Annotated in this window: 46 protein-coding genes and 1 pseudogene (1 of these 47 running past the window's edge); 27 read left to right on the top strand and 20 right to left on the bottom strand. The window is 72.2% G+C overall.

The features are described 5' to 3' along the window. From ABZ490_RS30690 to ABZ490_RS30675, 4 genes are all read left to right on the top strand, one after another. On the top strand, nt 1-1524 hold the 3' portion of the coding sequence (locus ABZ490_RS30690) for an ABC transporter ATP-binding protein (RefSeq protein WP_358997019.1). Its footprint begins 327 nt before the window's first position; the window shows 1524 of its 1851 coding nt (coding positions 328-1851); the start codon falls outside the window, past its left edge; it ends in the stop codon at nt 1522-1524. Beyond that, a complete protein-coding gene (locus ABZ490_RS30685; RefSeq protein ID WP_358997017.1) occupies nt 1521-3302 on the top strand; it encodes an ABC transporter ATP-binding protein in 1782 nt (593 codons plus the stop codon). The genes ABZ490_RS30690 and ABZ490_RS30685 overlap by 4 nt, the downstream gene beginning before the upstream one ends. Nucleotides 3303-3639: 337 nt before the next feature. Next, nucleotides 3640-4110 (top strand): DUF5709 domain-containing protein, encoded by a 471-nt coding sequence (locus ABZ490_RS30680; protein ID WP_358997014.1) that lies wholly within the window; start codon nt 3640-3642, stop codon nt 4108-4110. Between the two features lie 45 nt (nt 4111-4155). Continuing rightward, entirely contained in the window at nt 4156-4410 is a 255-nt protein-coding gene (locus tag ABZ490_RS30675; RefSeq protein WP_358997011.1) for a type B 50S ribosomal protein L31, read from the top strand. Between the two features lie 26 nt (nt 4411-4436). Here the strand turns inward: ABZ490_RS30675 and ABZ490_RS30670 are convergent, their stop codons facing one another. Further along, nucleotides 4437-5231: a metal-dependent hydrolase gene (locus ABZ490_RS30670; protein ID WP_358997008.1), complete on the bottom strand. Its 795-nt coding sequence runs from the start codon at nt 5229-5231 to the stop codon at nt 4437-4439. A 145-nt stretch (nt 5232-5376) separates the two neighbouring features. Here ABZ490_RS30670 and ABZ490_RS30665 point away from each other — a divergent pair, with 145 nt between their 5' ends. Together ABZ490_RS30665 and ABZ490_RS30660 are read left to right on the top strand one after the other, a co-directional pair. Beyond that, on the top strand, nt 5377-7890 hold the full coding sequence (locus tag ABZ490_RS30665) for a DUF3516 domain-containing protein (RefSeq protein ID WP_358997005.1): 2514 nt from the start codon (nt 5377-5379) through the stop codon (nt 7888-7890). A gap of 31 nt (nt 7891-7921) precedes the next feature. Beyond that, nucleotides 7922-8788: an acyl-CoA thioesterase II gene (locus ABZ490_RS30660; protein ID WP_358997001.1), complete on the top strand. Its 867-nt coding sequence runs from the start codon at nt 7922-7924 to the stop codon at nt 8786-8788. 82 nt (nt 8789-8870) lie between these two features. Here ABZ490_RS30660 and ABZ490_RS30655 read toward each other — a convergent pair whose 3' ends face one another. Beyond that, complete coding sequence (locus tag ABZ490_RS30655; RefSeq protein ID WP_358996998.1) at nt 8871-9794, bottom strand: DUF6397 family protein; 924 nt, start codon at nt 9792-9794, stop codon at nt 8871-8873. A gap of 126 nt (nt 9795-9920) precedes the next feature. Further along, nucleotides 9921-10334, bottom strand: coding sequence for a roadblock/LC7 domain-containing protein (locus ABZ490_RS30650; RefSeq protein WP_358996995.1), 414 nt, complete (start codon nt 10332-10334; stop codon nt 9921-9923). A 118-nt stretch (nt 10335-10452) separates the two neighbouring features. On the opposite strand from ABZ490_RS30650, the gene ABZ490_RS30645 reads away from it, so the two are divergent. Next, on the top strand, nt 10453-10881 hold the full coding sequence (locus ABZ490_RS30645; protein ID WP_358996992.1) for a PPOX class F420-dependent oxidoreductase: 429 nt from the start codon (nt 10453-10455) through the stop codon (nt 10879-10881). Nucleotides 10882-10891: 10 nt separating this feature from the next. Here the strand turns inward: ABZ490_RS30645 and ABZ490_RS30640 are convergent, their stop codons facing one another. The 5 genes from ABZ490_RS30640 to ABZ490_RS30620 all read right to left on the bottom strand — a co-directional run bounded on the left by ABZ490_RS30640 (nt 10892) and on the right by ABZ490_RS30620 (nt 16085). Continuing rightward, nucleotides 10892-11497, bottom strand: a complete 606-nt coding sequence (locus ABZ490_RS30640) for an ATP/GTP-binding protein (RefSeq protein ID WP_055635067.1) — start codon at nt 11495-11497, stop codon at nt 10892-10894. Between the two features lie 254 nt (nt 11498-11751). Beyond that, entirely contained in the window at nt 11752-12162 is a 411-nt protein-coding gene (locus tag ABZ490_RS30635; protein WP_358996988.1) for a DUF742 domain-containing protein, read from the bottom strand. Between the two features lie 22 nt (nt 12163-12184). Beyond that, on the bottom strand, nt 12185-12622 hold the full coding sequence (locus ABZ490_RS30630) for a roadblock/LC7 domain-containing protein (RefSeq protein ID WP_358996985.1): 438 nt from the start codon (nt 12620-12622) through the stop codon (nt 12185-12187). Next, a complete protein-coding gene (locus ABZ490_RS30625; protein WP_358996982.1) occupies nt 12619-15171 on the bottom strand; it encodes a nitrate- and nitrite sensing domain-containing protein in 2553 nt (850 codons plus the stop codon). Before ABZ490_RS30625 ends, ABZ490_RS30630 begins: the two co-directional genes overlap by 4 nt. Nucleotides 15172-15290: 119 nt before the next feature. After that, nucleotides 15291-16085, bottom strand: coding sequence for an MHYT domain-containing protein (locus ABZ490_RS30620; protein WP_358996979.1), 795 nt, complete (start codon nt 16083-16085; stop codon nt 15291-15293). A 152-nt stretch (nt 16086-16237) separates the two neighbouring features. On the opposite strand from ABZ490_RS30620, the gene ABZ490_RS30615 reads away from it, so the two are divergent. Beyond that, entirely contained in the window at nt 16238-16837 is a 600-nt protein-coding gene (locus ABZ490_RS30615; protein ID WP_358996976.1) for a class I SAM-dependent methyltransferase, read from the top strand. A gap of 156 nt (nt 16838-16993) precedes the next feature. Here the strand turns inward: ABZ490_RS30615 and ABZ490_RS30610 are convergent, their stop codons facing one another. Continuing rightward, nucleotides 16994-17551, bottom strand: coding sequence for a hypothetical protein (locus ABZ490_RS30610; RefSeq protein ID WP_358996973.1), 558 nt, complete (start codon nt 17549-17551; stop codon nt 16994-16996). A 12-nt stretch (nt 17552-17563) separates the two neighbouring features. Continuing rightward, nucleotides 17564-18127, bottom strand: a complete 564-nt coding sequence (locus ABZ490_RS30605; RefSeq protein ID WP_358996970.1) for a cupin domain-containing protein — start codon at nt 18125-18127, stop codon at nt 17564-17566. Between the two features lie 349 nt (nt 18128-18476). Between ABZ490_RS30605 and ABZ490_RS30600 the strand changes: the two genes are divergently transcribed. The 6 genes and pseudogenes from ABZ490_RS30600 (at nt 18477) to ABZ490_RS30575 (ending at nt 27360) form a co-directional block, all read left to right on the top strand. Then, nucleotides 18477-21587, top strand: coding sequence for a BTAD domain-containing putative transcriptional regulator (locus ABZ490_RS30600; protein WP_358996967.1), 3111 nt, complete (start codon nt 18477-18479; stop codon nt 21585-21587). Then, entirely contained in the window at nt 21584-22780 is a 1197-nt protein-coding gene (locus ABZ490_RS30595) for a PLP-dependent aminotransferase family protein (protein ID WP_358996964.1), read from the top strand. The genes ABZ490_RS30600 and ABZ490_RS30595 overlap by 4 nt, the downstream gene beginning before the upstream one ends. A gap of 53 nt (nt 22781-22833) precedes the next feature. Then, entirely contained in the window at nt 22834-24207 is a 1374-nt protein-coding gene (locus ABZ490_RS30590; RefSeq protein WP_358996960.1) for an MFS transporter, read from the top strand. Between the two features lie 108 nt (nt 24208-24315). After that, entirely contained in the window at nt 24316-25119 is an 804-nt protein-coding gene (locus ABZ490_RS30585; protein ID WP_358996957.1) for an alpha/beta hydrolase, read from the top strand. A 35-nt stretch (nt 25120-25154) separates the two neighbouring features. Beyond that, nucleotides 25155-25841: pseudogene (locus ABZ490_RS30580) on the top strand (MMPL family transporter); the annotation flags it as partial. A 124-nt stretch (nt 25842-25965) separates the two neighbouring features. Further along, the gene (locus ABZ490_RS30575; protein WP_358996954.1) at nt 25966-27360 is read left to right on the top strand and encodes an MMPL family transporter; all 1395 of its coding nucleotides are present in this window, start codon (nt 25966-25968) and stop codon (nt 27358-27360) included. Between the two features lie 42 nt (nt 27361-27402). On the opposite strand, the gene ABZ490_RS30570 is transcribed toward ABZ490_RS30575, so the two are convergent. After that, nucleotides 27403-28041 carry a class I SAM-dependent methyltransferase gene (locus ABZ490_RS30570; RefSeq protein ID WP_358996951.1) on the bottom strand — a complete coding sequence of 213 codons (639 nt, stop codon included), beginning with the start codon at nt 28039-28041 and terminating at the stop codon, nt 27403-27405. Between the two features lie 292 nt (nt 28042-28333). On the opposite strand from ABZ490_RS30570, the gene ABZ490_RS30565 reads away from it, so the two are divergent. Further along, the gene (locus tag ABZ490_RS30565) at nt 28334-29092 is read left to right on the top strand and encodes a glycosyltransferase (protein ID WP_358996948.1); all 759 of its coding nucleotides are present in this window, start codon (nt 28334-28336) and stop codon (nt 29090-29092) included. Nucleotides 29093-29100: 8 nt separating this feature from the next. On the opposite strand, the gene ABZ490_RS30560 is transcribed toward ABZ490_RS30565, so the two are convergent. Beyond that, nucleotides 29101-29859, bottom strand: a complete 759-nt coding sequence (locus ABZ490_RS30560; RefSeq protein WP_358996945.1) for an alpha/beta hydrolase — start codon at nt 29857-29859, stop codon at nt 29101-29103. A gap of 89 nt (nt 29860-29948) precedes the next feature. On the opposite strand from ABZ490_RS30560, the gene ABZ490_RS30555 reads away from it, so the two are divergent. After that, nucleotides 29949-30473 (top strand): PadR family transcriptional regulator, encoded by a 525-nt coding sequence (locus tag ABZ490_RS30555; RefSeq protein ID WP_358996942.1) that lies wholly within the window; start codon nt 29949-29951, stop codon nt 30471-30473. On the opposite strand, the gene ABZ490_RS30550 is transcribed toward ABZ490_RS30555, so the two are convergent. Next, the gene (locus ABZ490_RS30550) at nt 30459-31358 is read right to left on the bottom strand and encodes an oxygenase MpaB family protein (RefSeq protein ID WP_358996939.1); all 900 of its coding nucleotides are present in this window, start codon (nt 31356-31358) and stop codon (nt 30459-30461) included. The genes ABZ490_RS30555 and ABZ490_RS30550 overlap by 15 nt on opposite strands. A gap of 104 nt (nt 31359-31462) precedes the next feature. Between ABZ490_RS30550 and ABZ490_RS30545 the strand changes: the two genes are divergently transcribed. Together ABZ490_RS30545 and ABZ490_RS30540 are read left to right on the top strand one after the other, a co-directional pair. Continuing rightward, nucleotides 31463-31798, top strand: coding sequence for a hypothetical protein (locus ABZ490_RS30545; protein ID WP_358996936.1), 336 nt, complete (start codon nt 31463-31465; stop codon nt 31796-31798). Between the two features lie 135 nt (nt 31799-31933). Beyond that, nucleotides 31934-32854 carry a hypothetical protein gene (locus tag ABZ490_RS30540; RefSeq protein WP_358996933.1) on the top strand — a complete coding sequence of 307 codons (921 nt, stop codon included), beginning with the start codon at nt 31934-31936 and terminating at the stop codon, nt 32852-32854. Between the two features lie 123 nt (nt 32855-32977). On the opposite strand, the gene ABZ490_RS30535 is transcribed toward ABZ490_RS30540, so the two are convergent. Further along, nucleotides 32978-33160, bottom strand: a complete 183-nt coding sequence (locus ABZ490_RS30535) for a hypothetical protein (protein WP_358996930.1) — start codon at nt 33158-33160, stop codon at nt 32978-32980. Between the two features lie 224 nt (nt 33161-33384). Between ABZ490_RS30535 and ABZ490_RS30530 the strand changes: the two genes are divergently transcribed. The 3 genes from ABZ490_RS30530 to ABZ490_RS30520 all read left to right on the top strand — a co-directional run bounded on the left by ABZ490_RS30530 (nt 33385) and on the right by ABZ490_RS30520 (nt 39225). After that, a complete protein-coding gene (locus ABZ490_RS30530) occupies nt 33385-36387 on the top strand; it encodes a DEAD/DEAH box helicase (RefSeq protein WP_358996926.1) in 3003 nt (1000 codons plus the stop codon). After that, nucleotides 36384-37769: an SWF or SNF family helicase gene (locus ABZ490_RS30525; RefSeq protein ID WP_358996923.1), complete on the top strand. Its 1386-nt coding sequence runs from the start codon at nt 36384-36386 to the stop codon at nt 37767-37769. Before ABZ490_RS30530 ends, ABZ490_RS30525 begins: the two co-directional genes overlap by 4 nt. Nucleotides 37770-37881: 112 nt before the next feature. Continuing rightward, nucleotides 37882-39225, top strand: a complete 1344-nt coding sequence (locus tag ABZ490_RS30520) for an esterase-like activity of phytase family protein (RefSeq protein WP_358996920.1) — start codon at nt 37882-37884, stop codon at nt 39223-39225. Nucleotides 39226-39274: 49 nt separating this feature from the next. Here ABZ490_RS30520 and ABZ490_RS30515 read toward each other — a convergent pair whose 3' ends face one another. Together ABZ490_RS30515 and xylA are read right to left on the bottom strand one after the other, a co-directional pair. After that, entirely contained in the window at nt 39275-39658 is a 384-nt protein-coding gene (locus tag ABZ490_RS30515) for a hypothetical protein (protein WP_358996917.1), read from the bottom strand. 119 nt (nt 39659-39777) lie between these two features. Beyond that, complete coding sequence (xylA, locus tag ABZ490_RS30510; RefSeq protein ID WP_358996914.1) at nt 39778-40944, bottom strand: xylose isomerase; 1167 nt, start codon at nt 40942-40944, stop codon at nt 39778-39780. A 151-nt stretch (nt 40945-41095) separates the two neighbouring features. Here xylA and xylB point away from each other — a divergent pair, with 151 nt between their 5' ends. The 5 genes from xylB to ABZ490_RS30485 all read left to right on the top strand — a co-directional run bounded on the left by xylB (nt 41096) and on the right by ABZ490_RS30485 (nt 47701). Continuing rightward, nucleotides 41096-42541 carry a xylulokinase gene (gene xylB, locus ABZ490_RS30505; RefSeq protein ID WP_358996911.1) on the top strand — a complete coding sequence of 482 codons (1446 nt, stop codon included), beginning with the start codon at nt 41096-41098 and terminating at the stop codon, nt 42539-42541. Between the two features lie 100 nt (nt 42542-42641). Continuing rightward, nucleotides 42642-43853, top strand: coding sequence for an ROK family transcriptional regulator (locus tag ABZ490_RS30500; RefSeq protein WP_358996908.1), 1212 nt, complete (start codon nt 42642-42644; stop codon nt 43851-43853). Between the two features lie 161 nt (nt 43854-44014). After that, nucleotides 44015-44614: an N-acetylmuramoyl-L-alanine amidase gene (locus ABZ490_RS30495; RefSeq protein ID WP_358996905.1), complete on the top strand. Its 600-nt coding sequence runs from the start codon at nt 44015-44017 to the stop codon at nt 44612-44614. Between the two features lie 184 nt (nt 44615-44798). After that, complete coding sequence (locus ABZ490_RS30490) at nt 44799-46121, top strand: GAF domain-containing protein (protein WP_358996902.1); 1323 nt, start codon at nt 44799-44801, stop codon at nt 46119-46121. 56 nt (nt 46122-46177) lie between these two features. Further along, on the top strand, nt 46178-47701 hold the full coding sequence (locus ABZ490_RS30485) for an aldehyde dehydrogenase family protein (RefSeq protein ID WP_358996899.1): 1524 nt from the start codon (nt 46178-46180) through the stop codon (nt 47699-47701). Nucleotides 47702-47793: 92 nt separating this feature from the next. Here the strand turns inward: ABZ490_RS30485 and ABZ490_RS30480 are convergent, their stop codons facing one another. From ABZ490_RS30480 to ABZ490_RS30470, 3 genes are all read right to left on the bottom strand, one after another. Further along, nucleotides 47794-48573 (bottom strand): hypothetical protein, encoded by a 780-nt coding sequence (locus tag ABZ490_RS30480; protein ID WP_358996897.1) that lies wholly within the window; start codon nt 48571-48573, stop codon nt 47794-47796. Nucleotides 48574-48735: 162 nt separating this feature from the next. After that, on the bottom strand, nt 48736-49896 hold the full coding sequence (locus tag ABZ490_RS30475) for an MBL fold metallo-hydrolase (RefSeq protein WP_358996894.1): 1161 nt from the start codon (nt 49894-49896) through the stop codon (nt 48736-48738). Then, nucleotides 49893-52700, bottom strand: a complete 2808-nt coding sequence (locus tag ABZ490_RS30470; RefSeq protein ID WP_358996891.1) for a hypothetical protein — start codon at nt 52698-52700, stop codon at nt 49893-49895. Before ABZ490_RS30470 ends, ABZ490_RS30475 begins: the two co-directional genes overlap by 4 nt. 96 nt (nt 52701-52796) lie before the next feature. On the opposite strand from ABZ490_RS30470, the gene ABZ490_RS30465 reads away from it, so the two are divergent. Then, nucleotides 52797-56567, top strand: a complete 3771-nt coding sequence (locus tag ABZ490_RS30465; protein WP_358996889.1) for a CHAT domain-containing protein — start codon at nt 52797-52799, stop codon at nt 56565-56567. Nucleotides 56568-56623: 56 nt separating this feature from the next. Here the strand turns inward: ABZ490_RS30465 and ABZ490_RS30460 are convergent, their stop codons facing one another. Next, the gene (locus ABZ490_RS30460; protein WP_358996885.1) at nt 56624-57415 is read right to left on the bottom strand and encodes a tetratricopeptide repeat protein; all 792 of its coding nucleotides are present in this window, start codon (nt 57413-57415) and stop codon (nt 56624-56626) included. Nucleotides 57416-57671 lie beyond the last annotated feature (256 nt).

Genomic DNA, 57671 nt, shown 5'->3' with positions numbered 1-57671 from the left:
CTCGCCCGCCAGGCCGCCCAGCTGGGATCGGCCCTGACCCGGCGGGTCGCGGCGGGCGAGGTCGTGGCCGTGTCCACCGGTGACGTCGAGAAGATCGGCTGGTTCGTCGAGGCCGTCTCCCGCTTCACCGCCGCGGCCCTGACCGTCGTGCTGGTCTGTGTCGGCCTGGTCGTCTACCAGCCGGCCCTCGGCCTCGTGGTCGCCGTCGGCCTGCCCGTCCTCGCGATCGCGGTGCTGCCGCTGCTGCCCCGCGCGACGCGCCGGGCCGACGACCAGCGCGAGAAGGCGGGACGCGCCACCGAACTGGCCTCGGACACCGTGGCCGGTCTGCGGGTGCTGCGCGGCATCGGCGGCGAGGAGCTCTTCCTCGACCGCTACCGTCGCGCCTCCCAGGAGGTCCGGCACGCGGCCGTGCGCAGCGCCCGTATGTGGGCCCTGATCACCGCCATCCAGGTGCTGCTGCCCGGCCTGCTGATGATCGCGGTCGTCTGCTACGGCGTCCGTCTCGTCCACGAGGGCCGTATCTCCGTCGGTGAACTGGTCGCGGTCTACAGCTCCGTCATGGTCCTGGCGTATCCCCTCCGTCACTTCGAGGAGATCGCCATGGCCTACTCCTTCTCGCGCCCCTCCGCCAAGCGCGCCGCCCGTGTGCTGTCGCTGGAGCGGGTCACGGACATCGGCGGATCGCGCGCGGGGGACGTGCCCACGGGCGACCTGTACGACCCCGCGACCGGGCTGCTGGCCCCGGCCGGACGGCTCACCGCGGTGGTGTGCGGCGACCCGGACGCGGCCGGACGGCTCGCGGAACGGCTGGGCGGCCACCCTCCGGAGGACGGTCCGTCGGTCCTGCTCGGCGGTGTCCCGCTGGACGAACTCCCGCTGGAGGCCGCGCGCACGGCCGTCCTCGTCCAGGACAAGGACCCGGTCCTGCTGTCCGGCTCACTGCGCAAGCTGCTCGACGTGCCCGCCTCCGGCGATGTGGAGGCGCCTGCCGCGCTGGCCGCCGCCCAGTGCGGGGACGTCCTGGAGGCCCTGGTGCAGGGCTCCCTGGACGCCGACGACCCGATGGACGCCCGGATCACCGAACGCGGCCGTTCCCTGTCCGGCGGCCAGCGGCAGCGGCTCGCCCTGGCCCGGTCGCTGCTCACCGACCCGGAGGTGCTCGTCCTCGACGAGCCCACCTCGGCCGTCGACTCGCACACCGAGGCCCGGATCGCCGAAGGGGTGCGTGACCTGCGGACCGGTCGCACGACCGTGGTGTTCACCTCCTCCCCGCTGCTGCTCGACCGGGCCGACCGGGTCGCCCTGGTGCACGAGGGCGAGGTCGTCGCCGTCGGTGAGCACCGCGCGCTGCTGCACACCGAACCCCGGTACCGGGCCGTGGTCACCCGCGAGACCGACGAGGAGACGGCCGTCGGCGACGCGCTGACCCGGCTGGACGGCATCGAGCCGGCCAAGACCGAGCCGGCGAAGACCGAGCTGGACGAACTGGACGAACTGAAAGAGATCGAGGAGACCGCATGATCGGCGTGCCGCCACCCGCGTTCGACCCGGCGGCACCGACGACGGCGAACACGCTGCCCGTCGGCGCCCCGGCGACCGTCCGCGCCTACGTGGCCGAACTCCTGCGCCGGCACCGCCGCGCCTTCCTGCTCCTGCTGCTGGTCAACACCGTCGCCACCGTCGCCTCGATGGTGGGCCCCTGGCTCCTCGGCGATGTCGTGCAACGGCTCTCCGCCGGGGACGAGGAACTCCATCTGGGGCTCGTCGCCACGCTGTTCGTGTCCGCCCTGGTCGTCCAGGCCGCGTTCGTCCGCCAGGTGCGGCTGCGCGGCGCCATGCTCGGCGAGCGGATGCTGGCCGATCTGCGCGAGGACTTCCTCGTCCGCTCGGTCCGGCTGCCGCCGGGCGTCCTGGAGCGGGCCGGTACCGGCGATCTGCTGTCCCGCATCACCACGGACATCGACCGGCTCGGCAACGCCATGCGCGAGGCCGTGCCCCAGCTGACCATCGGCGTGCTGTGGGCCGCCCTGCTGCTCGGCGGACTCGTCGTCATGGCCCCGCCCCTCGCGCCGGCCGTACTGATCGCGGTGCCGCTGCTGGTGGTGGGCTGCCGCTGGTACTTCAAGCGGGCGCCGTCCGGCTACCGCTCGGAGGCCGCCGGGTACGCCGCCGTGGCCGCCGCGCTCGCCGAGACCGTGGACGCCGGCCGCACCGTCGAGGCCCACCGCCTCGGCGACCGCCGGATCGAGCTGTCGAAGCTGCGGATCCGGCAGTGGACCGCCTGGGAGCGCTACACCATGTGGCTGCGCTCGGTGCTGTTCCCGGTCATCAACCTGGTGCACGTCACCGTGCTGGGCTCGGTCCTCATGCTCGGCGGGGTGTTCGTCCTGCACGGCTGGATCGGCGTGGGCCAGCTGACCACCGGCGCGCTGCTGGCGCAGATGCTCGTCGACCCGGTCAACCTCATCCTCCGCTGGTACGACGAGCTGCAGGTCGCGCAGGTGTCGCTGGCCCGTCTCGTCGGGGTGCGGGACATCGAGCCGGACGCCGGCGAGAGCGGGCTGGCGCCGGACGGGCGGGACGTGCTCGCCGACCGGGTCCACTTCGGCTACCGCGAGGGCGTCGACGTGCTGCGCAAGGTCTCCCTGGAGGTCGCCCCCGGCACCCGGCTGGCCCTCGTCGGCCCGTCGGGCGCGGGCAAGTCCACGCTGGGCCGGCTCCTCGCCGGCATCTACGCCCCCCGCGACGGCCGGATCACCCTCGGCGGCGCCGAGCTGTCCCGGATGACCGCCGAACGTGTCCGCTCCCACGTGGCACTCGTCAACCAGGAGCACCACGTCTTCGTCGGCTCCCTGCGCGACAACCTGCGGCTGGCCCGGACCGGTGCGGAGGACGACGAACTGTGGGCGGCGCTCGGCTCGGTCGACGCGGAGGGCTGGGCGCGGGCCCTGGACCAGGGGCTGGACACCGAGGTCGGCTCGGGCGGCGTCGCGCTCACCCCGGCCCAGGCCCAGCAGATCGCGCTGGCCCGGCTGGTGCTGGCCGATCCCCACACCCTGGTCCTGGACGAGGCGACCTCGCTGCTGGACCCCCGTGCCGCCCGTCACCTGGAGCGGTCCCTCGCCCGTGTCCTGGACGGCCGGACCGTCGTCGCCATCGCCCACCGCCTCCACACCGCCCATGACGCCGACCTGATCGCCGTCGTCGAGAACGGCCGCATCAGCGAGCTGGGCAGCCACGACGACCTCGTCACCACGGGCGGGGCCTACGCGGCGCTGTGGCGCTCCTGGCACGGCTGAGACGGGCCCCGCGGGGGCGACGGGCCCCGGGAGGCCGGTGCACCCGTCGGCCGCGTCGTGGCCCGGGGCCCCTCGCCCTGTGCGGGCCGGGGGCCGGGGGTGCGGCGATCGTCGCAGGTGCGGCGCCCGGGGTTCCGGACCCGGCGGCCCCTTCTCCGTTTCGACCCCGCTCTGGCGTTGCGCGGTGCCGAAGCGGGATGGAACGCTGGATAGCGGCACCCGCGTGGTCATCGGCCCGGATCCCTCCGGTGCACCCCGGGCCAGGCCGGTGCCCCGTGCGGCGGTGTCCCACCGCCGACCGCGGTGAGAGCGGGCCGGTCACCCCCTGGAGGTACCCGTGAACAGCGTCGACGGATGGGGGGACGACGTCTACCAGCCCGACGCCTCCGACATCCAGGAGGACTCGGGACTGCTCGACGCGGAGGACACACTCGTGGACGACGGTGTCTCGGACCCCCTCGACCGCGGCTGGTCCCCGCCCGAGCGGCCCTGGGCGGTGGAGCACAAAGGGGTGACGGCCGCGGAGCGCCGACAGGGCGAGACCCTGGACGAGCGGCTCGCCGAGGAGCTGCCCGACCTCCCCGTGCCCGACGGGGACGGCCTCGGCGACTGCGACGGCACCGACGGCGAGCTCCTCGACAACGAGGTCGGCGCGGACCGCTCGGGCCGGCTCGTCGCACCGGACGAAGGCGCCCACGAGGACGAGGAGAGCGCCATGGTCGCCAGCGACGTCGGCATCGACGGCGCGGCCGCGTCCGCGGAGGAGGCGGCCATGCACATCGTCGACGAGGACAGCCTCTCCGGCTGACCCGGCCCCCGCAGCGGACGAGGACGAAGAGGACGAGGAGCACCCATGCAGCAGGACAAGCAGCCCGACTACCACGAGGTCGTCTTCCGTGACCGCGCCGCCGGCTACGCCTTCCTCACCCGGTCCACCGCCTCCAGCGACCAGACCATCGAGTGGGACGACGGCGAGACGTACCCCGTGGTGGACGTGGAGATCTCCTCGGAGAGCCACCCCTTCTACACGGGCAAGGCCCGCACGGTGGACACGGAGGGCCGCGTCGCCCGCTTCGAGCGCCGCTACGGCGAGGGCGGCACCGGCTGAACCGTCGCCCCCGCCCGCGGCACGCCTCAGAAGACGTTGAGCGCGGCCGCGGCGCCGACTCCCCCGAGCAGCATGAACACCGGCATCAGCACCTTCAGCTCGACCCAGCTGCCCGCGCGGAACCGCATCGCCTTCGGCGGACCCAGCGGGTACCAGCGCTTGCGCCCGATCGGGATGGGCCACAGGACCGGGCAGCCGGAGACGGTCAGCGCGTCGCCGAGGTCGTGCACCAGGGCGCCCAGCAGGATCGGCAGTCCCAGCCACAGGTACTCCTGGCCGGGGTCCGTGAACAGCCAGTCCGCTCCGTTGCCCGGCTTGTCCAGGACGCCGGCGAGGATCCACGCGCTGGTCGCGGCCAGCAGCCACACCAGCACATCGCTGCTGGAGCCCCGGGCCGCCCGCCACAGCAGGCCCTCGATCGCCAGCACCATGTGCACGAAGAGGATCGCCAGCACCGCCCAGCGGCCACCGGCGATCGCCAGCGCCGAGGCGCCCGCGCCGATCATGACGGCCCACAGCCAGGTGTGGGTGAGGGTGCGGTGGCCGCCGGAGCGGCGCGGGTCGCCCTGCATCCTCGTGGCCTTGTAGACGGCGTACGAGAGCTTGTCGACGATCTCGCACAGCCACCGGGAGACCGGGCCGAAGGAGCGGGAGATGGTGGCGGCCTTGTGGTCGAGGTCCGGTGCGAGCGCCGCACCGGCGCAGATCAGCGCACCGGAGAGGAGCACAGGCCAGGGCATGGTGTGCCCCGCCGCGGCGGCGGCCGCGCCGACGCCGAGCCAGGCGGCGGCGCCCGACAGTGAGTGTGCTGGTCCCATCATGGCCGTTGCCCGCCCTATTCCTCGTGTGCCGCTGTCCAGTTGACCGGGTGCGATGACGCTCCGTCGGCGACACAGCGTAGCTGCCGTGATCTTCGGACCGGCAGCCGATTCCCCCATCGGGCTCGCGGGCAGGCAAGATGGGGTCGTGACCCTCATCGATCAGTTGCCGCCGACCGCAGATCCCGATGCCCTGTACGAAGCCTTCGAGTCCTGGGCCCAGGAGCGCGGTCTGACGCTCTACCCCCACCAGGAGGAGGCGCTGATCGAGGTGGTCTCCGGGGCGAACGTGATCGTGTCGACGCCGACCGGCTCCGGCAAGAGCATGATCGCCGCGGCCGCGCACTTCGCGGCGCTGGCCCGGGACGAGGTCACCTTCTACACCGCGCCGATCAAGGCGCTGGTGTCGGAGAAGTTCTTCGAGCTGTGCAAGATCTTCGGCACGGAGAACGTGGGCATGCTCACGGGTGACGCGTCCGTCAACTCCGACGCCCCGGTCATCTGCTGCACCGCCGAGGTGCTCGCCTCGATCGCCCTGCGCGACGGCAGGCACGCGGACGTGGGACAGGTCGTCATGGACGAGTTCCACTTCTACGCCGAGGGCGACCGCGGCTGGGCCTGGCAGATCCCCATCCTGGAGCTGCCGCAGGCGCAGTTCGTCCTCATGTCGGCGACCCTCGGTGACGTGTCCTTCTTCGAGAAGGACCTCACCCGCCGCACCGGCCGCCCCACCGCGGTGGTCCGCTCGGCGACCCGGCCCGTACCGCTGTCGTACGAGTACCGCTACACCCCGCTGACGGAGACGCTCACCGATCTGCTGGACACGCGGCAGGCCCCCGTCTACATCGTGCACTTCACCCAGGCGCAGGCGGTGGAGCGGGCGCAGGCGCTGATGAGCATCAACATGTGCTCGAAGGAGGAGAAGGAGCAGATCGCCGATCTGATCGGCCACTTCCGCTTCACCACCAAGTTCGGCCAGAACCTCTCCCGTTACGTACGGCACGGCATCGGCGTGCACCACGCCGGCATGCTGCCCAAGTACCGGCGGCTGGTGGAGAAGCTCGCCCAGGCCGGTCTGCTGAAGGTCATCTGCGGTACGGACACGCTGGGCGTCGGGGTCAACGTGCCGATCCGTACCGTGCTGTTCACGGCGCTCACGAAGTACGACGGCAACCGGGTGCGGACCCTGCGGGCGCGTGAGTTCCACCAGATCGCCGGGCGGGCCGGGCGGGCCGGCTTCGACACGGCGGGCTTCGTGGTGGCGCAGGCCCCCGAGCACGTCATCGAGAACGAGAAGGCGCTCGCCAAGGCGGGCGACGACCCGAAGAAGCGCCGCAAGGTGGTCCGCAAGAAGGCGCCGGAGGGCTTCGTCGGCTGGACGGAGAACACGTTCGACAAGCTGATCGACTCGGAGCCGGAGCCGCTGACCTCCCGTTTCCGGGTGACGCACACGATGCTGCTGTCGGTGATCGCCCGACCGGGCAACGCGTTCGAGGCGATGCGCCATCTGCTGGAGGACAACCACGAGCCGCGGCGCCAGCAGCTGCGGCACATCCGGCGCGCGATCGCGATCTACCGTTCGCTGCTGGACGGCGGGATCGTCGAGAAGCTCGACGAGCCGGACGCCACCGGCCGGATCGTCCGCCTCACCGTGGACCTCCAGCAGGACTTCGCGCTGAACCAGCCACTGTCCACGTTCGCGCTGGCCGCGTTCGAACTGCTCGACCCCGAGTCGCCGTCGTACGCCCTGGACATGGTCTCCGTCGTCGAGTCCACCCTGGACGACCCCCGGCAGATCCTGGCCGCCCAGCAGAACAAGGCGCGCGGCGAGGCCGTGGCCCTGATGAAGGCGGACGGCATCGAGTACGAGGAGCGCATGGAGCGGCTCCAGGACATCACGTACCCGAAGCCCCTCGAGGAACTGCTGTTCCACGCCTACAACACGTACCGCAAGAGCCACCCGTGGGTCGGCGACCACCCGCTGTCGCCGAAGTCCGTCATCCGTGACATGTACGAGCGGGCCCAGTCCTTCACGGAGCTGGTGTCCCACTACGAGCTGGCCCGCACCGAGGGCATCGTCCTGCGCTACCTGGCGAGCGCCTTCAAGGCCCTCGACCACACCGTCCCCGACGATCTCAAGTCGGAGGACCTCCAGGATCTGATCGCGTGGCTGGGCGAGATGGTGCGCCAGGTCGACTCCAGCCTGCTGGACGAGTGGGAGCAGCTCGCCAACCCGGAGGAGATGACCGCGGAGGAGGCCCAGGAGAAGGCCGACGAGGTCAAGCCGGTCACCGCCAACGCGCGGGCCTTCCGGGTCCTCGTGCGCAACGCCCTGTTCCGGCGGGTCGAGCTGGCGGCCCTCGACCACGTCGAACAGCTGGGCGAGATGGACGCCGAGGCCGGCTGGGACGCCGACGCGTGGGGCGAGGCGATGGACAAGTACTGGGACGAGTACGACGACCTGGGCACCGGTCCGGACGCGCGCGGCCCCAAGCTGCTGGTGATCCAGGAGGAGCCGCAGAACGCTCTGTGGCGGGTCCGCCAGATCTTCGACGACCCGAACGACGACCACGACTGGGGCATCAGCGCGGAGATCGACCTCACGGCCTCCGACGCGGAGGGCCGGGCGGTCGTCCGGGTCACGGCCGTGGGCCAACTGTGAGATCAGCGCGAGGCACAGGAGAAGCGCACCGATGACGAACCCTGCCGAGAGACTCGTCGACCTGCTCGACCTGGAGCAGATCGAGGTCAACATCTTCCGCGGCCGCAGTCCGCAGGAGTCCCTGCAGCGGGTCTTCGGCGGGCAGGTGGCCGGCCAGGCACTGGTCGCGGCCGGTCGGACCACCGACGGCGACCGGCCCGTGCACTCGCTGCACGCGTACTTCCTGCGCCCGGGACGGCCGGGCGTGCCGATCGTGTACCAGGTCGAGCGGGTGCGGGACGGGCGGTCTTTCACCACGCGCCGGGTCACCGCCGTGCAGCAGGGCCGCACGATCTTCAATCTCACCGCCTCCTTTCATCAACCTGAGGAAGGTCCCTTCGAGCACCAGCTGCCGCCGGCCCGTGAGGTCCCGGACCCGGAGTCGCTGCCGACGGTCACGGAGGAGATCCGGCAGCATCTGGGCGCGCTGCCCGAGCAGTTGGAGCGGATGGCGCGCCGTCAGCCCTTCGACATCCGGTACGCGGACCGGCTGCGCTGGAGCGCGGAGGACGTCAAGGACGCCGAGCCGCGCAGCGCGGTGTGGATGCGCGCGGTCGGGCCGCTGGGCGACGATCCGCTGGTGCACACCTGCGCGCTGACCTACGCCAGCGACATGACGCTCCTGGACGCCGTCCGGCTGCCGGTGGAACCCCTGTGGGGGCAGCGGAACTTCGACATGGCGTCGCTGGATCACGCGATGTGGTTCCACCGGCCGTTCCGCGCGGACGAGTGGTTCCTGTACGACCAGGAGTCACCGATCGCGACCGGCGGGCGCGGTCTGGCCCGCGGGCGGATCTACGACCTCCAGGGGCGCCTGCTGGTGTCGGTCGTCCAGGAAGGACTGTTCCGGAAGCTGTAGCGCGAGCGCTTCTCAAGAGCTTCGTGCCAAGAGCTTCGTGTCAGGCGCTTCGTCTCATGCGCTTCGTCTCATGCGCTTCGTGTCAGGCACTTCTGCGGCGCAGGAGGCCCAGCAGGCCGCGCGGCGCGCGCCGGGGGCGCTGTGGCGCCCTTGGGTGCTCCGCGGGGTCTGCGGGGTCTGCGGGGTCTGCGGGGTCTGCGGGCCGAGGTTCCGCAGGAGGGCTCGAGGGTTCCGGATGCGGCGCGGGCCGGTGGGTGCGGGCTTCTTCCAGGGTGCGGTCCAGGTCGGCCCTGAGCCACGCGATCTCATCCGGGTCGTCGGCCGTGACGATCTTCTCGACGAGGTGTGCGGCCGGGCTGCCCGGGGCGCCGTGGGCGGGTGGTCCGGGCCGGAACCGGTTCAGGTGGGTGCGCTCGTAGGGGTCCTCCACGATCTCCGCGATCTGGTGCGGGTCGAGGAACGCGGCCAGGGCTCCGGCCCGCTGCCAGGGGTCCTCGCACTCCCGCAGCAGGAAGCCCAGGTGTCGCCCTCGCCAGTTCCGCGCCCTGAGATCGCGGCCGGCCGCGAGGTGGGCCCGGAACGACTCGGGGGTGCGGCCCTTGAGCAGGAAGGCGTTGTGCTCGTCGGCGGTGAACTGCTGCAGTTCTTCGGCCAGGTACTGCCAGACGACGGCCCGATAGCGGTTCAAATAAAACTTCACCGGCACGACGAGTCCGAGCCGGGCGAGGCGGGTGAACCGGGAGGCCGGTACCTGCATGAGGGCGGCTGCCTCGCCCGTGCCGACGACCCGCACATGCTCGCGCAGGTGGTCCGTGGCTCCGAGCAGCCGGTCGAGTTCGGTGCGGGGCACCACACGGCGGCCTCCCCCGCCTTCGTCCGGGACGGTCCTGATCCGCCCCAGGTGCACGGCGAGGTCGAACTCGCTCCGCTTCAGGCCGAGTTCCCGAGCGGCACGGCTCGCGGAGCACGACGGGGCCTGCTGTGGAGCGACGGTGTTTCCGGACATGGTGGTCTCCCCCGTGGAGTACGACGGCCCCGCACGGTCCGCGGTGGCCTCGGAAAAACCGTAGCCGGAATCACGGATCGCGTGGCGGGCCTGTGGATAACTCCACGGGGGTCGAGAAAGTGCAGGTCAGAGGTCTTCCAGCGGGGCCCGGTCGGGCTGCCGGGCGTCCACGGTGAGGTGCTCGCCGACCCGGCTGACGAGGAGGGTCATCTCGTAGGCGATCTGGCCCATGTCGGCCTGCGCGCCGCTCAGCACGCACAGACAGCTGCCGGAGCCGGCCGCGGTGACGAAGAGCAGCGCCTCATCGAACTCGATCATTGTCTGGCGTACCTGGCCCGCGCCGAAGTGGCGTCCGGATCCCTTGGCCAGGCTGTGCAGTCCCGACGAGACCGCGGCGAGGTGCTCCGCGTCCTCGCGGCGCAGTCCGGTGCTCGCGCCCGCCACCAGTCCGTCGGTGGACAGGACCAGTGCATGGCGGACGTGGTCGACGCGCTCGGTCAGGTCGTCCAGCAGCCAGCCCAGCCCCTGATTCTGCGCCATGTCTCCGTCTCCCCGCGTGTCATTCCCCGTGAGATCCCCCGTGTCCCCTCCGCCTCGCCGGAGGAAACGCCCGCCAGCCTTCCCCAGGAACGGGCGCCGGAGCAAGGAGGATTGCGGCATGGCGCAGAAGATGACCGACGACGAATGGCGGGCGTTCGTCTCGAACGGCACCCGCACCGGAAAACTGTCCACGGTCCGGGCCGACGGCAGTCCGCACGTGGCACCCGTGTGGTTCCTGCTCGACGGGGACGAGGTGGTGTTCAACACCGGCAAGGAGACGGTGAAGGGGCGGAATCTGGCGCGGGACGGCCGGATCGCCCTGTGCGTGGACGACGACCGGCCGCCGTTCGACTTCGTGGTGATCCAGGGCCGGGCCCGGATCTCGGAGGACCTTGACGAGGTCCGGTACTGGGCGGCCCGCATCGGGGCCCGGTACATGGGCGAGGAGCGCGCGGAGGAGTTCGGCGCCCGCAACGGCGTACCGGGCGAACTGCTGGTGCGGGTCGCCATCGACAAGGTGCTGGCGCGGAAGTCGATCTCCGGCTGACGGGTGTCCCTCAGCTCACCGAGTCGAGCAGCCGGGCGGTGTGCATCCGTCCGGCGTACTCGACGAGCCGGATCAGCACCTCCTTCCCCGAGGCCCGGTCCCGTGCGTCGCACAGCACGACGGGGGTTCCGCCGTCGAGGTCGAGGGCGCGCGAGACGTCCTGGGCGCCGTACGTCCGGGCGCCGGTGAAGCAGTTGACGGCGACGACGAAGGGGATGTGCCGGTGCTCGAAGTAGTCGACGGCGGGGAAGCAGTCCTCGAGGCGCCGGGTATCGGCCAGGACGACCGCGCCCAGCGCCCCTTGTGACAACTCGTCCCACAGGAACCAGAAGCGGTCCTGGCCGGGGGTGCCGAAGAGGTAGAGGGAGAGGCCGGAGCGGATGGTGATCCGGCCGAAGTCCATGGCGACGGTCGTGGTGACCTTCTGGTCCACTCCGTCGGTGTCGTCCACCCACTGGCCGGCTTCGCTCAGCAGTTCCTCGGTGCGCAGCGGTTTGATCTCGCTGACCGCGCCCACCAAGGTGGTCTTGCCGACGCCGAACCCGCCGGCGACCAGAATCTTCAATGCCAGGGGGGCCGTCTCGCCACCTGTGGCATCGGAGTGCTCGGAGACCATGGATCACTTCTCTCGGGAGAGGACGGCTGCGGTGCAGGTGTGCGAAGTCAGCATCATGACAACTGGGGCCCCTTTGCGAGGGGTTCGACCGTAATCTGCCCGATCTGACCGCCCCCTGCGCGTTCGCGGTCCGAAGGTGTGCGTGAGCCTGTGCCAGGCGGGTCCGTTCCGCGTCCGGGTCGGCTCGGGTGGGCGTCCGCAGGGGCCGCGGCGCCTCGGTCTACAGGGCCCCTCGGTCTACAGGGCCCGTCGGTCTACAGGGCCCGCAGCCCCTCGATCACCTCGCGGAGGATGCGTTCGTCGGGCAGATGCGCGGGCGGGACGGGCCGGCTGACGGTGACGAGGCCGAGCTCCAGGAGGTCGCCGAGGAGGACCCGGACCACCCCCACGGGCAGGTCAGCACCCGCCCCGAGTTCGGCGACCGACTGCGTCTCCGTACGGCACAGGTCGACGAGTGCCCGGTGCTCGGGCCCGAGTGCCGTGCCGTCCGCGTCGGTCGCCCCCGGGGCCAGGGTGACCAGGGCGATCAGATCGAAGGGCACTCCGGTGGGGCCCGGTTTGGTGCGGCCGCCCGTCATGGCGTACGGGCGCACCAGGGGTCCGGCCTCGTTGTCGTACCACTGGCTGCCCGGCTCGTGCGGGACGCCGGTCCTGTCCTCGGTCATGTCGGCCGGTCGCTCTCTCGTCTCATCCGGCGGCGGGCGGCCGCGCGCCCGTGCGCGGGCCGGTGAAGAGGTGCTCGCCGACCCGTTTGACCAGCCGTGCCATCTCGTAGCCGACCAGGCCGATGTCGGCGGTGACGGCGGTGAGGAGGGCGAGGCAGGAGCCGTCTCCGGCGGCGGCCACGAACAGGAAGCCGTCGTCCATCTCCACCATGGTCTGCCGGACGCCGCCGGCGCCGAAGTGACGGCCGGCGCCCTTGGCGAGACTGTGGAAGCCGGAGGCGACGGCCGCGAGATGTTCGGCGTCCTCGCGGCTGAGGCCGGTGGAGGCGCCGACGGCGAGGCCGTCGTTGGACAGCACCACGGCGTGCCGTACCTCGCTGACGCGCGTCACCAAGTCGTCCAGCAGCCAGTCGAGTTCGCCGGACCGCTGGGCCGGCCTCGTGCTCGGGTCCTGGATCATGCGGGGTCTCCTTCGCTGCTGTCGCTGCCCGGTGCGGGATGCGGGGCTCCGCCCCGGCCGGGTTGCCTGCCGCCGCCGCGTGCCCAGCCGGCCCGGTAGGCGGCCATCCGGTCCCGTACGAGTTCGGGGGTACGCCCGTCGTCGCGCGGGCGGGTCTCCCGGTGCGGTTCCTCGGGGGGCGACCTGCGCAGCTGGGGGGCGAGGTGCGCCTGCCGTACCCGGCGCGGGAGGTCGTCCGATCCCTCGGAGTCGTCCGGGGGGCGATGCAGACGCAAGGCGGTGACTCCTGGGGGCGGCGGGTCGGCGGGGGCCGGGTCTGCGGCGGCGCGGACGGGGGCGACCAGGGCGGGCCGCTCGGCGGGCGCGGGGACGGCCTCCGGTTCGGGCGCCGACCGGTCGGGGGCGGGTACGCGTGCGTACGCGCGTGCCGTGGGCCGCTCGGCCTCCACCGCTTCTGCCGCTCCTGCCTCTTCCACCGCTTCGAGGGCGGATCGTTCCGGCTTCCCGCCGTGCAGCAGGGCCGTCGGCAGGAGGACGACCGCGGTGGTGCCGCCGTAGGGCGAGGTCCGCAGATGCACCTTGACGCCGTGGCGCGCGGAGAGCCTGCTGACGACGAACAGGCCGAGCCGGTCGCTGTCGAACAGGTCGAGTGCCTCGGACTGCGCGATGCGCCGGTTGGCATCCGCGAGGGTCTCCTTGCCCATGCCGAGCCCGCGGTCCTCCACCTCGACGGCGTAGCCGTTGCCGACGGGCTCGCCCGTGACGCGCACGCGCGTGTGCGGCGGTGAGAACTGGGCGGCGTTCTCCACGAGTTCGGCGAGGAGGTGGGTGAGGTCCGCGACGGCGGTGCCGACGACGGAGGTCTCGGGAAGCTGCCGCACCTCCACGCGTGCGTAGTCCTCGACCTCGGAGACCGCGGCGCGGACCACGTTGGTCAGGGAGACCGGCATGCGCCAGGCCCGGCCGGGGGCCGCTCCGGAGAGGATGATCAGGCTCTCCGCGTGGCGCCGCATACGGGTGGTGAGGTGGTCGAGCCGGAAGAGGTCGCTCAGCTCGTCGGGGTCGTCGGAGCGGCGCTCCATGCTGTCCAGGAGGCTCAGCTGGCGGTGGACGAGGACCTGGCTGCGGCGGGCGAGGTTGACGAACACCCCGGAGATGCCGCTGGCGAGTTCGGCGCGCTCCACCGCCGCCCGCAGCGCGGCCCGGTGCACGGTGGTCAGGGCCTCGGCGACCTGGCCGGTCTCGTCCTCGGCGGCCGGTCCGGGCGGCGCCTCCGCGCGGATGTCGATCTCGTCCCCGGCGCGGAGGCGGCGCATGGCCTCGGGGAGCTTGCGCCGGGCGATGTCCAGGGCGCTGTTGCGCAGGCTGACGAGTTCCACGACGAGGCCGCGTCCGATGCGTACGGAGATCACGAGCGTCGCGATGACGGCGGCGAGGCCGAAGAGGACCGCGGCACCGGCGGGGGTGAGGGCTCCCCTGGTGAACGGGTCGGCGCGGTCCGCGACGTCACGGGCGGCGGCCGACTCGATTCCGCGCAGGTCGTCCCGCACGCGCGCGTGGGCCGTGTTCCAGGTGACCTCCGAGGCGGCCGAAAGCGCTTTCGCGCCCGATCCGCCCGCGAGCACATGGTCCTCGGTGGCGGCCAGGGCGGCGTAGGAGCTGCCCTCGGCGAGGCGCTGCCAGGCGGTGCGTTCGGGTCCGCGCAGGTCGGCGGTGGCCGACTCGGCCAGGGTGCGGCGAGTGGCGACGGCGCCGGTGAACAGCCGCAGTCGCTCGCCGTCCAGGCGTCCGGTCAGGCGGGCGCTCGCGAGGACGGCGTCCTCCTGGGCCAGCGCCTCTCCCGCGCGGGAGAATTCGAGCAGCACACGCGCGTCGGATCCCAGTTCGGCGTCCTGGATTCCGGAGAGCGCGCCGTCCACCTGGAAGGCCGCCGAGAGAGTGGCGGTGTACCGGTCGTAGGCCTCCCGCCAGTCGGCGCCGCCGTCGAGCACGGCGGTCCGCAGCGGACTCAGGGCCTCGGCTCCGGAGACGAAGGTCTCCAGACGCCGGGCGACTCCGGCGGGCAGGTCCTGGCCGTCGGCGACGGTGCTGTGGTCGCCCAGGCGGAGCCGGGCCACGGCCGCGTCCGTGCGCTCCGCGAGTTGCCTGAGGTCGTCGTCCTGCCCGGCGGCGGGTTCGGTGGCGTACCGTACGGCGGCCGCCCGTTCGTTCTGCAGGGCGGCCACCGCCGCCGCGACGGGCGTACGGACCTGGGAGTCCACCCGTTGCAACTGGCGGAGCCGGGAGATGTCCTGGGCGGTGCTGACGGTGGCGTACGCCCACAGGGCCAGCAGGGAGACGACCGGCACCATCAGCAGGCAGATGATCTTGGCCCGTACGGTGCGCGGCCGCAGGTGCCGACGTCCCGCGCGCGCGGGTGCCACGTCGGCCGACGCGCCCGTCCGCTCGTCCGGGCCCTCGTCGGCGGGCGGCCCGGCGTGGGCGCGCCGCCCGCGCACCAGGGGCGGCGCCTCGGCGCCGTCGGTGGGGGTCCTACGGGGTGTACGCATGGCCTCCTCGCTCGGAAGAATGTCGGGGGACGCGCCGTCCGCAACGGCTCGGGGCGGGCGGAACGACTCGGAGCAGGCGGAACGGCTCGAGGCGTGCGGTCCGGTCCGGGCCGGCCCGGTCACACGGTCCGGGCCGGCCCGTGGACGGCACCGCTCTCCAGCGGCTGCTGGGCGGAGGCGGATGCCTCGCGCTCCCCCGTGGTGGGTGACAGCGCGACGAAGGCCGAGGTCAGGAAGAGATAGGACCCGAGGCCGACGGCGAGGGGGAAGATGAACTGCATCGCCGTGGCCCCGGGCAGCACTGCTCCGGAGGGGGTGACGTGCACGCGTACCGCGAACATGCCGGTGTAGTGCATGCTGCTGACCGCCGCGCCCATGACCAGCGAGGCGACGGTGACCGCGATCGGTGACTTGATGTTGAGCGCCGCCCACAGGGCCGCGGTCGCGGCGACGACCGCGATCAGGACGGAGAGGGCGACGCGCGTCGGATCGTAGGAGACGTCGCCGTGCAGGCGGACCGCGGCCATGCCCAGGTAGTGCATGCTCGCCACGCCGACGCCGGTGGTGAGTCCGCCGAGCAGCAACGCGCGCGTGCGGTCACGGCCGTAGCCGACGACGAAGACACCGGCGCAGACGACGACCATGGCGACGAGGAGGCTGAGCACGGTCAGCGGAACGTCGTAGCGGATGTCGGTGCCGCCGACGGCGAAGCCGAGCATGGCCACGAAGTGCATGGTCCAGATGCCGGTGCCGAGCGCGGAGGCGGCGGTGATCAGCCAGTTGCGCCGTGCGCGCCCGGTGGCGCCGAGAGCGCGCACGGTGCAGCGCAGCCCGAGGGCGGCGCCTATGCACGCCATCACGTACGACAGTACGGGGGTCAGCCAGCCGAAGGCGGCGTGGTCCAGGTGTCCCATGGCCAGGGGACGCTAGTGGGGGCACGGGTGCACAAAGGGGGCGCATTTCGAAAGGTGATGGAATGTGACGCATAAGTACGCTGGAGCGATCGCCACGCGCTCGAACATGCGCACAGCGATGCCCTCCCTGGCGGTGAGGGATCATGCGGACCATGAGCGACGACCACACACATGTCCAGGAGTTCTTCGGCGCGCGGGCGGCGGACTGGGACACCCGCTTCCCCGACGACGGCCCCGTCTACGCTGCGGCCGTCGCCGAGCTCGGACTGCGGGAGGGCAGCCGCGTACTGGACGCGGGCTGCGGCACCGGCCGGGCCCTGACCCCGTTGCGCGCGGCTGTGGGGCCCTCGGGAGTGGTCGTCGGGGTCGATCTGACCGCGGCCATGCTCCAGGCCGCCGTACGGGCCGCACGCGACCGCGCGGGGCGGCTGCTGCTCGCCGACGTCGCCGCGCTCCCGCTGCGGGACGAGGCGCTCGACGCGGTGTTCGCGGCGGGGCTCGTCGCCCATCTCCCGCACCCGGCGGAGAACCTGCGGGAGCTGGCCCGGGTGGTGCGCCCCGGCGGCGTCCTGGCGCTGTTCCATCCGATCGGACGGGCCGCCCTCGCCGCCCGCCAGGGGCGGCAGATCACTCCGGAGGACCTGCGCGCGGAGCCGAACCTGCGCCCCCTGCTGGCCGGTTCCGGCTGGCGCATGACCTCGTACGTCGACGAGGACGCCCGCTTCCTGGCCCTGGCCGTCCGGGAGGGCTGACGGCTCGGGCGGCCGCGTCGAACATGACGGTGTGCCTGGCGCCCGGCACCGTCACGACGCGGACGCCCGCCTCCTCCATGTTGTCCTCCCTGCGCGGTCACGTCGGCCGACGCCGTCGTGGAAACCACACACGAGGGGCGGGGAGGCGCCCCCTCATCACGGGACCGGCACGTCGAAGCAGTTCAGCACCATCGCGATGAGGCAGTAGCTGCCGATGAGGAACACGAGCTCGCCGACCCCTTCGTGGCCCAGCAACTGCGTGGCCCGGTCGTATGTGGAGTCCGGCAGCACGCGCCCGGCGGTCAACGCCTTCGCGACGTCGTGCGCGACGGCCTGTTCGTCGGTCAGCCCGGAGGGTCGTCCGCCCGCCGCCAGGGTCGCGATCTGTGCCGCCGGAAGGCCGACCTCGTCCGCCGTCTGCTCGTGGGCGTACAGCAGGTAGCGGGCGCCGTAGGCGCCGCCGACGGTGAGGATCGCCACCTCGCGAACGACGGGATCGAGGTGGGCCTCGGCCGCGACCGCCCGCTGCAGGAACAGCGCCGGAACCCCGAACGTGGGGAAGTGCAGCATGGCCGCGAACGGCCCGACGAGCGCGCCGTCGTCGTCGAGGATGACCACGCGGCCCTGCTCCTCGGTGACGAGGCCGGCGATACCGTCATGCACCTCGCGGAGTTGAGGGCTGAGCTCTCCGGGTGGGATGGGTCGGATACGCATACGAGCTCCTCCTCAGAGTCCGTCGGTGTACTGGCCGTCGATGAGCACGAAGGCGACCCGGCAGTTCGCGGCCGACCGGTTCGCCCACGCGTGGTTGGTACCGCGCTGGATCACGATGTCTCCGGTGCGGACGACGGTCTCGTCCTCGTCGAGAACAAGCGTGAGCTCGCCCTCGATGACGATCCCGTAGTCGATCGTCTGGGTGCGGTGCATCAGCGGATGCGGAGCGTCGGCGGCGGACCGCGCGGCGTCGGCCCCGCCCATCTCCCCGAACTTCTCGGCCGCTTCGGCCCCCGTCAGGTTCCGGATCCGGTCGTCCTCCGGAGGGAAGTCGATCACCCGGATGCGCGTGCCACGCTCGGGAGGGCCGAGCACCAGACCGTTCTCCGCCGGCTCGTCCGACTGCCGGTCGATGACGGCCGGCGTCTGGCGCGTGTTCCACACCTCATGGAAGACCGGGCCGCCAGGCCCGCCGATCTCCACCACGCGCGGCGGTGGTGCGTCCTGCGTGATCACCGCACGGTCGGAGGCGTCATGGCCGGTCACGATTCTTCGGAACGGTCGTACTGGGCTCATACGGCGAGTCCTTCCCCTTGTCGGCAGCCCGGCGGGCATGGACGCCGCCGCACACCGAAAGGCTGGCGCCCGCCACTTGACGCGGAGTGAACCGTCTGCGGACCGTGCTCCACTGTCCGTCAAGTCCGCCGACATGACCGGGCCTTGCCGCACCCGGCAGTGGAATTGCGCTGGTCCCCGTACACTCGTTCGGAGTCGGCGCCGGCGGGGATCGCGTCGTGCCTGTCCTGGTTGGAGGAGTGTCACGGTGCCCGTCCTTGCAGCCCGGTCGGGTGGTGATGATCGGCCGGCCGGCAGAGGTGCGCCGTATCTGCAGATCCTGGGTCCGTTACGGGTCTGGCGTGACGGTGTGGAGCTGGATGCGGGGCCGCGGCAGCAGGTGTATCTGCTGGCGTTGTTGCTGGCGCGTGCGGGCAGGCCGACCAGCACGAGCGAGCTGATCGACCTGGTCTGGGGTGAGGGTGTCCCGTCCAGTGCGTTGAACGTGCTGCAGAAGTACGTGGGTGCGTTGCGGCGGCTGCTGGAGCCTGCGCTGCCTGTGCGTGAGGCCGGTTCGTTCCTGCACCGGCGCGGCGGCTCCTATCTGTTCACTGCCGGTCCTGCGACGCTGGACCTGGTCGCGTTCCGGGAACGGGTCGGTGCCGCCAGGGCTGCGGTGGCTGGGCAGGATCTCGAGGTGGCGCTGGATCACTATGGTGTGGCGCTAGGGCTGTGGCACGGTCCGGCGGGTGACGGTATCGGTGAGGGGACGGTTGCCGCGCCGGTCTTCGACGCGCTGAACAACGAGTTCTACGGGGCGTGCACGGCGGCGGCGGAGCTGGCGGTGTCGCTGGGGCGGCCGGAGCGGGTGCTGGGGGCGGTGCAGCTGGCCGCGTCGATGGCGCCGTTGAACGAGCCGGTGCTGGCTTCTCTGGTCGGTGTTCTGGGTGCGGCGGGGCGTCAGGCGGAGGCGCTGTCGGTGTTCGGTCAGGTCCGTGACCGGCTCGCCGACGAGCTCGGCATCGACCCGGGGCCGGCATTGGAGGAGGCGCGGCGGCGGATTCTCGCCCAGCCCCCGGCGTTGCCGCGTGTGGGGGCGGCGGCGGGCGGGGAGGCCGGGTGGAGCTCGGGGGCGGCCGTCCTGGTCGGCCGGAGCGGGGAACTGGCCACGTTGCGGGGGGTGGTGGAGCGTGCGGTGGCGGGTGAGGCGGCGATCGGTGTCGTCGAGGGTGAGCCGGGGGCGGGCAAGACCCGGTTGCTGGAGGAAGCGGCCGCGGTGGCGGGCCGGCTGGGTGCGCTCACCGTCTGGGGTTCGTGTCTGGAGGGTGAGGGGACTCCGGCGATGTGGCCGTGGGAGCAGGCGCTGGGCCAGATCGTGCGGAGTCTGCCCGCTGCGGCGGGCGAACGGTGGCTCACCGGCGGGCTGGGCAGCCTCCTCGTGCCGGGGGACGAAACGGCCCGGGAATTACCGGACGGCAATGCCCAGTTCCGGCTGTTCGAGCAGGTCGTCGCCCTGATCGGACAGGCCTCGGCGCGACGGCCGACACTCCTGATACTCGACGATCTGCAGTGGGCCGATGCTACCTCGCTGCAGTTGCTGCAGCACCTGGCGGGGCGGCTGCCCGGGGGCACCGCGGTCATCGGCGCGCTGCGCGACCGCGCTCCCGTGCCTGGGGCGGATCTTTCCCGGGTACTGGCCGCTGCCAGCCGGCGGCCCGGCCACCGCAGGTTCCGGCTCGGCCCGCTCGGCCCGGACGACGTGGCCGAACTCATCCGCCACGAGGTCGGCCAGGATCCCGGCGACGCCGTCACCCGGGCCATCCACGCCCGTACCTCCGGCAACCCCTTCTTCGTCCGCGAACTCTCCCGCCTCCTCAGCGGCACCGGCACGATCAGCGACGGCGACACGTCCGTGCCGCCGACCGGGGTCCCCCCCACCGTCCACGACGTCGTCCGCGACCGGATGGCCGGCCTCGACGACCACGCCCGCGACCTGCTCCAGGTCGCCGCGCTCATCGGCCGCGACGTCGACCTCAGACTCCTCTCCCGCGCCACCGGTGTCACTGCCGCGGACTGCCTGCACCGCCTGGAACCCCTGCACACCCTCGGGCTCCTCGAACCCGGCCCGCACGACCCGTCCTCGCTCCGCTTCGCACACGACCTGGTCCGCGAATCGGTCTCCGGGACCGCCACGCAACAGCAGGTCACCCGGTTGCATCTGCGCGTCGCGGACGCGCTCGAACAGATCCATGCCGACGACGAGGACGTCGCCGAACGCCTCGCCTACCACCTGTGGGCCGCCGGCCTCCTCGCCGAACCCGGCCGCACCGCCGAGGCGCTGATCCGCGCCGGGCGCCGCGCGGCAGCCAAACTCGCCTTCGCATCCGCCGGCCGGCAGCTGCGCTCCGCGATACAGGTCAGCCGGGCCTCCGGACTCATGGAGCTGGAGTTCTCCGCCCTCACCCTGCTCGCCATCGTCGTCAGACGACAGTCGGGGTACGACGCCTCGACGTTCGATCTGCTGGGACGGGGGGAATACCTGGCCCGCACCCTCGGCCGGGAAGCGGAAGCCGCCGACTTCCTCTTCATCCGTCTGATGGGCGCCTACACCTCCATCGAGCAGGACCGTGGGCAGTTGGCCCGCCGCATGCACGAGCTCGGTCAGGCGTCCTCCGCTCCCACAGTCCGGCGCTACGGCCGGCTGGCCTGGGGCCTGCACCAGTGGGACATCGGCAACATAGGCGAGGCCTACCGGACCTTCACCGAGGAGGACGTTGCTGCTGTCGCCGGCACTGGCGCCCCGGACGAAGAGACACCCCTCCGACGGGACGGCAGCATTCCCGGCGAAGGGCCCGGCTGGCGGGCCGTCATGACCGCACTGCACGGTGACGTCGACAAGGCGCTGGCTTTCGTCGACACCTGGGACACCCCAGGGGACGCGTACGCGGCCGCGGTCTGGGTCTACTACACGACCATGATCGCTTCCATGGCCGGGGACGCCGAAACGGCACGGCGCGCCGGCGACCGGTGGGCCACCGCCGGCCTCGCCCGCCTCAGCGCCCACATCGACCACTACATCCGGCAGTGCTGGTGCTGGGCACGTGCCCTCACCGGCGAGGATCCGGCGGCCGCCGCGGCCGAAGCCGAGGCACTCCTGGCCTCCCACCTGCTCGATCCTCCGCAATGGGGCATCGCCTACCACTACGCGCTGATCGCCGAGATGTGGCTGGCAGCCGGATCGCCCGATCGGGCCGACGCCGCTCTCGACCGAGCCGATCAGGCGATGTGGGACTACGGCCAGCGTTACGCCGAAGGGCTGCTCCTGCTGCTGAAGGCGCGCCTGCTCCAGGCTCGCGGTGCACCCCTCACCGCTGTCCGGGCCGCCGCCCAGCGGGCCTACGCGCACTCCACCGCACGCGGAGCGCACCTGTTCGCGCGACGCGCCGAACAACTCCTCTCGCGACCTGGAGGCGATGCATGACCGCGGGCCCCGAGGAACAGAGCGGGCTGACGGCCCTGGCCCGTGGGCTCTCGGCGCCGAAGGGCTTCGTCGACGCCAGCCTGGCCGCCCCCGCCCCGGGAGCGATCAGCCTCCTGGGTGGCATCCCCGCGCCCGTGGCTCTGCCGGTCGAGGCGATCGGCCGGGCGTCGGAGCAGCTGTGGCAGGATCCTGACGCCGCGGTCGCGGGCCTGCAGTACGCGCCGGCGCGCGGATCCGCCGCGCTGTGCGACTGGATCGCGCGGTGGGAGGGCGTCGACCCGAGCCGGATCGTGGTAACGAACGGCGGCATGCACGGCCTCTCGCTGGCGGTGCTGACCGTTGTCGAGCGCGGTGCCACCGTCGCGGTGGACGATCCGGTGTTCCCGGGTTTCCTGTGGGCTCTGGAGATGTCGACGACGCGGACCCTGCCGGTACCGGTCCTGGCCGACGGCTTCGATGTCGAACACCTCGCCCGGCGGCTCGCCGGCGGCACCCGGATCGCCGCAGCCTACACCGTGCCCGACTTCCACAACCCCGCCCAGGTCAGTCTCTCGGCGTCGAAGCGGCAGGCGCTGATCGAGCTGGCCGAGCGGTACGGCTTCTACGTGATCGTCGACAATCCGTACCGCGAACTACGCTTCGGTGGCCAGGACCAGGGGGTCGCGGCCTTCCACGGGTCGGATCGGGCGATCCACGTCAACACTTTCACCAAGACCCTCGGCCCCGGCTGGCGCGTGGGCTGGCTGGTGCTGCCGGAGCACCTCGTGGCCCCGGTGATCCGGCTGCGCAACCGCCTCGACGTCCACACCTCCTCGGTGACCCAGGCGGTGATCGAACGACTGCTCACTGACGACGTCCTGTGGTTTGATCAGGTCGTGCGCAACGCCACCGCGCTGTACCGGGAACGCGCCGGCGCGCTGATCGACGCCCTGCACGAACAGCTCCCGGGCGCCTTCGACATCGTGGCCCCCGAAGGCGGGCTGTTCCTCTGGCCGCGGCTCACCGACGACGCCGTGGACCCCGCGGCACTGTTCCGGCGGGCGGCCGCCCACGGCGTCCTCTACCAGCCGGGCGAGTTCTTCGCGGCGGACCCCCGGCAGCGGTCCTCGGCCCGGCACCTGCGGTTCTCCTACAGCGACCGCACTCCGGACGAACTGCGGGAGGCCGTACGCCGACTGGCCCTGGCCTTCTGACGACGCAAGCGAGCAACGACAGTCCCCTGTGGCGGATTCCCGGAAGGCTGCTCATGACCAACGTTCGGCTCCCCCTGCGCGCACTCGTCCCGTTCGCCGCCGGTTCGGTCGGCATGGGCATCTGGGTCAGCGTGCCCGGCATCTTCCTGCTGTACTTCCTGACCGACGTCCTGGGCGTGCCGCCGTACGCGGCCGGGATCGCGCTGCTGCTGCCGAACGTCGCCGACATCGTGGTGCACCCGTGGGTGGGCCGGGTCTCCGATGCCGGCCTGGCCGGCATCGGACACCGCAGGCGACTGATGCTGGCCGGCTGCGTCGTGGTGCTCGCCTTCGTGGCCCTGTTCGCCGTGCCGTCGGACCTGCACGGGACGACCGCCGCAATATGGGTCTCGTCGGCGCTGGTCGCCGGCAACCTGCTCTACTCCTGCTACCAGGTCTCCTACCTCGCCACACCGGCCGACCTGGGCATCGGCTACCACGAGCGGACCCGCCTCATGGGCTACCGCAATGTCGTGATCACCGTGAGCGTCCTGCTCGCCGGTGTGGCCGCGCCGCTGGTCGCCGGGGACGATCCGGGCGTCGGCGACTACACGAGAATGGCCGTGCTGCTCGGCGCGGTCATGCTCGCGGCGATGCTCGTCGGCATCACCGGCGTCGCCCGCCTCAACCACGCCGCGCCGGGCACCCCGGCCGAGCCGGGGCACCGGGGCGGCCTGCTGGTGGCGCTGCGCGACCGCCACTTCCGTGCGCTGACCGCGTCCTATCTGACCGTCGCGATCACGATGAACCTGGTCCTGGCCGCCATGCCGTACTTCGCCGAGTACGAGCTGGGCCGCTCCTCACTCACGACCGTGCTCATCGCGGCGTTCATGGCGCCGGCGGTCCTGACCACGCCCCTGTGGGTACTGGTGGCCCGGCGTCTCGGCAAGCAGCGCAGCCTGCTCGCCGCCCAGGCCGCGTTCGTGGCCGGCTCGCTGGTGCTGGCCCTGGGCGCTTCGGCCGGCCTGCCCCTGCTGATCGCAACCGTGGCGGTGCTGGGCGTCGCGTTCGCCGCGATGCAACTGCTGCCCCTGTCGATGATGCCCGACGTCGTCGCCGCCGCCGGGCCGGCCGGTACCGCCAGTGCGGGCAGTTACACCGGCTTGTGGACCGCAGCCGAGGCCACCGGCGGGGCGTTGGGGCCGTACGCGTACTCGGCCTGTCTGGCTGTCGGCGGGTTCGTGGCCAGTACCGCCGGCGAGCACACCACGCAGTCCTCCGGCGCGCTGGCGGCCGTTCGCTACGGCTTCACCTTGGTGCCGGCCGTCCTCATGACGATCGCCATCGTGCTGCAACGCCGGTACACCTTGGACAAGCACGCCCACACTGCGACGCCGCGTGCCGTCGCCCGGGAAGAGGCGGTGGGGTGGCGCTCTCGGCGTGCTTGACGACAACGGAATTGGTGCCCTGATTCCGTTCAGTGCCCGTCAAGTGACCGGTTCTACGCTGACCCGCGATCACCACCGAGAGCACCGGACACCGAAGGGCATACATCAATGACGACAACTCGCCGTGGGCTGTTGGCCGGATCCGCCGCGGTCGTGGTGGGCGCCGCACTCGACGCGCCCGCCGCTCAGGCACACCCCGGAAGCGGAAGCGGAAGCAGCAAGAAGCCCACCGTGGTGCTCGTGCACGGCGCGTTCGCCGACGCCTCCGGCTGGAACGGGGTCGCCGCCCGGCTCATCCGCGACGGCTACCCGGTCATCGCACCGCCCAACCCCCTGCGCGGCGTGGCCTCCGACTCCGCCTACCTGGCCGGCATCCTCGCGACCCTCAGCGGTCCTCTCGTCCTCGTCGCGCACTCCTACGGCGGGATCGTCGTCACGAACGCCGCGACCGGCAACCCGAACGTGAAGGCGCTGGTCTACGTGGCCGCGTTCGTACCCGATCAGGGCGAGACGCTGCTGGGTCTGCAGACGAAGTACCCGGGAAGCAGACTCAGCGAGGAGGCGCTGGACTTCCGTCCCTACGGGGAGGGCCTCGTCGACGGCTACATCAAGAAGGACCGCTTCCACGACGTGTTCGCCGGGGACCTGCCGAAGACGACCGCCGAGCTGATGTGGGCGGGCCAGCGGCCGGCGGACGTACGCACCCTCGGGGAGCCGTCCGGCGCCCCGGCCTGGAAGACCATTCCGTCCTGGTACCTCGTGGGCCGCGACGACCAGGTGCTGCCCCCGGCGGCACAGCGGTTCATGGCGCGCCGCGCCGGCGCGCACACCGTCGAGGCCGACACCTCGCACGTCGCGATGATCGCGCGGCCCGCGGCGACGGCCGCCCTCGTCAGGCGCGCCGCGCGCTGACACCACCGAGCCGACGGAGCCAGGAGGGGACGGCGATGTTCGAGAGGTGGGGGCGGACGATGGTCGGCCGACGGTGGTGGGTGATCGGCCTGGCCGCGGCCTTCCTGGTGTTCGGCGGCATCTGGGGCACACGGGTCTTCGGCTCGCTGACCACCGGAGGGTTCGACGACCCGGCCGGCCAGAGCTCGCGCGCGGCCGCCCGTGCCGAAGCGACACTGGGCCGGACCGGCAACGACGCGGTGGTCCTGTACACCAGCACCGGTGCGACCGTCGACGACCCGGTGTTCCGGCGAGCCGTGACGGAGACGCTGCAAGCGCTTCCCCGCGACGTGGTGACCCGGACCTTCACCTACTGGAGCACCGGCAGCCCGGCCCTGGTCAGCCACGACCGGCACGCCACCTACGCGGTGCTGACCCTGGCCGGTGACGACGAGGCGCAGCGCGGCGAAGCGCTGGACGGGATCGAGGACAGGCTGGACGCGCCCGGCCTGCGGACCCAGGTCGGCGGCCCCACCACGGTCGACCGCGACATCCGCGAGCGGGTCGCGGCGGACATCGCCTTCGCCGAGACGGTCTCCATACCGGTGCTGCTCGTGCTCCTGGTCGTCGTCTTCGGCAGTGCGGCCGCGGCAGGCCTGCCGCTCGCGATCGGCGCTCTGGCCATCCTCGGAGCGTTCACGGCGCTGCGCGCGATGACCTACCTGACCGACGTCTCGGTCTTCTCGGTCAACGTGGTGACGATCCTCGGGCTGGGCCTGGCGATCGACTACGGCCTGTTCATGGGCGGGGCGGTTCCGGGAGGAGATCGCCCGCGGGCTCGGGGTCGAGGACGCCGTCGCCCGCACGATGGCCACGGCCGGTCGTACGGTCGCGGTCTCCGGCGTCACCGTCGCCGTCTCATTGGCCGGACTGCTGATCTTCCCGATGACCTTCCTCCGCTCGATGGGGCTCGGCGGTCTGTCCGCGGTCGTGGTGGCGATGGTGGCGGCACTGACCGTGCTGCCTGCCCTGCTCGCCGTGCTCGGCCCCCGGGTCGAGGCCCTTTCGGTACGACGGCTGCTCAGGCGCCCGCCACCGGCTCTCCCGCGGGACGAGGACATGGTCGCGCACGGGTTCTGGTACCGCCTCGCGCACAGCATCATGCGCCGCCCTGTCCTCTATGCGACCGGGGTGCTCGCGGTCCTGTTGCTGGCCGCCGCGCCTTTCCTGCGCGTCGAGTTCGGCGGTATCGACCCGAGGGTGCTGCCGACGGGTACCGAGAGCCGTGTGGTCTCGGAAACCGTCGACCGGGACTTCGTACGGAACGGTCAGGTGCCGGTCGAGGCGATCGTGACCTCGTCGGACCGGGCCGGTCTGGAGCGCTACGTCGACGCCGTCCGGACGGTCGACGGGGTGTCCGGGGCCGAGGTCACGGGGCGGTCCGGCGATGTCGCCCGGGTCACGATCAGGTACGAGGGCGACCCGATATCGCCCCGGTCGCGGGATCTCGTGAGCCGGATCCGGGCCGTACCGGCACCGCCGGGTGGTGAGGCGCTGGTGGGTGGCCAGACCGCGCAGCTGGCCGACCAACTCGACGCCGTGGGCGATCTGTTGCCCTGGATGGCGCTGATCATCGGTGGCGCCGGCTTCGTCCTGCTGTTCCTCGCCTTCGGCTCGGTCGTGCTGCCGATCAAGGCGATCGTGATGAACATCCTGTCGCTCGGCGCCTCGTTCGGCGCGCTGGTCCTGATCTTCCAGGACGGCCATCTGTCGGGCCTGCTGCACTTCACCTCCACCGGGACGCTGGAGGCGACCCAGCCGATTCTGGTCCTCGCGGTCGTGTTCGGGCTGTCGATGGACTACGAGGTCTTCCTGATGTCCCGGATCCGCGAGGAGTACGACCGGACCGGCGACAACACCGCGGCGGTCGCGGTCGGGCTGCAGCGCAGCGGCCGGATCATCACCAGCGCCGCGCTGCTCATCCTGGTCGTGATCGGGCTGTTCTCCGTCTCCGGAATCACGTTCATCAAGCTGATCGGGGTGGCGATGCTCATCGCCGTCCTGCTGGACGCGACGATCGTCCGGGCGCTGCTGGTACCGGCCACGATGCGCCTCCTCGGAAACGCGAACTGGTGGGCGCCGGCACCCCTGCGACGCTTCTACGCCCGCCACGGCCTCCGGGAGGGTGTGGACGATCCGGCTGTAGTTGTTCCAGAAGCCGCTGAGCTGCAGTTGCCCCCTGCCCTGGGAGACGGCTCTTGAAGCCGACGTTGTCGGACACCGCGTGGTTCTCGAGGAGGTGTGTCAGCTCGGCGTCGTGTCCGGGAGATGCAGCACCGCCGTCCCCTTCCGGTGCGCGACGCGTTCGAGGGACCAGGTGGGGTGCTGCTCTGTCCAGCGGGCGACAATGGCCTGCTCATCAGCGCGATCGTGGTCGTCGAGGACCACTGCGGCGCCGGGCGCGAGAGCGTCTGCGAGCAAGGGGACGGCCGGGTACCGGGAGAGCGGCGCGGTCCATCCGGGCGGGCCGTCCACGAACAGCAGGCCGCAGCCTCTCAGGTCACGCCAGGCCGGTTCGGCGTACCAGGACAAGGTCTCGCCCCCAAGGGTGTGCTGCTCCAGCGGAGCAAGCCGCACCTCGGCGAACTCGTCGAGATCCAGGCGGCGGACCTCCTTCGTGGTCTGCTCGTGATAGCCGGGATCGTGTTCCAGGCTCACCACACGGCCGGGGATGTCGAAGGTGCGCAGGGCCGTGGCGAGCCACAAAGTGGAGACACCACTGCCCAGTTCGATGACGAGTGCGGGTCTCCGCGCGCGGATCTGCTCCACGAGGTACAGCAGCAGATCCGGGGCTGCGGCCCAATTGTCCCCCGCCGGGATGGGGGCGGAGGGCTGAAGAGCCTGCTCCAGCCGTGCCAGGTACTGCGCATTCTCGGTCTGCACGCTTGTTCCCCTCAACTGGTCTGTGCCACCTGCCCTACCCCGTCCAACGGCGTGGCCCACACCTTCCCAGGAAGATCTTGCCTCGGTGTTGCCGATCTGCGAGGGTGTGATCATGCCCGAGCCCACGACGGGGGCGTGTCCTGTCCGGCCTCGCCGGGGGAAATACTTGGGTTCGCCTGTCGCCACCCCCTCTTGAGCTCTGCGAGGCCGTCTCTCCGGGCTGGGCAATCGATCGACCTGGGGCGATCTACCGAAAGCACCCGGGACTCGTGTCCGAGAAGAGGAAAACAGGATGAACAGCGTCATCTCGATCGTCACCCCTGTGCACCGGGAAAGTGTGAAATACCTGCCCGACGCATACGCATCACTCCGCGCCCAGGAACTTCCGGAGGGATGGTCCTGGGAATGGTGCATACAAGAGGACGGCCATGAGGTGCATGCCTCAAGTGAATTACCTACGGATGATCCGCGCATTCGTATCTCGGCGTCTCGCCCCGGAGGTCCTCATGTGGCCCGTACCATGGCGCTCGCTCGTTCTTCCGGCGCCTACGTGAAAACTCTGGATTCGGATGACCAGTTGACTCCGGGTGCCCTGTCACGCGATATCGCCGTGCTGGAGAACAACCCCGAGATCGACTGGACCACGTCGCGGGTGACCGACCTTCTCGAAGACGGCAGCACGGTCTCCTTCGAACTCGGCGATCCCGCCCCCGGCCGTCTCCCGCAAAGCAGTGCGTACACCTTCTGGGCGAAGCATCAGCGCCCCCAGGTGCATCCGGCAACGCTCTGTGTGCGCCGTCGCCTGGTGGTGCTCCTGGGGGGCTGGATGGCCCTGCCGGCCTCCGGCGACACCGGCCTGCTGCTCGCGCTGGACGCCCTGGCAAGTGGCTGGTTCATCGCGGAGGTTGGGCTGCTGTACCGCAAGCACGTGGGACAGATCACCAATTCCCCTGCTCACCGAGGAGGGGAGGAATGGGAGGCCCGCATGTCACTGATCCGGGAGCGCGCGGCCGCCCTGGACGCGTGGGCATCGGAGAAGACACCGAACTGACCGACGGCTCATGCGGCCGCGGCGACCGCCGCGACGAACGAGTCCGCCGCGTCGAACATGACATTGTGTCCGGCGTCCGGCACCGTCACGACACGGACGCCCGCCTTCTCCAGGGCGTCCGCCCCGTCGAGCGGACCGCTGCGTTCTCCCTGGAGGTAGACGCGGTCGACCATGTGGAGCCCGGCCAGGATCTCGCGCATGACCGGGTCGGAACCACGCCGCAGCGCGACGGCGCTGCGGTACAGGGCACGCGGATCGGCGAGCCGCATCGTCGCGGCCCACAGGGGACCCACCCGGTCGAGCACGCGCGCGTACCCGTCGTCGAGGAACTCCTCCTCGGTGAAGGAGGCGATGGCGGCGCTGCCCGCGGCCGACGGCGGGAACGCGTCCAGGTTGGCCTCCGTGAGGACGAGCCGGGCGACCATGTCGGGCCGGCGGTGCGCCAGGACGATGGCCACGGAGCCGCCCATGCTGTGGGCGACGAGTTCCGCGGCCCTCACCCGTGCCGTGTCCAGGGCGGCAGCCAGAGCGTCGGCGTGGTCCTCGAGGGTGTACCCGAAGTCCTCGGGACGGTCGCTGATGCCGTGCCCGGGAAGGTCGACGAACAGGCTGCGCCGGCCGACGAGTTCGGGCCGGGCCGCCACGTGCGCGTGGTAGACGGCCGAGACCGACCCCAGTCCGTGCACGTACACGCGCGCGGGTTCGTCGCCCGGCGTCTCCGTCCACCGGATGGCGCTTCCCTTGTCGTCGAACACGGCATGCCGCATCTCGTCCCCCTCGCCCACCCGGCTGTCACCGACACAGGAACAATACATCGGCGCCGATGTATTACGTCAGCGAGTTATAGGATGCGGGCATGCTGGAGCTCGCCATCCTCGGCTTTCTGTACGACACCCCGCTGCACGGCTACGAGCTGCGCAAACGCCTCACGGCGCTGACGGGACATGTACGCCCGGTGGCGGAGAGCACGCTGTACCCGGCGATCAAGCGGCTGGAGCGGTCGGGGTTCCTGGCGCGCTCCACCGAGCCGGGGGCCGTGGCAGCTCCCCGGCATGTCCTGAGCCTCACCGACGAGGGCCGGAGCGAACTGCGCGGGCGACTGGCCGAGCCGGGCGAGCGCGATATCACCGACGAGAACCGCTGGTTCACGGTTCTCACGTTCCTACGGCACCTGGACGACGCTGCCGCGCAGGCCGCCGTGCTCCGTCGCCGTCTGGACTTCCTCCAGGAGCCGACGAGTTTCTTCTACGACGGCGACCGGCCCCTGCGCGCCGAGGAGCTCGACGACCCGTTCCGGCGGGGTGTGCTGACCGTCGCACGGGCCACGTCCCGGGCCGAGATCACCTGGCTGCGCGAGACCCTGGACTCACTGGGCGGCTGAGTCGCCCCCGGTGTGCCGTACGGGGCAGCCGCGCAGGCCGGGTACCGGGCGGGTGCCCAGGTCCTCCAGGCGGTAGCCGTTCGGATAGCCCTTGATCTCCCAGTTCTGCCGCGCGTAGTGGGGCTCGCGGCGGGGCGGGAGCAGTCGCACCGCGCGTCCACGCGCGCGTACGGCCCGGCGCACCAGGGTGCGGACGGCCGGGCTCGGTGGGCTGTAGCGGAAGGCCGTCAGCAGCGGCTCGTCGAGCAGGGCGAGCGTGGCGGTGCGCAGGACGGGGGCGAGCGGCCGTGGATACCAGGACGCCATCAGGTCGAGCGTGGCGTCCGAGACCCGGCGCGCCTGCTCGTCAAAGGCGAAGTGGGCCTTCTCGTAGGCGTCGAGACAGTCCTCGAACTCCTCGTAGGTCTCGGGGATGCCCCGGATGCCCATGAGACGGCCCAGCGTGCCGTAGTGGACGGTGGAGGCCACGATCTCGTGGCGGGACATCCGACGCCATCCATAGGCGTCGGTCCACCGTTTGGGCAGGACGACGAACGTGCAGAGCACATACCGCAGGTCGTCGTCGGCGATGTCGTAGCTGCGGTGCATCCGGTTGATGCGGCGCACCGCCGTCCGGCCCCGCTCGCTGTCGAAGCCGTGCTCGACGACGGCGCCGAGGAGCAGGGACGTGTCGTCGTAGCGTTTCTGGGAGCGGTCGGTGAGCTCCGCCGTCTCGGCCAGCAGCCGGCCGATGCTCGGCACCGCGTAGGTGCGGTAGAGGGCGAGTTCGAGGGCGCGGGTGAAGTCCCACGGGAACTCGTACGCCGCGGAGAGCCGGTAGATCGCGTGGGCGTCCCGGTACGGGTCCATGCGCCGGATTTGTTCGAGCCGCTCGAATCGCTTCACCGTACGGTTCCCTTTCTGCCGCCGTGACTCTAACTCCAGGTTGGGTAAAGGGAGATGAAAGGACCACAGCAAGGCGTACCACCGTATCGGGGAAGGTCGTCACCATGATCGACAGGATCCACAAGGCCGGCGCAAGGCTCTTCGGCGCGCGGAGCACACCGTCGCCCGACGGCCCGGGCGGGTCGCGGCCCGCCGCCGGGAAGGGATCCGCCGCCGCGAAACGCCCGCACAATCTGTTCGAGGCGGCCGCCGTGTACGTCTCCGCCCGCGCGGAGGACGATCAGGACCGCATCGAGGAGGCGGCGGGCTGGGTGTCGCCGGAGGCGCTGTCCTTCGGGGTCAACGAACTCGCCTGCCGTGCCCTCATCGCCCTCGCACGGGAGCGCGACGAGTCGCCCGGCACCGTGGCGCGGGCACTGCTGGGGCTGCCGGCCGTGTGACAGATCGGTGAAGGGTGGCCGTTTCGCCCCGTCAGGCCGGAAAACTGCAGCTCCGGGTGTGCCGGGGAGTCGTGACAAGCGCCTTCCCGCCGCACTAGGGTGCGCGCCGTTGGACCAATGGATGGGGAGGCTGGGATGGCCGGGACGGACGAGGACACCGTCGCCGCCGCGGACGACGCGCTCTATGTGCTCACGGCAGCGCTGCTGACGCCGGCGAAGTTCCCGGCGGTGCTCGGGGACGACTACCCGGAGGCCTGTGCGGCGCTCGGTCTCGCACCGCTGGCCGACGGGTACGGCCTGGTGCTGGGCCAGGACGGCGGGGGCGCGCGGTGGACGGTCGTCATCGACGACGTGTCGCTGGTGGCGGTCGCCATCGCGTCGTGGGACTGCGGCATGGAGCACGAGCTGTCGCCCGACGAGCGGACAGTGGTCGCGGCACTCCCGGGGTGGCCCCTGGACGTCGCCGTCGCGGCGCCCGGTGTGCCCGCACCGCACGATCCCGCCCCGGAGATCGCGGACGGCCCCGCGCTGGCCCCGCCGGACACGTCGGTATGGGGTCCGGCCCAGCGACGGCTGGGGGCCGACGAGATCGCGGTCCAGTGGACGCTGTGGCGGGACCAGATAGACGACGCGGACTTCATCACTGAGCCTGACGCCGCGGGACCTGCCGAGGGCTCCGGCCCGGTGGACGCGGACGCCGAGGCGGACGGGGCGGGCGGGGCGGAGAAGGACCGCGGAAGCGACGGGGACGCGGACGGGACCGAAGCCGCGCAGACCGCTCCGACGGGGCGCAGCGACATCCGGCGGGTGCTGGCCGAGGCCCGTGCCTATGTGGAGACTCCGCCGCCGCCCGGTCGCGTACGGTCGTCGTTCGCGCCTGGCGATGCGCGCACCCTGCGCGCCGACGGCCCCGGCTGGTCACTCGTGGCCAGGACCGACGACATCGCGTTCCTCCTGTTCGACGCGCGGCCCGGCGAGGTGCTCCCGGTCGGCCGGGGAGCGGAACTGCCGGGACTCCTCGATGCGCTGGACAAGGTGGCCGTGCGTCCGTCCTGAGGCGGGACGAGGACCGCGACGAGGCGTGCTCGGGGCATCAGCCCCCGCCCGTCCCTCCGGGACGCACGCCCACCGCGGTCCTCGTGCCCGGTGACTCCCTCATCGGCTCTCTCGTCGGCTCCCTCAGCGGCCGAGCTCCTTGCGGGTGACGCGGCGCAGCCTGCGCCGCTGTGCGGGATCCAGCGTGAGGTAGGCCGCCGCCGGAACCCCCAGCACGATCAGCAGAGCCGCCCACCAGGGCAGCCAGATCAACAGCAGAATCCCGACCGCCACACCTCCGGCGGCGATCTTCGCGTTCCTCGACATGTGCGTCGCCTCCTTCGCGGCCCCTGCCGCTCTCTGTCATGAAAACGGGTTCGCGCCGCGCGCGGTTCCGGAACCGACCCTGAATCGTCCCTGACCTCCACCCCGAGGCATCCCCGAGGCGGCCCGGAGACGTCCCTGAAAATGCTGTACCCTCGGCGACCCCGATCCGGCTAGTCAAACTTGAGAAGTACGTCATCGCTGCGCAGAGGGTTCCCGTGGAAACAGTGTCCGAGATCTCCGAACCGGCCGGGTGTCACGCCGTGTTCGTGCCCGCCGTCCCGGCCCGCGCCGGTGCCGTTGCCTTCTGGCGGCCCGACCAAGACCGCCTCCCCTCCCACCTCTCCCCCGCCTCCGCCGCCGTCGACGATCTGCCGGTCGTCCGGCCCGTCGGTGCCGGGGTGACCCTCACCCGCGTGCGTGCCGTCCTGATACCCGTGCAGGAGGCCCTGCCGGTGCTCGCACACGCGCGTGTCGCCCAGGAAGGGCACCGGGCGGCCGTGTTCTGGGGTGCGGCGTCGCTGCTGGCGCTGCGGTTCGTGGCGCGGGGGCTGCTCCTGCCCGGACTTTCCCCGGACGACCACGACGCCTGGCGGATCGGGCCGCTCGGCCCGGACGACGTCGAGGCCGTCCGCCGGCTGGCCGCCGCCATGCCGCCCGAGGCGCACGCCGTGCCCGTCGACACCGCCACGCCCCTGCGGCTGCCGGACCCTGAGCGGCTGCTGCGAGCCTTCCTGGACGCGGTCGCCGACACGCTCCCCCGCTCCCCCGCGGCACCGCTGGTGACCGGCGCACCGGCCTACGCCGCCCCTGAGCCGCTGCGACTGCCGGAGCTCCGCGCCTGGGCCGACGATGTCGCCGCGGGCCACGACGCGGGCGTCCGGCTCTCGCTGCGGATCGAGGTGTCCGGGATCGAGGCGTCCGGGATCGAGGCGTCCGGGATCGAGGCGCCGGGGATCGGGCCGGCAGGGTCGGATCCGGCGCACGCCGAGGCGGGTCCGGTGCCGGACGCGGTCTCGGCGCGGTTCCGGGCCGTGCCCCAGGTGCACAGCGTCAGCGATCCCGCGGTCGTCGTGGACGCCGCCGGGATCTGGGGCGAGGCGGGGGCCGCGAGCGGTCGCTTCGGTCCACGCGCGCGTAGGGACGTACTGCTGGCGCTGCACCGCGCGGCCCGGGCCTGGCCCGCGCTCACCCCGCTGCTGTCGGCCACCGTCCCGGACGCCGTCGGTCTCCTCGAGGAGGAGATCGCCGAACTGCTCGGGGAGGGATCGCGGGCGCTGGCGTCGGCGGGGGTCGAGGTGCACTGGCCGAGGGAGCTGGCCCCCGCCCTGACCGCCCGCGCGGTGGTCGGCCCGCCGGAGGACGGCCCGGACGGGAACGGCACGGACGGGAACGGCACGGACGGGAACGGCACGGACGGGAACGGCACGGAGGGTCACGGCACGGAGGGGTACGGCCTCGGCCCGGACACGGCGTCGTTCCTGTCGGCGGACGCCCTGCTGTCGTTCACCTGGTCGTTCGCCTTGGGCGACCGGCGGCTCACCCGCGAGGAGCTGGACCGGATCGCCGAGGCCAACCGGCCCCTCGTCCGGCTGCGTGACCGGTGGGTCCTGATCGACCCGGAGGAGGCGCGCCGCGCCCACGCGCACCAGGACGGCAAGATGACGCCCGTCGAGGCGCTGGGCACCGCGCTCACCGGCTCCACGGAGGTGGACGGCCGGGTGGTCGAGGTACGGCCCACGGGGTGGCTCGCGGGCCTGCGGGAGCGGTTGACGGACCCCGGGGCGCAGGAGCCGGTGGAGCAGCCCGCCGCGCTGGACGCGACGCTGCGCGACTACCAGCGGCGCGGGCTCGACTGGCTGGCGCGGAACACCTCGCTGGGGCTCGGCTGCTGTCTGGCCGACGACATGGGGCTGGGCAAGACCATCACGCTGATCAGCCTTCATCTGCACCGCCAGTCGGACGCCTCGGCGGCAGGACCGACCCTGGTGGTCTGCCCGACGTCCCTCATGGGCAACTGGCAGCGGGAGATCGAACGGTTCGCCCCGGGCACGCCGGTGCGCCGCTTCCACGGGCCGCGCCGCGGGCTGGACGCTCTGGCGGACGGGGAGTTCGTGCTGACCACATACGGCACCCTGAGGCTGGACGCGGACCGGATCGGCGGGGTGCCGTGGGGCCTGGTCGTGGCGGACGAGGCGCAGCATGTGAAGAACCCCTACTCGGCGACCGCGCGGGCGCTGCGCACCGTCGGAGCACGCGCGCGTGTGGCGCTGACGGGCACGCCGGTGGAGAACAACCTGTCGGAGCTGTGGGCGATCCTGGACTGGACGACACCGGGTCTGCTGGGCCGCCTCGGCACCTTCCGCAGGCGGTACGCGCGCGAGGTTGAGGGCGGCGGGGATCCGGCCGCGGCGGAGCGGCTGTCCCGGCTCGTGGCGCCGTTCCTGCTGCGCCGGCGCAAGTCGGACCCGGGGATCGCCCCGGAGCTGCCGCCGAAGACCGAGACCGACCGCCCGGTGTCGCTCAGCACGGAGCAGACGGGCCTGTACGAGGCGGTGGTGCGCGAGACGCTGGCGGCGATCACCGAGGCCGACGACATGGCGCGGCGCGGGCTGATCATGAAGCTGCTGACCGGGCTCAAACAGATCTGCAACCATCCGGCGCAGTACCTCAAGGAGGAGCGGCCTGGGGCGGCCGGGCGCTCCGGGAAACTGGAGCTGCTGGACGAACTCCTGGACACGATCCTCTCCGAGGGGGCGGGTGTCCTGGTGTTCACGCAGTACGTGCGCATGGCGCGGCTGCTGGAGCGGCATCTGGCGGCACGCGGCGTGCCGACGCAGTTCCTGCACGGCGGGACGCCCGTGGCCGAGCGCGAGGCGATGGTCGGGCGGTTCCAGGACGGGAAGGTCCCCGTGTTCCTGTTGTCGCTCAAGGCGGCCGGGACCGGCCTCAACCTCACGCGCGCGGAGCACGTCGTGCACTACGACCGCTGGTGGAACCCGGCCGTGGAGGCGCAGGCGACCGACCGGGCGTACCGCATCGGGCAGACCCGGCCGGTACAGGTCCACCGGCTGATCGCCGAGGGCACCGTCGAGGACCGGATCGCGGACCTGCTGCGCCGCAAGCAGGGCCTGGCCGACGCCGTGCTGGGGTCGGGCGAGGCGGCGTTCACGGAGCTGACGGACAGCGAACTGGCGGAACTGGTCGAGCTGCGCGGGGGCATGCGATGAAGGCACACGAAGACGATCGGGAACGTACCTTCGCGGCGTTGCCTCCCGCGCGCGGGAAGGCCTTCGCGCAGAGCTGGTGGGGCCGGGCGTGGCTGGCCGCACTGGAGGACGGCGCGCTGGAGTCGGAGCCGGTGCGGTCGGGGCGCAGGCTGGTGCGGGCCGGTGCCGTGGGGGCGGTGTCGGTGCGGCCGGGGCGCATCACGGCCGTCGTACGGGGGCGCGACCGCACCGCGCATCGGGCCGATGTGATGCTCGATGAGCTCTCGGACGCGGAGTGGGACCGTTTTCTGGACCTGGCGGCGGAGCGGTCGGGGCATGTGGCCGCGCTCCTCGACCGCGAGATGCCACCGCATCTGGTGGAGGACGCGGAGACGGCCGGTGTCGCCCTGCTGCCGGGGCTCGGCGAGCTGGAGGCCGAGTGCGACTGCGGGGCCTGGGACCACTGCGGTCATACCGCGGCGCTCTGCTACCAGGTGGCGCGGCTGCTCGACCAGGATCCGTTCCTCCTGCTGCTGATCAGGGGACGCGCCGAGCATGCCGTACTGGACGATCTCCAGACCCGTGGCGCGGCCGCTCCCGTCGGAGCACCCGCTCCGCCGGAGGGGGTGGACGCGGCGGAGGCATATGCGGCGGGGGACGTCCTTCCGCCGTTGCCCGCCCTGCCCGAGGTTCCGGCGGAGCCGGGTGTTCCGCCCTCGCTGGACACGGACGTCCCGGCGCCGCCCGGCGTGGAACCTGCGGCTCTGCGGATCCTGGCCGCGCGGGCGGCCGCGGCCGCCCGGCTGCACCTCGCCGAGGCCCTGCGCGGGGCAGCGGGGTCACCGGCCCCTGCGGAGCGGTTGACGGTCTCTCAGGACACGGTGCGGCTGGCCGCGGGGGAGGCCGACGAGACCGGGAGCGACGGGGTGGGTGAGCGGCTCGGTGCCGGATCGGGGCGTGGGCGGGAGCAGTTGGCGCGGGCGGTACGGGCCTGGCGGTACGGCGGTGCGGCGGCCCTGTCGGTGCTGGAGGAGGAGTGGGCCGTGGAGGGCGAGGCGCTGGCACGCGCGCGTGCGGCGCTGGAGTCGGCCTGGGAGGAGGACGAGCGGCCGGTGCTGCGGGCGCGGGGCAACCGGTGGACGGTGGTCGGGGAGTCCGGTCAGGTGCGGCTGGGGCGGGACGGTCGCTGGTGGCCGTACCGCAAGGAGGGCGGGCGCTGGGTGCCGGCCGGGATCGCGGCGCGGGACCCGGCGACGGCCCTGGCCGCGGCACGGTCGAGCGAGGAGGGCGAGACGGGCGAGGCGGGCGATGAGAACAAGCAGGGCGGGGAGGGCAGGGAGGGCGAGCAGGGCGGGGAGGGCAGGGAGGGCGGGGAAGCGCTTTCCCGAGCTCGGAGGGGGTGAGGCGGCGGCCCGCCGGGCGACCGACGCCCCGCGTTCACCGGAATGTCGTGTCCCGTTCGGCGGGCGCGCCAACTCTGGCCGCTGTCACCGCACTTGCACTTCAGGAGGCTTGATGTCCCCGCACTCCGCCGGCCGGCGCCGCGTCCACCGTTCCGTCGCGGCGGGCGTACCGCTCGCCGTGCTGGCCGCTCTCGTCCTGGCCGGTCCGGCGACCGCGGACACCGCCTCCGGGCAGGCGCGTGTGACGCGGACCGCCACACTGGGCGACCTCCCGCTCGGGGCGTTCAGCAACGCTCTGCTGCCGGGCACGGTGGACGACGACCGCGGTGTGGACCTCGGCGGCATCGGCAGCGACATCTACCCGGCGGGCCGCAAGGGCGAGTTCTGGACGGTCACGGACCGCGGGCCCAACGGCCAGATCAAGATCGACGGGAAGAAGCGCCGTACGTTCCCGGTCCCGGGCTTCGACCCCGCGATCGTGCGGATCCGGGTGAGCGGCGACACGGTGAAGGTGCTGGACGCCCTCCCGATCACCACCTCCTCCGGGAAGCCCGTCACCGGTCTGCCCAACCAGGAGGGCCGCGACGAGGCGCCGTACTCCTACGACGCCCGCACACCTCTGTCGTACAACCCGAACGGGCTGGACACCGAGGGCATCGTGCGGGCGGCGGACGGGAGTTTCTGGCTCGCCGACGAGTACGGCCCCTCGCTGGTGCACGTCTCCGCGCGCGGGAAGGTGCTGACCCGCTATGTGCCCGAGGGGCTGAGCCTCACGGGCGCGGACTACCCGGTGGTGGAGGCGCTGCCCTCGGTGCTGCTGCACCGGAAGATCAACCGTGGCTTCGAGGGCCTCGCCCGGCTTCCCGGCGGGGATCTCGTGCTGGCGGTGCAGAGTCCTCTGTCGCTGCCCGACACGGACGCCGGGGAGGCCTCGCTCACCACCCGGCTGCTGCGTTTCTCGCCCAGGAAGAAGGCGGTCACCGCCGAGCACGCGTACCGCTTCGACCCGGTGGACGTGGTCGACCCGAGCGAGGACGACACCTCCGAGCTGAAGATCTCCTCCGTGGTCGCGGTGGGCGGCGACCGGCTGCTGGTCGAGGAACGGACGGACAAGGCCGCGCGGTTGCAGGTGGTGCGCCTGACGCGGGGCGCGGACATCCTCGGCGGCCGGTGGGACGACGACACGACCTCGCCGTCGCTGGAGCAGCTCGCCGACCCGGCGGCCTCCGGTGTCCCGGTGCTCGCCAAGCGGCTGGTGGTCGACCTGGGCAAGGTCACGGGGGTGCCCGGGAAGATCGAGGGCGTCGCGCGTGTGGACCACGACACGCTCGCCCTGATCAACGACAACGACTTCGGGATGACGGACGGCGCGGGCGCGTTCGACGCGCAGGGCCGGCTCGTGGACAGCGGGATCGAGACGACCGTGACCTACGTGCGGCTGCCGCGGGGCATCTGACGCCGTACGCGTGTGTGGAGTCCCGTGTGCCTCCACACACGCGTGAAGGCTAGGGCAACAGCGCTGTCAGGGACGGCAGCAGCGAGTCCAGGTCGCTCGGCAGATCCGTCGGCAGGGTGCTGGGGAGCTGGGACGGCAGCTCGCTCGGCAGGGTGCTGGGCAGTTGCGTCGGGAGGCTGATCGAGGGTGCGGGCGTGGTGCCGGTCCCGCCGGTCGGCTTGTCGTCCGGGGAGTCGTCGCCGGACGAGGCCATCAGGACGACGACGAAGACGGCCGCGGCCGCGACGAGCAGCACGAGGACGGCGATGAGCGGGTTCCGGCGCCGTCGGGGGCCGCCGGGGCCGTAGCCGGGTGCGGGCGGTCCGAAGCCGCCGTGCGGCGGTGTGTCGCCCGGCGGGCCGGGCGGATGCGGCGGTACGGGTGGCGTGGCCATACGTCCAGCGTCCCCGCGAACGGGGCCGGGAACGACCTCCGCACGGAAGTTGATACCGGCTCATGCCGTGGAGGGCATGATTCCGGCGTATTCCGTGCGGAGGCCGTGACCGGGGGGCGTCAGCCGCGGGCGCCCAGCAGGTGGTCCATCGCGAGCTGGTCGAGACGCTCGAAGGCCATGCCGCGGGCGGCGGCCGCGTCGGCGTCGAAGTCCTCGAACGCGGTGCGGTCGGCGAGCAGGCTCTGCAGACCGTCGGCGGCGGTCGCCTGGGCCAGCTCGTCGAGGCGGGAGGCGCGCAGGGCCTCCTGGACCTCCGGGTCGGCACGGAACGCGGCCGCGCGCTCCTTGAGGATCAGGTAGTTGCGCATGCAGCCCGCGGCCGAGGCCCACACGCCGTCGAGGTCCTCGGTGCGCGGCGGCTTGAAGTCGAAGTGCTTCGGACCCTCGTAGCCGGCGCTCTCCAGCAGGTCGACCAGCCAGAACGCGGAACGCAGGTCGCCAGCGCCGAAGCGCAGGTCCTGGTCGTACTTGATGCCGGACTGGCCGTTGAGGTCGATGTGGAAGAGCTTGCCCGCCCACAGCGCCTGCGCGATGCCGTGCGGGAAGTTCAGGCCCGCCATCTGCTCGTGGCCGACCTCCGGGTTGACGCCGTACAGCTCGGGGCGCTCCAGGCGTTCGATGAACGCGAGCGCGTGGCCGACGGTGGGCAGGAGGATGTCGCCGCGCGGCTCGTTCGGCTTGGGCTCGAGGGCGAAGCGCAGGTCGTAGCCCTGGGAGGTGACGTACTCGCCGAGGAGGTCGAACGCCTCCTTCATGCGGTCGAGAGCGACGCGCACGTCCTTGGCGGCACCGGACTCGGCGCCCTCACGGCCGCCCCAGGCGACGTAGATCTTCGCACCGAGCTCGGCGGCCAGGTCGATGTTGCGGATCGTCTTGCGCAGGGCGTAGCGGCGCACGTCGCGGTCGTTCGCGGTGAACGCGCCGTCCTTGAAGACGGGGTGCGTGAAGAGGTTGGTGGTGGCCATCGGCACGGTCATGCCGGTGGTGTCCAGGGCCTGGCGGAAGCGCTTGATGTGCTCCTCGCGCTCGCTGTCGGAGGACCCGAACGGGATCAGGTCGTCGTCGTGGAAGGTCACACCGTAGGCGCCCAGCTCGGCCAGGCGCGTCACCGTCTCGACCGGGTCGAGGGCACGCCGCGTGGCGTCGCCGAACGGGTCCCTTCCCTGCCAGCCGACGGTCCACAGGCCGAAGGTGAACCTGTCGTCAGGGGTGGGCTGGTAGCTCATTGCCGCTGCTCCTTGCTGTGCAGATGGTCGTGCGGGTCGGTGACATCCGGTGGCTGACTATTTCGTCATGGCCGTTTACAAATTAGTATGCCAACGCATCTCTGGGAAGACAGATCCCACGGAGCCGCGGAAAAACTTGAGGGAGAACCCGATGTCAGCAGCCGAGGGTCCGCTCGTCGTCGGGGTGGACTCGTCCACCCAGTCCACGAAGGCGCTGGTCGTCGACGCGGGCACCGGCGAGATCGTCGCGAGCGGCCAGGCGCCGCACACGGTCTCCTCGGGGGCCGGCCGGGAGAGCGACCCGCGTCAGTGGTGGGACGCGCTCCACGAGGCGCTGCGCCTGTGCGGTGAGCCGGCGCGCGAGGCCGCCGCGGTGTCGATCGGCGGGCAGCAGCACGGCCTGGTGACGCTGGACGGGAACGGCGAGCCGGTGCGGCCCGCGCTGCTGTGGAACGACGTGCGGTCGGCCCCCCAGGCCCGGCGGCTGACCGAGGAGCTGGGCGGGGCGAAGTTCTGGGCGGAGCGCACCGGATCCGTGCCGGCCGCGTCCTTCACGGTCACGAAGTGGGCGTGGCTCGCCGAGAACGAGCCGGAGGCGCTGCGCGCCACGAAGGCGGTACGGCTCCCGCACGACTACCTGACCGAGCGTCTCACCGGCGAGGGCACGACCGACCGCGGCGACGCCTCCGGCACCGGCTGGTGGGCGTCGGCGACGGAGGGGTACGACGAGGAGATCCTCGCGCGCGTGGGGCTCGATCCGGCGTTGCTGCCCCGCGTGGTGCGGCCCGGCGAGATCGCGGGCACCGTGCGCGACAGCCATGACCTGCCGTTCGCCAAGGGCACCCTGGTCGCCGCGGGCACCGGCGACAACGCGGCGGCCGCCCTGGGGCTCGGGCTGCGGCCGGGCACCCCGGTGCTGAGCCTCGGCACGTCCGGCACGGTGTACGCGGTGTCGAAGCACCGGCCGGCCGACGCGACCGGCACGGTGGCGGGGTTCGCGGACGCCCACGGCGACTGGCTGCCGCTGGCCTGCACCCTGAACTGCACGCTCGCCGTGGACCGCCTCGCGGCCCTGCTGGGCCTGGACCGCGAGGCCGTGGAGCCCACCGCCGGCCTCACGCTGCTGCCCTACCTGGACGGCGAGCGCACCCCGAACCTGCCGAACGCCTCGGGTCTGCTGCACGGCCTGCGCCACGACACCACCGCCGGTCAGCTGCTCCAGGCCGCCTACGACGGTGCCGTGCACTCGCTGCTCGGCGCGCTGGACCTGGTCCTCGACAAGGACGCGGACCCGTCGGCCCCGCTGCTGCTGATCGGCGGCGGCGCGCGCGGCACGGCCTGGCAGCAGACCGTGCGGCGGCTGTCGGGGCGGCCGGTGCAGATCCCCGAGGCCAAGGAGCTCGTCGCGCTGGGCGCGGCGGCACAGGCGGCGGGGCTGCTGACCGGGGAGGACCCGGCCGCGGTCGCGCGCCGCTGGAACACCGCGCGCGGCCCGGTCCTCGACGCCGTGGAGCGGGACGACGCGACGCTGACCAGGATCGCCGGGGTACTCTCCGACGCGGCGCCGCTGCTGGAGCGGAGCACGCACACCGGCTGAGCTGCGGCGCGTCCACGCGCCGGTCATCTCGGTGCCGGCGCGTCGGCCTACCGGCCGATCAACAAATCAACGAACAACGAATCGACGAATCGACGGAGGCATGACCGCACCGCTGCACGAGGCCCGCGCCACCGGCCCGGGGCGTGCGCTGCCCGACACCCAGCAGGGCATGCGCCGCCGCAACCTGGCGCGGGTGATGCACACCGTCAGAGCCGGGGGGCCGCTGTCCCGGGCGGCGGTGGCCTCCCGCATCGGCCTGACCCGTGCGGCGGTGTCGACCCTCGTCGACGAGCTGATACGCACCGGGCTGCTGGAGGAGCTCGGCCCGGAGCGGCCCGGCCGGGTGGGTCGGCCCGGGTCGGCGCTGGCGGTCAGCGGGCGCGGCCCGGCCGGGCTGGGCGCCGAGGTCGGCGTGGATCATCTCGCGGTGTGCGTCGTCGATCTGCGGGGTGAGGTACGCGTGCGTGCCGTGCGACACGGCACGAACCGGGGCCGCTCCCCCGAGCCGGTGATCGCGGAACTCACCGGGCTGCTGCGCGAGGCCGTCGCGCAGGCGGAGGGCGCGGGGCTGTGGCCGGCCGGGCTCGCCGTGGCGGTGCCGGGCCTGATCGCCCGTGACGCCCGGACGGTCGTACGCGCACCGAACCTCGGCTGGCACGACACCGACCTCGGCGCCCTGCTCCCCGCCGACTGGCCGCTCACGGTCGACAACGAGGCCAACTTCGGCGGGCTGGCCGAACTCTGGCTCGGCGAGCACACCCCGCGGGACTTCCTGCACGTGTCGGCGGAGATCGGCATCGGCGCCGCGGTCGTCGTCGACGGCAGCCTGCTGCGCGGCACCCGAGGTTTCGCGGGCGAGCTGGGACATGTGCCGGTCCACCCCAACGGACCGCCGTGCGGCTGTGGCGGCCGGGGCTGTCTGGAGCAGTACGCCGGTGAGGAGGCGGTCCTGCGCGCGGCCGGGCTGGAGCCGGGGGGCGACCGGGTCGGCCTCCTCGCGGGCCGGGCGGCGGACGGCGATCCCGAGGTGCGGCGCGCCCTGCACGAGGCGGGCGAGGCCCTCGGTATCGCCCTGACCGGTGCGCTCAATCTGCTGGACCCCGAGAGCGTCGTGCTCGGCGGCGCGCTCGCCGGGCTCGCGCCCTGGCTGCTGCCCTCGCTGGAGTCCGAACTCGCCCGGCGCACGGCGGGCCCCGCCCGCCCCGTCTCCGTCTCCCGTCTGGGCCCCGAGGGGCCGTTGCTGGGGGCGGCGCACTCCGTGGTCCGGGCCGTGCTGGACGACCCGGCGGCCGTGGCGACGGACGGCTCCTGACCCTCGCACGCGACCGGAACTCCCCGTTCGGGTGAGCGAGTTGTCCCCATACGGCCGCCCGTCCACCGAACGGGCCGACCTCCCACGGCCCGACCGTCGATCGCCGTAATGTGATCGACGCGGGGGCGGCCGTCGGCCTCCGCGGAACGGAGAGCCCAGCCATGACCACCCATGCGTCCCTTCCCACCCGGCGGCGGCTGCTGCGGGGTGCCCTGCTCGCGGCCGTCCCCTACGCCCTGCTCCCGGACCCGCCGGCCGGTGCGCAGACCCAGGCCGTCGACTACCGCCCCGCCGAATGGCAGCCGGCCACCACCGCCAACTACACGGCGGCCGACCGCCCCACGTCCCATCCGGTCGACCGGGTCGTCATCCATGTCACCCAGACCGAGTTCGCCAAGACCCTGACCGTCTTCCAGAACCCGAAGAAGCGAGTGTCGGCGCACTACGTGGTGCGCTCCGCCGACGGGCATGTGGCGCAGTGCGTACGGGAGTCCGACATCGCCTGGCACGCGGGGAACTGGGACGTCAACACGCGCAGCGTCGGCATCGAGCACGAGGGATGGGTGGACCGGCCCGCCTATTTCACCGACGCGCTCTACGAGCGGTCCGCCCGGCTCACCGCGTCGGTCTGCGAGCGGTACGGCATCCCCCGGGACCGTGCGCACATCATCGGCCACTACGAGGTGCCGGGCACCGACCACACCGATCCCGGCCCGAACTGGGACTGGGCGCGCTACCTGAGACTCGTCAACGGCGCCTGACGGGCGAACGGCGTCCGGCGCGCGTCCGGTTCCGGTCCGGACCGGAACCGGACGCGCGGCTTCGGACGATCCGCGTCCAAATGGTTGTCGCTCCGCGCACCCGGAGTGACGATGTCCCCAGCCGATGTCCCGGCCCGCATCCCCAGCGGATGTCCCCAGCCGTGTCGTCCCCCGGGAGGGCGAGTTGTCGAGCGATCCATGGGTGGCCCTGGAACCGGGGGCCGACCCTGCCGAGCGGGCACGGATCCTGCGCCGGGCGTACCAGACGTTCACCGAGGCGGGGACCGTCCCGAGACCGGTGCGGTCGGTCGTGGCCGACTCGTGGCGGCGGTCGGCGCGGGCCGGGGTCGGTCCCGACGGCACCGCGCGCGTGGAGCTGACCGACGGCGATCTCGGCAGCTACCGGTCCGAGCATCCGCTGGCGCGGGTGATGCCGCTGTTCCGGGAACTCATGGGTACGTTCGCCGCCGACGGCGAGCATCTGCTCGCGGTGTGTGACGCGCACGGCAGGCTGCTGTGGGTCGAGGGCCACGCGGCGACGCGCAAGCAGGCCGGGACGATGAACTTCGTGCCGGGGGCTCGGTGGGCGGAGAGCGCCGTCGGAACGAACGCACCGGGCACGGCGGTCGCGCTGGACCGGCCGGTGCAGGTGTTCGCCGCCGAGCACTTCATCCGGCAGGTGCAGCCGTGGACCTGCGCGGCCGCGCCGGTGCACGATCCGCGGACCGGGCGGGTGCTGGGGGCGGTCGACATCACCGGCGGGAACGGGCTGGCCCATCCGCACAGCCTGGGCTTCGTCCAGGCGGTCGCGCGGGCCGCGGAGTCCCAGCTCGCCCTGCTCGCCCCCGAGTCGCCGCAGCCCGACGTGCCGGAGCTGAGTGTGCTCGGCCGGGACGAGGCGCGGCTGGTCACCGGTGGCCGCAGTGTCCGGCTCAGCCGTCGGCACAGCGAGATCCTGGTGCTGCTGGCCCGTCATCCGGAAGGGCTGACCGGCGACGAGCTGCTGTGCGCGCTGTACGAGGACGAGACGGTGACGCCGGTGACCCTGCGGGCGGAACTCGCCCGGCTGCGCGGGGTGCTCGGGCCCGGGCTGCTGGCCTCGCGCCCCTACCGGCTCACGGTTCCCCTGGAGTCGGACCTGGGGATCGTCGAACGGCGCCTGGCGTCCGGTGCGTTGACGGCGGCCGCGGCGGGATACTCCGGGCCGCTGCTGCCGGCGTCACAGGCCCCGGCGGTCGTACGGCTGCGACAGCGTCTCGCCGACGGGCTGCGGGCCGCGCTGATCGCCGGCCAGGATCCCGACCTCCTGGCGGACTGGGCGCACGCGCCGTGGGGCGAGGACGATCTGGACGTCTGGCGGGCGCTGGCGGCGGCCCGCCCGACGGCGGCGACACGGGCGCGGCTGGCGGCGCTGGAAGCGGAACTGAGAGCGCCGGACGGCTGGGCCCCTCCCGGGCCGGGAGCCGCAGGGATCACCGCAACGTTGCTGCAACGTCCGGGTCCCTAGCCTCCCGCGCAGAGCCGTCCAACGGCGGGCGGCCCTGCTGAGGGAGGCACACCGGCATGACCCGTTACGCGGCGCCCGGCACCGAGGGCGCGATCGTCTCCTACCAGGCGCGCTACGACCACTTCATCGGCGGCGAGTATGTGCCGCCGGCCCGCGGGCAGTACTTCGAGAACCCGTCTCCCGTCAACGGGCAGCCCTTCGCCGAGGTGGCCCGTGGCACGGCGGAGGACGTGGAGCGGGCGCTCGACGCGGCCCATGCGGCGGCGCCGGGGTGGGGACGTACGTCGGCGACCGAGCGGTCGGACATCCTGCTGAAGATCGCGGACCGCATGGAGGCCTATCTGGAGCCTCTCGCGGTCGCGGAGAGCTGGGAGAACGGCAAGCCGGTCCGGGAGACGCTGGCGGCGGACATCCCGCTGGCCATCGACCACTTCCGCTACTTCGCGGGGGCGGTGCGGGCGCAGGAGGGGTCGCTCAGCGAGGTCGACGACGACACGGTGGCGTACCACTTCCACGAGCCGCTCGGGGTCGTCGCGCAGATCATCCCGTGGAACTTCCCGATCCTGATGGCCACGTGGAAGCTGGCGCCGGCGCTCGCGGCGGGCAACGCGGTGGTCATCAAGCCGGCCGAGCAGACCCCGGTCTCCCTGCACTACTGGATGAGCCTGGTCGCGGACCTGCTGCCGCCGGGCGTGGTGAACATCGTCAACGGCTTCGGTCCGGAGGCGGGCAAGCCGCTGGCGTCCAGCCCCCGGGTGGCGAAGGTGGCGTTCACCGGCGAGACCTCCACGGGCCGGCTGATCATGCAGTACGCCGCGGAGAACCTGAAGCCCGTCACGCTGGAACTGGGCGGCAAGTCGCCGAACATCTTCTTCGACGACGTGTGGGACAAGGACGACGACCTGCGCGACAAGGCCCTCGAAGGGTTCACCATGTTCGCGCTGAACCAGGGCGAGGTGTGCACCTGTCCGTCGCGCGGTCTGATCCAGCGCGGGAACTACGGCGACTTCCTCCAGGCGGCCGTCGCCCGCACCGAGCTGATCAAGCCCGGCAACCCGCTCGACACCGACACGATGATCGGCGCGCAGGCGTCCCACGAACAGCTGTCGAAGATCCTCTCGTACATCGACATCGGCCGGCAGGAGGGCGCCAAGGTGCTCACCGGCGGTGAACGCGCCGAGTACGACGGTGAGCTGAAGGGCGGCTACTACGTCCAGCCGACGATCTTCGAGGGCGACAACCGGATGCGTGTCTTCCAGGAGGAGATCTTCGGACCGGTCGTCTCGGTGGCCTCCTTCGACGACTTCGACGACGCCATCAAGATCGCCAACGACACCCTGTACGGCCTCGGGGCCGGCGTGTGGACCCGCGACATCAACACGGCGTACCGCGCGGGCCGCGCGATCCAGGCGGGCCGCGTCTGGACCAACTGCTACCACGCCTACCCGGCGCATGCCGCGTTCGGCGGATACAAGCAGTCGGGGATCGGCCGGGAGACGCACAAGATGATGCTGGAGCACTACCAGCAGACGAAGAACCTCCTGGTGTCGTACTCCCCGAAGAAGCTGGGCTTCTTCTAGAGCCTGAAGTCGGTTGCCTGGAGGCATGGTTGCGCTCCAGGCAACCAGACACCAAAGCCGCTCTCCGCGATCAATCGGCACCCACGGTGGTGTCAGGAGGTCGCCGTGCCGGGGACGGGACCGGCGGGCAGGGCACCCGGTACGGTCAGGGCCGAGGTCTCCATCAGGCGCTCGGCATACAGCCAGGCGGCGGACGCCACCCACCGATCCCGCACCAGGAACGCCTGGAAGGCCACCAGCAGCGCCTCCATCACCACGAGAGTCACGAGCAACGGGGTGCTCGGCCGTCCCAGGAATCCAGGCGCCGCGAACGCCCAAGCCAGGACCGCAAGCAGCGCCACCATGGCGATCGGGAGGGCGTATGAGCGCAGCCCGAAGGTGTTGCGTCGGAAGCCGTACTCGCAGTTCTGTTCCTGCACGAGTTCGGCCCCGGGCAACCCTCGTGCCCGCACCCTCAGCGCCAGCCCCGCCGCGTCGTAGATCTCGTCCGCCCGCTGCGGGTCCGCCAACTCCTCCTGCTCTGTCGGCAGCAGCAGGGACGAACCGACGATTTCCTGGATACGGGCCCGCAGAAAGCCCAGCCGCTGCCGACTGGTGGGGCCGCTCCAGCGCAGCAGCTGCACGGTCGGTTTGCCGCCCCAGGAGTCAAAGAGCCGGGCCTCGATCCGCTTGCCCCTGCTGCGGCCCAACTGGTCGGCGAACAAGGGCAGGCCGCTCAGCAGGATCAGCGACCACAGCCATCGTCCGCGGGGCAGGGCCGGTGCCCCGACGGCGAGGGGCAGAGCCAACGGCAGCAGCATGATCAGGACCGGCCTGAGACGAGCCCGTCGGCTGTACTTGTCGAACAGGACGAACAGCGCTGCATGGCCCATGGCCGCCCTCCCCGAAGTGCGCGCGTCGGCCCGGAACGCTCACGCGAACCCGTCGGCAGGGATACCCGTGCCGCACACAGGTCATGCGCACCCGAGCCGTTGCCGGCCGCGGCACGATCCTCGTCGCGTTGGTCTCGGCGGTGCGGGGCGCGGCCGTGGGCGTCAGAAGGGCGGGGCCTGCCTCACCCGTCCCTTCTCCACCAGTACCGTGATGCCCTGCGAGCCGGGTTCGGGATGGACGGCGTCGAAGTCGAGTTCGGCGGCGAGGGAGGCGTCGGCGTAGCGTTCGGTGCTCGGCACCCGGTGGTTGAACCAGAAGGTGGGCCGCGTTCCCCCGCTCCTCACCATCCGGGCCATGGCACGCAGGCTGGGCTGAGCACCCTCTCCGAACCGGTACTGCGCCTCCTCGGACCGGCGCCGCAGAGCCCGGCCTCCGTGGGTCGAGATCAACCAGTGACGGCAGTCGAGGGCGTCGAGGAGCGCGGCGCTGGTGTTGTGGGCGCTGCCGTGGTGGGGGACTTTGCACAGGTCGACACGGTAGGGGTGCCCCGCACCGAGCCTGCTGAGCGAGGCGACCAGTGTCTCCGCGTGGGCGTCGGCGCCGAACAGAACCCGAGCGCCCGTGGTGTCCTCGGCGCAGAAGGCGATGCTGGACCCGTTCTGGGGATGTCGGTCACGCTCGTACCCGGCCTCGTCGGCGAGTTCCCCCCAGGGAATCGCGACGGGCTCCTCGCCGGTGGGCGGATCGAGGTCGAACAGGTCCTCCATGTCTCCGAGCAAGTCGGGGTGGTCCGGCGCGGAGTCCTCGGTCAGTGGTTCCGGCCAGGCGTCGCGCAGCTTCCTCAGCCCCTCCCCGTCCGGCGAGAGCAGGGTGAGCCGAAGACCGGGGAGAGAGAAGACGGGCGGGGTGCCGTCGTCCGGCACCACCACGGGGCCGCCACCGGCGCGGCTGTTCCAGGCCACACCCCGCGCGCGCAGCAGTTCGGCGAGCCGGTCCCCCTGTCGCGGCCCGAGAAGGTCGGCGGGGACGAGGTGGTCGCGACAGTTGAACCAGACCTCGTCGGCGACGAAGCCTTCTGGTGGCCGAGTGAACAGGTGGAGCAGACCACCGATGTGGTCGGTGTCGATGTGCGTACACACGATCAGGTCGAATCGGCGGTCGTGGACCGGCAAGCGGCCGAGACGGTCGGCGAGCCCGTCGGGCAGGCGCGCGCGGCGTCCGCTGCCGCCGTCGATCAGCATGCGGTGGGGAAGCCCGGCGTGCGTCCACTCGACCCACAGGCAGTCCCCCTCCGCCGCGGGGAGTGCCTCGACCCGGATCACCGGAGTACTCCTTCCCCGGTTGTGCCGCCCCGGCCGGTCGCGCGCACCTCCCAGTCCGTGTCCCCGTAGCCCACGAGTGCGAGGGCTGACGCCTCGCCCTTGAGCAGAGAGGCACGCCGGGCGTGGGTGAGTGCCTCGCCCAGCAGCAGCCCTGCACCGGCTTCACCCGCCAAGCGTCTGATCTCCGCCATCAGCTGGACCGCCACGGGCACGATGTGACGGGCGAGCACGGGCACGAGGGTGCCGACGACTCCCGGTGCCCCGGCTTCGAGCATCCGGAGCTGGGCTCCGAGCAGCGGCGTACGGTGGTCGGCGGTCCGGCAGCCCAGAAGCAGGACCAAGGGGTTCGGCTCGGAGGGCCCGGCCAGCAGCGGGTCCAGCGTCTCATGCAGGGACAGCCGGTCGTCCGTGCCCAGCAGGAGGCAGGTCGTCCCGCGTCCGGGTCCGGTCACGACCCTCTCGCTGTGGACGACGAGAAGGAGTACGCCCGGTGGTTCCCCCTCGTCCCGCAGGCGTCGTGTGCGGTGGGCGAGTTCACGCCAGGTGGCGACGGGGACGGACCCGGCACCGAGAAGGGGTAACGCCGTCGACCAGGCACGCTGCGTGTTGTGATCGGCCCGGTCGCAGGCGGCCGTGAGGAGGGACTCGCCGACTTCGATGGTGCCGCGCCGGGCGGCTGGGCCGACGGTGAGCGCGAAGTCCTTGGTGAGGCCCGCGGACCGGTCGGCGTGCACATACCGTTCGATCACCTTGCTCGCCCCCCAGAACCCGAAGGGGCACACGACACTGTCGTCGCTGTGGCCGGGACAGCGCGCCGCGCAGTCCTCGGGACCGGAGAGTTCCGGGGCGTTGGGGCAGAGCCGGCCGGTCACGCCGAGCGGCCCGCCGACCTTCAACGGCTTGTCGTACACGAGTTCCAACGGGAGGAGTTCACCCGGCCGGGCGGCGAGCACGGAGATGCTGTCGGCCCGCCGTAGTGCCTCGGTGCTCTGCCGGGGAACCAGTCCGATCCGCTCGCCGAACAGGGCATCGGAAAGGGCCTGTCCCCTCTGGGCGAGACCGATCAGCAGTTTCTCGTAGGCCGGACTGCCGTAGCCGCCGTACTTCTCGGGGTGGTCGGCCGGATCGCGCAGGGCTTCGGTCAACGCGCTGATCGTGGGGCGTAGACCGGACGGTGCCCTGATCTCGACGGCGTCCGAGGTCACGGCAGTGAGGACGGGGTCCCCGCCGGCATCGGCACCGAGGACGAGAGCGGCGTCATGCGGCGTCCGGGCGGCGAGGTCGTCGGTATCCGCGCGCACCACGGCATCGATCTCGAAAATGGGCGTGCTCTCCGATCCCACCGTGCCGCTGAAGACACCGCTCTGGAGGAAGCGGTGGCGGTGGAAGACGGTGACACGGACCAGGAACGGGCTGCCGGCGGCGCCCGAGGCCACCCTGAACACGGCCTCGCCCGACCGTCCGACGGGCGGCAGGTCCACGTCCTGGAACTGGCCTGCTCGGGGCGGCGGTGAGCCATGCAGTTGTACGGCCGTGATCCGGAGCCGATGCGTCCGATCGGGTACGAACGAGTCCGTGGGCAGCGGCTCCTGGGCCACCGACTCCCTCCCGGGGCGGCCGACCCAAACCGTGAGGTCGTAGTCCGTGTCGGGGCGGAGAGTTGCCGACCGGGCCCGCTCGCCCGTGGTCTCCGCAAGCGCGGTGCGCACCACCCGGTGCGGCTGCCGGTACCGGTCGTGCGCCACCACCCGCAGCAGGCGTGACCATCGCCGGGCCGCGACTTCGGCGTCGACGGTCTCCGGGCGGGTTTGCGGGTCGGGGAGGGTACGCGTCCAGCCTGCGGCGACGTCGCCCTGCGAACCGATGCCGGTCCGAGCGATCGCCGCACTCAGCCGCGTGGTGTCCAGCAGCCTCGGATCGGCCCGCAGCACCATGTAGGGGGCGCCCAGCGAGGCGGCGGCCCAGTCCAGGGCGACGTCGAGGGGCGCATCGTGTGCCATGGCGGAGAGCATGGCCACCAACCAGTCGACGGCGTCGCCTCCAGTGTCCACGAGAGCCGCGCTCGTGGTGCCGTGACGGGCCGCGATCCGGAGCACCAGCTGATCGGCGTCGGCGGGCACACGGCCCGGCTCCACCAGCGCGATCGCCACGGCCGCCGTCGGCCCCGGCGCGGCGGGAGCGAGCGCCGGGGACGGGGCGTCCGCCCGGCACAGCACGAGGGCCGCACGTGCCCATCGGCCCTCCGGCTCGGTCTCGACGACGCACTCCCGCCACAGCGCGCTCCGCTCGGCGAGCCGGTGTCCGAGGTCCGCGCGTTCCTCCGGTGTGCCGTCCGGTAACAGGGCGACCGGCAGCGGCCAGGACCAGCCCGGGCTCGCAGCCGGGGTGGGCGGGGCGGCGAAGCTGACGGCCGCGACATGGCGCCCGGTCCGCAACAGGGCACCGATGCCGTGGCACGCGCTCTGTGAAGGCGTCACTGACAGCCGGACTCCCGGAGTCCCGGCGCAGGTCTCGGCCCACTCGTACGCGAGCCGGGACACCGACGCAGGGTCACGCTCGAACAGGGCGACCGGATCCGTCCACGGGACGAGCACGGCGGGCCCGCCCGTCCGCTCCCCGAGGAGGGGACCGAGCAAGGCACCGAGGCCTGATGTCCGTCCCTCGGCCCCTGACGCCGCAGCCACGACGCCGCCTGCCACGAGTGCGTCCACACTCGTGCGGTCGTCCCCGGTGCCGAGGATCCGGCTCACGGCGCGCAGTGATTCGTACGGCTCCACGCTGTCCTCTCCACGGTTGAGCACCACGACGGCCACTCACCACCCACTATGCCAAGTAAGTCTCATCGGGAGACAGTTGTGGCACTCTTTCCCATACGATCCGGTAAGGGGCAGGGGTGAGCTGTGAGGACGGACGAGTCGGCTGAGGATCTGACGCTGACGGTGGACGGCTTCCGCAGCGACGCGGACGGGATGTCGTGGCGCTGGCTGCTGACCGGTCCCGGAGGAGAGTTCGAGGCGGACGCCGAGGTCCGACTGCGGCGCGAGGAATGGCAGTACGACGCCTTCGAGGATCTCTACGGCCACCTCTCCTGGCGTATCGATCCGGAGCGGCGGACGGAGCGCGAGGCCGACGTAGTACGCGAGGTGGGTGAGTGGATCGGCGCCCGGGTCCTCGGCGAGGTGGGTGTCCGGCTCACCCGGTTCGCCGAGGACGCGATCGGCTGCACCGTGCGCGTGATCCTGCCTCAGGAGGCTCGGATCCTCGCCGCCCGCCCACTGGAGGCCGCAGTCATCGACGGCGTCCCGTTGCGGCGGAACGGGGTGGTCTTCGTGCATGACGTGCCGGCGCCGGGCGGGGCCGCACGCAGACCACCGAAGCGCCCGGTCGGGGCGGCCCTGCGGATCCTCGCGCTCTTCAGCCTTCCCAACACCACCACCGCCCTGGACCTGCGGCGCGAGCGCCACGAACTGGCCCGGATCGTGCGGACGGTGAGTGCCGTGCACGGCCGTGCCGTCGAACTGCGGGTGCTTCAGTACGGAGTCACCCGGGAACGGCTGCGCGAAATCGCGGAGGACGGGCGAGGGTGGGACGTCGTCCATGTCTCAGCCCACGGCGGCCGTGCCGTCCTGACACTGGAGCACGAGGACGGCAGCCCCGACGAGGTGCCCCCCGACGTGCTGGTGGACCTGCTGTCCCCCCTGCGCCGCCAGGTGAAGCTGATCACGGCATCGTCCTGCTCGTCGGCCGACGACCGGATGCGCGAGTCCTTCGAGACGCCCGGTCTCGGGCCCGCGCTGCGCCGCCGCAGCACCCCTGCCGACCCGACGGCCCCGCTGACCGATCTCGCGTCCTCGCTCGCCGGACGGCTCGACTGCGCGGTGGTCGGCATGCGTTTTCCCGTGGTCGACGACTTCGCCATCGCTCTCAGCGGGAAACTGTACGAGGCTCTCCTCGTCCGTGATCAGCCGTTGGCCACGGCGCTGGCCCGAGCACTGGCGGCGACCGTGCCGGACCGGCCGACCGCCTCCATCCCGGCGTTGTCAGCGGTAACGCCAGCCCTCTTCGGGAGCAGCGCCACGAACCTGCGCCTCCGCGCACCCCGCAGCGGCCCCCCGGTCTACGACGCGGAGAAGCTGAAACTGGCGGGCTTTCCCGAGTCACCGCGGCGCTTCGTGGGCCGCGTGGCACTGATGAGCCGGGCCAACGCCGCGCTGGCACCGCGCAGCGGGGTGTCCGGGATCGTCCTGTACGGCATGGCGGGAGCCGGCAAGACCACCGCGGCCCTCGAACTGGCCTACACCCAGGAAGACAACTTCCAGGCCCTCGTGTGGTTGCGTGTCGGAGGCGCCGAACCCGCCGACGGCGCACACCTGGCGCCGAGCGCCCATGTGGTCGACAGCGCGCTGACCGATTTGGCGATCGCTCTGGAGCAGAAGCTGAAGGGCCTGTCCATGACTCCCGCCCTCACCGACCGCGAGGAGTTACACAGGCTGCTGCCTCTGCTCACGGAGTTCTTCGAACGGCAGCGGGTACTGCTGGTCATCGACAACGCGGAAGGGCTCCTGACGAGCCGCGGCACATGGCGGGACGAACGCTGGGAGGCCGTGTACACCGCGCTCACCGCGCACACGGGCCTGTCACGAACCGTGCTGACCAGCCGTGTCCGTCCGGCATCCGCACCCGCGGCGGTCTCGGTCGACCCGGTCCACGCACTCAGTCGGCGCGAGGCCGTTCTGCTGGCGCGTGAACTTCCGCGGCTGGGGCGGCTGATCGAGGGCTCGGCGTCCGATGTCCCGGCGGAACGGGGGCGCGAGGTCGTTGCGGAAGTCCTCGCCGCGACCGGAGGCCATCCCGAACTGCTGGTCCTCGCCGACGCGCAGGCCACGGACCTCGACAAACTCGGTCTGCTGCTGGACACCGCACGGCGCACCCGCGAAGCCGCCCGCTCCGAGGACGCCGACAGCGGCGCCGACACAGCGGAGACGGCGACCGCCGAGGACTACGCGATCCTCCTGGACTCCTGGACGCGGGGCATCGCCGACGAACTCGGCCCGTCCGAGCGGACGTTGTTCCAGGTACTGAGCGTGTTGGAGGAAGCCGACCGCAGCCAGGGCATCGTGACCCTGGTGTGGGACGGACTGAACCGGAACGGAGCGGGCGGGTCGGACGCGAGTGCCGAGCGAGGGGATCGCGGTGTACTCGCCGCCACCCCGGTGGCCGGGCTCGTGCGCAGCGGACTGGTCGAGCAGAGCGCCGACGCCGACGGACAGCCACGGTGGGACCTGCACCCCAGCGTGGCCGGCTCCGGCCGGGCGAGCGCCTCCCCGTCACTCGTCCGCCGGGTCGACGGCGCCCTCGCGAACCACTGGTGTGCCGCGCTGGACGAGGCACTCGCCCACGAGGACACCGGCCGCACCGGCACGGACGTGCTGCGCGCGGCCCGCGCCGCGTGTCCGTACCTGTTGCGGCTGAGCGACTGGGAACGGCTGGTCGACGTGGTGAGCCAGGTGCTGGCCCGTGACCTGACGCGGCCCGCCGCGCTGGCACTGCTGCCGTTCGTGGAGGAGGCAGTCGCGTGCGCTGGGGACGCCGACAGGAGCGGGCGTGTCGCCCGTACACAGGCCAGGGTGCTGCTGCGGGTGGACGCAGCGGCCGGTGAACTCCGTCTGACGGAACTGTTCGACGACGCCGTGCGCCGCGGGGACCACGAACGGGCCGCCAACCTCGCCAGCGATCTCCGGGCCCGGCATCGCAATGTGGGCAGGCTCGCCGAGGCGCTGACATGGTCAGAGCGTGCCATCGAGCACATCGCCCTGACGGACCGCGGGCCCTGGACCAGGCTCGGCATCGAGGCAGCGCACGCCCAGCTCCTGGCCATGACGGAGAGGTACGAGGAGGCCTTGGAGCGAAGCACGGTCCTGTTGGACGGCTCCGGCCGGCTGTCCCGGCACCCGGACGCCTCCGAGGGACTGGAGCCGTGGACGGTGGAGGAGATGCTGCTCGACGTGGGACGACTGGCTGCCCGCGGCCTCGGCCGGCTCCAGGAGGCCCTGGACTTCAACCACCGCATCGCGGCGTGCGAGTTGCGGCGCGACGCGCCCGTACTCGAACGCACCCACACCCTCTTCAACACGGGGGAACTCCTGCTGTCCCTCGGTGAACTGGACCAGTCCACCGCCGTGTTCCAGCAGTGCCGGCAGGAATACGAGCGGCAGTTGTTCGCGCCGGGACTGGCATGGACCTTCACCGCGTTCGCCCGGGTGGAGCACCGGCGTGGTCATGGCCCGACCGCCCTCGGACTCGCCCGGGACGCGCTGCGCTACGCCTACCGTGCGGACCTGACGGCGGACATCGTCGTGGCACACCACGACATGGGGGTGCTGATGCGGGCCCACGACAACGATCCACGGACCGCGGCAGCCCATCTGCTGGCCGCCGAACTCATCGGGGCCGCCGGGGGGCCCAGCGACGGCGAGCGGCTTCCTGAACCGGCCGACGCCCGGGGCAACGCTCTGTCCGTCCTCGACACCGTGGAAGAGGTCGTCGAGTTGGTGGGCCGGGTGCCGGGGGTGGACCTGCGTCGTGTCCTGATCGCGATCCTCGGCACGGACGCGTCGTCCTCTCTTGACGCGCTGCTGGAGCGGATACGAGCGTCCGCCCGGCCCTCCTGAACCCCTTACGGCAGCGTCGGCCCGGGTCGATCATGTGGTCCAGCCGGGCAGCCGCGTCAGTCGTCGCGCGCGCCGGTCCAGACCTCGACGACGGCGCTCCACTTCTCCCGCACCTCCTCCGGTGTGGCCAAGCGGGCCAGGACGTCGGCCAGCCGTAGGCCCGGTTCGGCGTCCATGACCGTGACCAGCTCCTCAGGAGTGGCGGGCGGTGGCTCGTGCCCCGGGACGAGCAGATGGATCAGCCGGGTGGCAGCCCCGAGGTCCACGCCGTCGACTAGCGCGCCCAGCAGCACCGAGGTCAGACCGTGCAGGAGGGTCCGCCGGGCGTCTTCGGGTGTTCGCTCCGGCGACGAGGCGAGGAACACCGCAAGGTTGTGGTGAGCCACCCGCAGCGTCTGGACATGGGCGCTGCCCGCGCCGTAGAGCCCGAGCAACGCCTCGGTCATGAGGCTCACGGCGACTTCGGTGTGCCCGCGCCCGGCCTCGACGTCCGCCAGCGCGCCGGTGGTCAGTGCCACCTGTTCCCAGTCCTGTTCGCGGGCGAACACGGCGCGGCAGTCGGTGAGGACCTCGCGTGCCTCGTCGACCCTGCCCAGCCGTTGCAATGGCCCGTACCGGTTGAAGAGGGTCTGGGCGGTGTCCGTGTCAGGAGCGTCTCGGGCTCGCTGGGAGGCGAGGACCGCCTCGATGAGGGTCAACTCCAGTTCCCAGGCGCCCATGGCGTCGGCCGCGGCGCACCCGATGCCCAGCACCGCCTCGCGAACGTTCCAGGGGTCCACGTTCTCCGGGTTGTCCGGCAGGTCGCTGCGGCAGGACAGGGCGTCCATGCGGCCGAGGAGCCGCTCCACCTCGCCGAGGACGGTCTCGGGTGGGTCCCTGCGCTGAAGGATCTGAAGTCGTTTCGCCTCGTCGCCGAGGACCGACCACGGGCCCAGACCGGCCTTCCGCGTATGGTCGGCCTTGCGGTCGAGGAGTGCGAGGGCGCCCTCCCAGTCGCCATGGCGAAAACGTAGCCAGTCATCCCGAGGCCTTTCGGCCTCACCCCGGGGCCGGGAAAATGGGGCGGGGTGCCCGTCCGGAGGACGTCGTTTTTGCTTGGTGCGA

This window comes from Streptomyces sp. NPDC005811 (assembly GCF_040630405.1).
Taxonomy (GTDB): Bacteria; Actinomycetota; Actinomycetes; order Streptomycetales; family Streptomycetaceae; genus Streptomyces.
Note: the sequence above shows the minus strand (reverse complement) of the source record. Positions and strands in the feature narration are given on the sequence as shown.

Excerpts from the sequence above, each read along its gene's own strand:
- ABZ490_RS30685 (WP_358997017.1), top strand. The coding sequence starts at position 1,521 with ATGATCGGCGTGCCGCCACCCGCGTTCGACCCGGCGGCACCGACGACG.
- ABZ490_RS30675 (WP_358997011.1), top strand. The coding sequence starts at position 4,156 with ATGCAGCAGGACAAGCAGCCCGACTACCACGAGGTCGTCTTCCGTGAC.
- ABZ490_RS30670 (WP_358997008.1), bottom strand. The coding sequence starts at position 5,231 with ATGATGGGACCAGCACACTCACTGTCGGGCGCCGCCGCCTGGCTCGGC.
- ABZ490_RS30660 (WP_358997001.1), top strand. The coding sequence starts at position 7,922 with ATGACGAACCCTGCCGAGAGACTCGTCGACCTGCTCGACCTGGAGCAG.
- ABZ490_RS30655 (WP_358996998.1), bottom strand. The coding sequence starts at position 9,794 with ATGTCCGGAAACACCGTCGCTCCACAGCAGGCCCCGTCGTGCTCCGCG.
- ABZ490_RS30650 (WP_358996995.1), bottom strand. The coding sequence starts at position 10,334 with ATGGCGCAGAATCAGGGGCTGGGCTGGCTGCTGGACGACCTGACCGAG.
- ABZ490_RS30645 (WP_358996992.1), top strand. The coding sequence starts at position 10,453 with ATGGCGCAGAAGATGACCGACGACGAATGGCGGGCGTTCGTCTCGAAC.
- ABZ490_RS30640 (WP_055635067.1), bottom strand. The coding sequence starts at position 11,497 with ATGGTCTCCGAGCACTCCGATGCCACAGGTGGCGAGACGGCCCCCCTG.
- ABZ490_RS30635 (WP_358996988.1), bottom strand. The coding sequence starts at position 12,162 with ATGACCGAGGACAGGACCGGCGTCCCGCACGAGCCGGGCAGCCAGTGG.
- ABZ490_RS30630 (WP_358996985.1), bottom strand. The coding sequence starts at position 12,622 with ATGATCCAGGACCCGAGCACGAGGCCGGCCCAGCGGTCCGGCGAACTC.
- ABZ490_RS30625 (WP_358996982.1), bottom strand. The coding sequence starts at position 15,171 with ATGCGTACACCCCGTAGGACCCCCACCGACGGCGCCGAGGCGCCGCCC.
- ABZ490_RS30620 (WP_358996979.1), bottom strand. The coding sequence starts at position 16,085 with ATGGGACACCTGGACCACGCCGCCTTCGGCTGGCTGACCCCCGTACTG.
- ABZ490_RS30615 (WP_358996976.1), top strand. The coding sequence starts at position 16,238 with ATGAGCGACGACCACACACATGTCCAGGAGTTCTTCGGCGCGCGGGCG.
- ABZ490_RS30610 (WP_358996973.1), bottom strand. The coding sequence starts at position 17,551 with ATGCGTATCCGACCCATCCCACCCGGAGAGCTCAGCCCTCAACTCCGC.
- ABZ490_RS30605 (WP_358996970.1), bottom strand. The coding sequence starts at position 18,127 with ATGAGCCCAGTACGACCGTTCCGAAGAATCGTGACCGGCCATGACGCC.
- ABZ490_RS30595 (WP_358996964.1), top strand. The coding sequence starts at position 21,584 with ATGACCGCGGGCCCCGAGGAACAGAGCGGGCTGACGGCCCTGGCCCGT.
- ABZ490_RS30590 (WP_358996960.1), top strand. The coding sequence starts at position 22,834 with ATGACCAACGTTCGGCTCCCCCTGCGCGCACTCGTCCCGTTCGCCGCC.
- ABZ490_RS30585 (WP_358996957.1), top strand. The coding sequence starts at position 24,316 with ATGACGACAACTCGCCGTGGGCTGTTGGCCGGATCCGCCGCGGTCGTG.
- ABZ490_RS30575 (WP_358996954.1), top strand. The coding sequence starts at position 25,966 with ATGGCCACGGCCGGTCGTACGGTCGCGGTCTCCGGCGTCACCGTCGCC.
- ABZ490_RS30565 (WP_358996948.1), top strand. The coding sequence starts at position 28,334 with ATGAACAGCGTCATCTCGATCGTCACCCCTGTGCACCGGGAAAGTGTG.
- ABZ490_RS30560 (WP_358996945.1), bottom strand. The coding sequence starts at position 29,859 with ATGCGGCATGCCGTGTTCGACGACAAGGGAAGCGCCATCCGGTGGACG.
- ABZ490_RS30555 (WP_358996942.1), top strand. The coding sequence starts at position 29,949 with ATGCTGGAGCTCGCCATCCTCGGCTTTCTGTACGACACCCCGCTGCAC.
- ABZ490_RS30545 (WP_358996936.1), top strand. The coding sequence starts at position 31,463 with ATGATCGACAGGATCCACAAGGCCGGCGCAAGGCTCTTCGGCGCGCGG.
- ABZ490_RS30540 (WP_358996933.1), top strand. The coding sequence starts at position 31,934 with ATGGCCGGGACGGACGAGGACACCGTCGCCGCCGCGGACGACGCGCTC.
- ABZ490_RS30535 (WP_358996930.1), bottom strand. The coding sequence starts at position 33,160 with ATGTCGAGGAACGCGAAGATCGCCGCCGGAGGTGTGGCGGTCGGGATT.
- ABZ490_RS30525 (WP_358996923.1), top strand. The coding sequence starts at position 36,384 with ATGAAGGCACACGAAGACGATCGGGAACGTACCTTCGCGGCGTTGCCT.
- ABZ490_RS30520 (WP_358996920.1), top strand. The coding sequence starts at position 37,882 with ATGTCCCCGCACTCCGCCGGCCGGCGCCGCGTCCACCGTTCCGTCGCG.
- ABZ490_RS30515 (WP_358996917.1), bottom strand. The coding sequence starts at position 39,658 with ATGGCCACGCCACCCGTACCGCCGCATCCGCCCGGCCCGCCGGGCGAC.
- xylA (WP_358996914.1), bottom strand. The coding sequence starts at position 40,944 with ATGAGCTACCAGCCCACCCCTGACGACAGGTTCACCTTCGGCCTGTGG.
- xylB (WP_358996911.1), top strand. The coding sequence starts at position 41,096 with ATGTCAGCAGCCGAGGGTCCGCTCGTCGTCGGGGTGGACTCGTCCACC.
- ABZ490_RS30500 (WP_358996908.1), top strand. The coding sequence starts at position 42,642 with ATGACCGCACCGCTGCACGAGGCCCGCGCCACCGGCCCGGGGCGTGCG.
- ABZ490_RS30495 (WP_358996905.1), top strand. The coding sequence starts at position 44,015 with ATGACCACCCATGCGTCCCTTCCCACCCGGCGGCGGCTGCTGCGGGGT.
- ABZ490_RS30485 (WP_358996899.1), top strand. The coding sequence starts at position 46,178 with ATGACCCGTTACGCGGCGCCCGGCACCGAGGGCGCGATCGTCTCCTAC.
- ABZ490_RS30480 (WP_358996897.1), bottom strand. The coding sequence starts at position 48,573 with ATGGGCCATGCAGCGCTGTTCGTCCTGTTCGACAAGTACAGCCGACGG.